Raw genomic sequence first — 54,732 nt, forward strand, 5'->3', positions numbered from 1 at the left:
TCTGGCCCATCACCATGATCCGGTGCTGACCGATCCCTATGACGATCCCGAAAGCAATTATCTCGATCCGGCGGTCTGGGCGCGGATGCCTGCCGGACTGCGTGCGCTGATGCGGGTCAACAACACGCTGCTGGGACGGGTGGTGATCGGGCCGATGATCGGCAATGCGATCTGGTTGATGGGGGAGGCGCGGCTGCTTTGGGCCGATGCGCCGGGCGTCCGGCGCGACTGGGGGCGGCATCTGCTGGGTCTGGTGCCGGTTCTGGGCTGGCTCTGGCTGGCGGCGATGCCGTGGTGGGCCTATCTGCTGGCGGTCTGGCTGGGCCATGGGCTGCTGAAGATCCGCACCTTCCTTGAACATCGCGCGCATGACGCCGCCCGTGCCCGCACGGTCATCATCGAGGATCGCGGCCCGTTGGCGCTGCTGTTTCTGAACAACAATTTCCATGCGGTGCATCACATGCATCCGCAGGTGGCCTGGTATCATCTGCCGGCACTTTATGCCGCGAACCGCGCCCATTACCTCAGCCGGAACGAAGGCTATGCCTATCGCAGCTATGCGCAGGTATTCCGCAGCCATTTCCTGCGCGCCAAGGATCCTGTTCCGCATCCTCTGTATGTCCCGCCCTCTGATGCACCACCCGCAGGGCCGCAGGGCTGAAACCGGGTGACGGGCACCGCTTGCCGGGGCCTGCGCGCCATGCCATGCAGACGCCATGGAACTTTGGGTCATCGCCACCTTTCTGGCTGCCGCCGTGCAGACGCTGCGCTTTTCGCTGCAAAAGCGGCTGAAAGGGCTTGGCCTTTCGACCGGGGGGGCGACGTTTTCGCGCTTTCTGTTCGCAGTGCCGCTGGCGGCGGGGGGGGCCTTGCTGCTGGCGCAGACGGGCGGTCATGCGATTGCCCTGCCGGGGCCGGTTTTCTGGGCCTATGCCATGTCGGGCGGCGTGGCGCAGATCATCGCGACCTTCTGCACCGTGGCGCTGTTTTCCGAACGCAGCTTTGCCGTCGGCATCGCCTTCACCAAGACCGAGACGATACAGGTCGCGGTGTTTTCCGCGCTCTTGCTGGGCGAGGCGGTCAGCCCTGCCGGGGCGTTGGCCATCGTGATCGGCTTTGCCGGGGTGATCCTGCTGTCGCGCCCGCCGGGGGGCTGGCGGCAGGGGCGGGTCTTCAACCGTGCCACGGTTCTGGGGCTGCTGGCGGGCGGGTTCTTTGGCCTGTCGGCCATCGGTTATCGCGGTGCAACGCTGGAGATCGACAGCGTGGACGCGCTCTATCGTGCCGCCGCAGCACTGGCCTGCGTGACGGCCTTCCAGACCGTTGCCATGGCGCTGTGGCTGCTGTGGCGGGAACCGGGGGAGTTGGGCCGCGTGTTGCGGGCGTGGCGCGCAACCCTGCCTGTCGGGGTGACGGGTGTGGCCGGATCCTATGGCTGGTTCATCGCCTTTGCGCTGCAGAACGCGGCCTATGTTCGGGCGGTGGGGCAGGTGGAACTGATCTTCTCGATCCTCGCCTCGATGCTGTTTTTCCGCGAGGTGCCGACCCGGCGAGAGGTGGCGGGCATGGCGCTGCTGGGGATCTCGATCCTGCTGATCGTGCTGTCGCGTTAGGTTGCGCGGACATCACTCCAAGCGGCGGAACCGGGGCCGGTCGCCGGAATTGTCGAAAAACGGCACGCCCGCCGGGTCTGGCCCGCAGTCCAGCATTGCCTTGGCCTCGGACAGCACAACCTCGGTGATGAAAGGCAGATCCAGCCGCCGCGCCTCGGCCAGTGCCACCCAGTGCAGATGCGAGAGTTCATCCGAGGCGGCCCTGAAATCATTCAGATCGCCCGCAATCCCGGCGGCATCGGCCAGAAAGAACCGCGCATCAAAGCGGCGCGGGCGGCCCGGTGGCGTGATCGCGCGGAACAGGAACCGCAGCCCCGAGGCCGCAGGGCAAAGGCCGCGTTCGGCAAAGGCGCGCCAGTCTTCGCCCCGGTCGGCGGGGGGCTGTGTCCAGTTTCCGGGCTGGCCAAGGGCAAGGCCTGTCTCCTCCCACAATTCGCGGATCGCAGCGGCGGCCAGCGTCTCCGGTCGCCGGGGGCTTTCGATGCCTAGACGGCGGGCGCAAAGCCTCGGCAGGCTGCCGCCAAGGCGCACATGATCGTCGGCAGGATCGACCGCGCCGCCGGGAAAGACGAATTTCGACGGCATGAAGGCCGCGCCTGCGCCGCGCTGACCCATCAGGATCTCGACACCGCTCGCCGCCACCCTGCGCCACAGCACGATCGTCGCGGCATCGCGGATCGCGGGCGGCGCTGCCGGTTCAGCCACGCTGTGCGAATCCGTGCATCCGCCGCGACCATTGCATCGCCACGACCATACCTTTCAGCCGGGGCAGCAGGAACAGCGACAGCGCAACCGTGCCGATGGTGAAGATCGTCGCCAGCACCATCGGATCCGGGCGGAATTTCACGAAGACCCACAGGATCAGCGGGGCAAGGATATGCCCGACGATCAGGATGGTCAGATAGGCGGGCCCGTCATCGGCGCGGTGATGGTGCAGTTCCTCACCACAAACCGGGCAGGCATCGCGCACGGTCAGATAGCCGCGCAGCATCGGCCCGGATCCGCAGGCCGGGCAACGGCAGCGCCAGCCGCGCCGCAGCGCCGCACTCACCTGCCGTTCCTCAGGCTCGGGCGTGTCGAAGGTCATGCTTTGGTCGGTCATGATGGGCCATCCCGTCAGGGTGATGATTGAACCCTATCTACGCCTCCTTGTCCCGAAAGGGGAGGGGGTGCGGCCTGCCCGCGTCGCCATGTCGCAAAACCCGTATCGCAAGATCCGCAGCGCAAAAAATCGCAGGCCCCGCGACGGAAATACCCGCCGCCTGCGTGTGAAGGGCATGAGGATGACGAAACAACGTCAGCCCGAGCATGAAGAACAGGAGAACGCAATGAAACGCAACGCAGCCCTGACAAGCCTTTTCGCCGTGGCCGCGATGGTTGGCGCCACGCTGTCCACGACTGTCGAGGCGCAGTCGCGCGGCCCCGGAATGGGCGCGATGGCAGGCGGCTTCGATTTTGCAGCTGCCGATGCCGATAGCGACGGCAAGGTGACGGCCGAGGAATTGCAAAGCTGGCGGGCGGCCCGTGCGGCGGCACTGGACGCCGATGGCGACGGGCGCATCAGCGCGGACGAACTGGTTGCCGCGCAGATGCGCGCCGCCGAAGCCCGCGCCACGGCCCGCGCCGAGCGCATGATCGCGCGGTTTGACACCGATGGTGACGGGCTGATCACGGCGGCGGAACTGCTGGCAGGCGGCGACCGGCTGGCCGCGATGTTCGATCGGATCGACCGGGATGAGGACGGGGCGCTGACCGAAGAGGATCTGCAGAAGATGCAGCATCGCATGATGCAGCGTCATGACCGGGCACGGGGCGAACACCGCGCCCGCGCGCATCGTGAGGGCGGGCATCGCGAAAAGGGTGCGCATCATCGCGGCTGGGACAAGCGGGGTGACCGGGCCGAGCGCGCAGGCGCAGCCGATGAGGCCGCCCCCGCCACGGCCCCCGAGGCCGAAAATGGCGCCACCGAAGACTGAACTGCGGACTGAACGGTGAAAACCGGTCAGGCAGAACCGGTCGGGCAAGACTGGTCGGGCAGGACTGAACGGGGGATATCCCCCCTGCCGTCCGGAGGGACAGGCCCCTTCGGACGGCGGCCTTGACAGAGTCTTCTGGGGCCTCGCGAAAGGGGAAACCATGACGCGGGGTCGCGGAAAGTCAGGGTTGCAAGGCGGGCGCGGTGCTATGGCGCGCTCTGGAATGACGGGCACAAAGCCTGTATCGCCGACAGGATGACGATGGCGCTGGACGATACATCCGATCTGCCCGACGAGGCGCTGCTGGTGCTTTACGCCAATGGCGATCCTGCCGCTGCGCGGGCGCTGACCCTTCGGCTGGTGCCGCGTCTGATGGCATATGCCACGCGGATGCTGGGCGGCGACCGGGCCGAGGCCGAGGATATCGCGCAGGAAGCCATGCTGCGGCTTTGGCGTATCGCGCCTGACTGGCGCAGCGGTGAGGCGCAGGTGTCCACCTGGGCTTACCGGGTGGCGGGCAATCTGTGCACCGACCGGCTGCGCGCCCGCCGCCTGCGCCGCCCGGTCACGCTGGAGGATGCGCCCGAATTGTTGTCGGACGCGGCGGATGTGGAAACGGAAATGATGCAGACCGACCGGCATCGGGCGCTGACTGCGGCGCTGGCGGAACTGCCCGAACGGCAGCGGCAGGCCGTGGTGCTGCGGCATATCGAGGGGCTGGCCAATCCCGAGATCGCCGTGGTGATGGAAATCGGCGTCGAGGCGGTCGAAAGCCTGACCGCAAGGGGCAAGCGCGGATTGGCAGCACTTCTGGCCGGGCGCAGGCCCGAACTTGGCTATGGCGAAGGAGACTGAGATGGACGAGCGCGACCTTGACGATCTGTTGCACGAGGCCCGGACCGCGCCGCGCCCTGCGGCCCCCGCCGCGCTGACCGACCGGGTTCTGGCCGCAGCTTTGGCCGAGCAGGAGGCGCGGCACCCGGCCCGCCGGTCAGTGGCTGCGCGCCCTGACATGGCGCAGCGCGGATCCCTTGCCGGGATCTGGCAGGCCATGCTGGGGGCCATCGGCGGCGGGCGGGCGCTGGCGGGGCTGTCGACGGCGGCGCTGGCCGGGCTCTGGCTGGGTCTTGCCGCCCCGGCCCCGGTGGCCGCCCTGACCGAAAGCGTGTGGCCCGCACAGTCGCAGCTGGACCTTGTGGAATTGCTGCCCGATGATATCGACTTTCTGGAGGAGGGCTGAGCCATGGCTGAAAACCGGCAACCGGGAACAGACAACCAGCCCTTGCCATCCGATCCGCCCGGCCGCCCGGGGAAGTGGCTGAAAACCGTTCTGGTCCTGTCGCTTGCGCTTAATCTGGGGGTGGCGGGGCTGGTGCTGGGCAACCATCTGAAAGGGCGGGGCGAGGGGCCGCGCCCGCATTCGGTGCGCGATCTGGGCTTTGGGTTCTTCGGTCCTGCCCTGACCGAGGAAGATCACCATGCCCTGCGCGCGGCCTTTGTCGAACGCGCGCCCGATCTGCGGGAAGCCAGAGCCGCGATGCGCGAGGATCTGACGGCGGTTCTGGCCGCGATCCGGGCCGAGCCATTCGATGTCGACGGGTTTGAGGCCGCGCTGTCGCGCAGTTCCGCCCGCTCGATGGAGCGGCGTGCGCTGGGGGAGGCGCTGATCCGGGATCATCTGGCGGGGCTGGACGCCGCCGCGCGGGCGCAATTCGCCGAACGTTTGGAAGACGGCCTGCGCCGCCGCGCCGAGGCGCGGGAAAAGCGGCGCGAGGGCAGGCCCGATGATGAACCGGCAGGGCAGGAGGACGGTCCGCCCTCCCGGCCCTGAAGGAGCAGCGCCCGCACCCGTTGCGATGAGTCTATCTCAGCGCCTGCCGGACCCGTTCCAGCGCGATTTCCGGCGGGCTTTGATAGGAGATGTTCGTGACGAACCGGCCTCGCGCATCGAAGGCCAGCACTGATGACGAATGGTCCATCGTGTAATCGTCGCCCTCCAACGGCACCTTGCGCGCAAAGACGCGGAAGGCGCCCTGCGCTTTCAGGCTTTCCGCCTCGGACCCGGTGACCCCCACCGCCCCGGGCAGCCAGCCGATATATTCAGCCAGCACTTCGGGCGTATCGCGTTCGGGGTCGACGCTGATCATGAAGATACGCAGATCGCGCGCCTCATCCCCCAATGTCTCCTGCCAGAGACCGATATCGCCCAGGGTGGTCGGGCAGACATCGGGGCAATGGGTGAAGCCGAAGAACACCAGCGAAGGCGCGCCCTGCAGGCTGTCCTGCGTGAAGGGCTGGCCGTCGGTCGTGACCAGCCGGTAATCGCCGCGCCCGAAATCATCGGGCGTCAGCGTCTGCTGCGCCCGGTCCCCCATCAGAACCCAGCCCGCCCCGGCAATTCCGGCCGAAACCACGGCCAGCGCGCCGATCAATGCGACCCCGCGCAGCAGGGTCATCCCTGACCCTCCAGAAAGCGGCGCAGCTTGGCCGTGACCTGTTCGGGATCTTCCTGATAGGTGAAGATCTGGTTGTATCGGCCCTGATCGTCGAACAGCATCACATAGGCGCTGTGATCCATCGTATAGCTGCCGCCCTCCAGCGGCACGCGGCGCGCGAAGATGCGGAAGGATTGCAGCGCCTTTTCCAGTTCCGCAGCCTCCCCCGTCACCCCGGTCGCGCCCGGCAGCCATGAGACGTAATCGCGCAGCACCTCGGGCGTGTCGCGCTCGGGATCCACGGTGACCAGCCAGACCTTCAGATCCCCGGCCAGCGGACCGAGTGTGTCCTTCCACCCCAGAATCTCTCCCAAAGTGGTGGGGCAGACATCGGGGCAATGCGTGAAGCCGAAAAACACCAGTGAGGGTTGCCCTGTCAGGCTGCTTTCCGTGAAGGGCTGGCCTTCGGTCGTGACCAGCCGGTATTCGCCCTGTCCCAGCGTATCGGTCAGTTGCGCCTCGGGTTGTGGAGGGGTGCGGCCCGGCATGAACAGCCATGTCGCGCCAAGGCCCGCGATCAGCACCAGCCCCCAGAGAACGAAGCGGAGCCTGCGGAGGGAGGGTTTTTGTGCCATATTAATGTCCTGCCTTCCCGCCTTTGGCCGCGCCGGTGTCAGTGCCGCCTGTCGCGTCGTCGTGGCCGTGATTATGGCCGTGAGAATGCTCATGACCTGACGCGGCCCCCTCTGCCGTCTCCGGCGCGCTGCGGGCGTTCAGCGCCACGATGTCGAAAACGACCGTCGCCTCGCCGGCCTGCTCGAACTGCAATAGCATTTCGACGCGCTGCCCCTCGACCAGCGGTTCGGCCAGACCCATCAGCATCAGGTGAAAGCCGCCCGGTTCCAGCATCACGCTTTGCCCCGCCGGGATCATCAGACCGTCGCGCAACTGGCGCATGGTCATCACGCCGTCCTTGTGCTCCATCATATGGATCTGCACCTCGGGGGCCACGGCGGCGGTGACGCCGGTCAGCCGGTCATCCCCGGCCCCGTCATTGCGGATGGTCAGATAGGCCCCGCCGACCGGCGCACGGGGCAGGGTGGCGCGGGCAAAGGCGCCGGAAATATGCAATTCGCCTGCCTGCACCTCCTGGCTTCCGTTCGGCGCCGGGGCGTGGCTGGCATGGCCGCCCTGCTGGGCATGGGCCACAAGCGGGATCGCCAGCGGCAGTGCCGCAAGGGCCGATCCCAGAACAAGGCTGCGAAGGATGGGTGTCATGGTCTGCTCCTGTCTGTTCATTTGATTTCAATCTCTCCCGCCAGCCGAAGAAGGCTGAAGCGGCTTTGCCGGACCTCAAGATCCAGCGTCCAGATCCCCGCAAGCGGCAGCACCAGATCGGGGATGATCCACAGGTTTTCATGGCCATCGGCCAACCGGGCCTCACGGGTCAACTGCTCAATCCCGCGATCAGGCAAGGAAAGCCCAAGCGTGACCGCCATCGCCCCGAGCGGCGCAAAAGTGCTGTCGGTCAGCTCGATCTCGATCAGGGCCGGCCCAGCCTTGCCCGGCGTGATGATCAGATTGGCCATCACTTCCGTGCTGTGCAGATGTCCATAGGCGGCAGGGGCAGGTTGGGCCGTGATCTGTGCCAATGCGCGTGGCGGCGGGGTGAAGCGCCAGCCAGCGGCCAGCGCAAGGATCAGCAGCGCCAGAACCAGTTCGGCCGCGATCATCCGGCGCAGGCGGGCAAGGGCGTGGGGCGCGCCACCCAGCGCCGGACCGGTCAGCCGCCAGCGATTAAAGGCGGCCAGCATGAACAGCGCCGCCAGCAGCGCCAGTTTTGCCGCCAGAATCGCGCCATAGGGTGACCACCATGCTGCCGGATCGGGGCCAAGCTGCACGATGGCCAGCGCCAGGCCCGACCCCAGCAGCAGGATCACCGCGACCGGCAACACCGCTGAATAGCGGCGCAGGGCCGGGGGCGCGATGCCTTGTCGCGATGGGGTCAGCGACAAGGCCAGCGGCAGCAGCGCGCCGATCCAGAAACAAAGGGCGGCAAGATGCAGAAACACCATGGGCCGCGTCAGCCAGCGCGGTTCGGCCGCCCCGGCATGGCCGCTTGTCGCATAGGCCGCCGCCAGCGCCGCAAGCGCAACCCAGCCCAGCAGCGGCCAGCGCAGTGCGGCAAGGGCGGTCAGGGCGGCAAGCATCGCAAGTCCGGTGCTGGGACCGAAAGCCGTGCCCGCCGCTGCGCGCCAAGGGGCGGCATCGGCCAACGCAGCAAAGCCCAGCCCCAGCGCATCCAGCCCGTGCAGACCCAGATAGGCAGGCGCGGCAACCAGACCCAGCAGCACCGCCCCGGCAACCGGGCGTCGCGCCGCCGGAGGCAGGGGCGATATCGCGCCATAAAGCGCCCCGCCGACGCCCAGCACCAGCCCCGCCGCCATCAGAAATCGTGCGGCCCAGATCACCATGGACAGGGCCGGATCGCGCGTCTCTGCCGTGATCGCAGCCCCTGTAACCTCGGCCAGCGAAAAGATCAGCGACCCCGCGACCGGATGCCCGTCATCCGATGCAACCCGCCAGGACAGGACATGCGTGCCCCGCTCCAGTTCGGGCAGCGGGATCTGCAAGGCCGCCGCCGCCGCCACCTGATCCGTCAGGTCGGTCTCGGACCCGTCCGGCGCGATCAGCCGGATCGCCAGCGGGCGGACCGGTTCATTGAAGACCAGCGCAGCGGTTCCGGGGGCGGTTTGCAACAGGCTGCCATCGGCGGGTGTGGTCGATTGCAGCACGGCATGGGCATGGGCCGCACCGGCAAAAAGCGTCAGTACCAGCAAGAGTGGGGCAAGAAGGCGGCAGGTCAGCGGGTGGACTGAAGGACGGGACATGAAGGCTCTCCGGGCCGGGGCGGCGGGGTCGGGCGGGGGCCGCGCGCAGCCCCCGCCCCTGTTTCGTCGTCAGTGCTGGTGATCGGCAGGCAGCAGCTTCACCCCCGGCGCGGGCTTCGGTGCGTCATGGTCATCGGTCTGCTCGATCCAGGCCTCTTCGCCATCCGCGCATTCCTGCACGCTGGGGAAATAGAAGCTTTGACCCGGTTCCAGACTGCCGACAAAGGTGCCGCGAAAGACGAATTCATCGTAATGCTCGTTTGGCAGATTGCCGCCCGACCAGACGATTTCCTTGACGCCCTCGCTCAGCGCGCTGCCGTAATAGTCATAGCTGCTTTCATACTCCCCCCTGACCGTTTCCAGCGTCCAGCCCGGCTTGGGCATGGGTTTCACATTGATGAAGCCTTCGGGGATCTGGACGCGCAGCGTATGCGTCGCCTGATCGCCGCAGCCATGCGGCACGCGCAGCACGGCCTTGTAGGTTGCGCCGACACGTGCCTCTTGCTGTTCAAGCGAAACATGCGCCAGCGCCGGGGTGGTCAGGGCGCCAAGGGTGAAGGCAAGGGCGATTGTGGTGTTGCGTTTCATGATGGGTCTCATTTCGTGAAATCTGTTCTTGTGCGGCCCGGCATCTGCTGCGGGTCCGCGATTGAGGCGTTCATTCAGATCAGGACCGGGGGCGCGCGGGGTTGCGGCAGGGCATGGCGCGCGCGCCGGGGACGCGGAGGGGCAGGGCGGGCGCGGCGCAGCAGGCTGCAGCGGCGGCGGGACAGGATCAGCCCCTGCGCCAAGGGGGGCAGGGCCGCCGTGGCGGTCACACCTTGAAAAGGACAGGTCAGAACCGGGCGATCCTCAGCCCGCGGCCCCCCTGCGGGCTGGCACAGCAGCGAAGCCCCGGGCGGCAGCGCTCCCGCGATCTGGAAAGTGACAAGCGCCTGCGCGCTTTGATGCAGCGGCGACAAAAGCAGCAGCATCCAGAGCGCCAATGCGGCCAGCGCAAAGCCCGCCTCACGCAGGATCGACGCAAGGCGAAGCCCTGGACGCGTTGTGGGGCGTTCCGTCAACATGGTGACCAGGCTGCGAATGCGGCAGGCCGGTAGGGCAGGGGATCATGCGCCATGGCATGGGCTCCGGGATCTGGCAAGTTCAGGTCAGGACAAGGCCCCGCCGCAATAGCGCAGCGCGCAGGGCATCAGACCGCGCAAAGGCGGTTCATTGTTCAGACCTGTGCCGGAGGGGCCCTTGGCTGGCCCGGAGGGGAATTCTGCGCGCGATGCAGGCGCGGGGTGGCCGGGGAAAACGCGGCGGCTTGGGGCAGCTGCAGGAGAACGGCCAGCATCACCGGGGGCGGTGGCGCGGTCAGACCGGACTTGCCGATCCCTTGCGCCGGGCAGACCGGGATCGCATGGTCTTTGTCGCCGCCATCGGCATCCAGCGTGATGCAGATCGACCAGCCCGCCGGAACCTGATGCCCGGCGTCGGCCATGACCCGCAAGAGGCCCGAAGACTGATGCAGCGGCGCCAGCAGCGACAGCATCCAGATCGCCAGAATGGCAAGCGCCAGTCCGGTTTCACGAATGGAATTGCCAAGGGTCGGGCTGCTTTTCATCTGTCCTCCGCCGCGCAGAGTAGGACCTGGGAGGGAAAAGGGCAATCGCGCCCCGACCGGCGGGACAGGATGCCGCAACCCCTTGGTGTTCAGCGCCTTGGTTCCGCCGCCTGCCGCTTTGCCCTGTGCGATCCGGGGCCTGCCCCCTCGGACGGATCCCGCCGGGTCAGACGATAGACCGTTGCCGGAGGCAGGTTCAGCAGGGTGCCGCCGATCCGTTCCGCGCGAAGGCCCAGCCGGTCCATCATCGCCGCCGGAACCGGGCAGCGCGGCCCATAGGTGAACTGGTAAAACGCGCCACCCGGACGCAGGCAGGCAAAGGCCCCGCTGAGAATGCCCATCACCTTGCGACGCGGAAGCGACAGCAGCGGCAGGCCGCTGACCACGGCCCCGGGGCGCTTGCCGGGGAAAAGACGGGGGGCCGAAAGCCGCGCCGCATCGGCCTGCAGGATGCGGGCCTCTGGAAAGCGCAGTCGCAGCGGTGCGATGAATTCCTCGCCGAACTCGATCAGCGTCAGATCCTTTTCGGCCAGCCCCCGGTCCAGCAGCGCCTGCGTGAAGACGCCGGTGCCGGGACCAAGCTCCAGCACCGGAGCCGAGGCCGGATCAATCTCCCGGGTGATCAGACGGGCCAGCCCCTGACCCGAAGGCGCGATCGAGGCGACACGTTTCGGATCGGCCAGCCATGAGCGGAAAAACCGCAGCCTGTCGGCGCGTTCGGGGCCGTTGCGGTCGCTTTCCGGTTCGATGCGCATGGTCATGCCGCAGTCCTCTGCATCAGGCGCCTTTCCTGCGGCGCGGCGCGGGACGCGGCGAAACCGGGGGTGATGCGGGCAGGGACGTAGAACTGGGGCAAGTCATCCAATAAACCTTTGGCAGGGACAGGGCAGAACTGCGGACCGCAAGGCAGGTCGGGGCGGAGGGTCTGGTTCAGATCACGCATCTTCTGTTTCTGGAACCTGCAGCGGCGCTTGTCCAGCATTTCGGCAAAGCAGGACAGACCGACAGGGCCGGGCAAAGGCCCCGTTGCGGCCATGACAGGGGTGCAAGGCCATGCGCATCGCGAATGTGGAACTGTCCAGTGGCGCCGGACTGGCCGCGCGCGGAACCGCCGCCATCCCCCGGGGTGAAGGGGGGCACCTGCCATCACGGCCGCGCTGGGCGGGCCTGCGCATGCCCCCCGTTACCCCCCCCGGTTGCCCCCCGGTTCAGCCCGGGGACCGTCAGGCCGCGTCGCGGCTGATCGTGACCTTGTCGCGCCCGTCGGTCTTGGCCTGCAACAGCGCCCGGTCGGCCCGATCGATGACACAGCCGATATCGCCGGCGCCCAGAATGCCCTCGGGCAGCACCGCAGATCCATCCGAAGTGGCAAGCCCGATGGAACAGGTCACGCCGATGCGGGCCCCACCGGGCAGTTCAAAATCCCGCTCCTTGATCGACTGGCACAATCGCTGCGCCACCGGTCCGGCCTGCATCAGATCGGCGCCGGGCAGCACGACCAGAAATTCCTCCCCCCCGATCCGGGCCACCAGATCCGAGGCCCGGACCCCCGCGCCCAGCCTGCGCGCGGTTTCAACCAGCACCGCATCACCGGCGGCGTGGCCGAAATGGTCATTCACCGATTTGAACCGGTCCAGATCAACGACCATCACGGCGAAGCTGCCGCCGGTCAACCGCGCGGTCTCGGCGACCCCTTCAAGCCTGCTGAGCGCATAGCGCCGGTTGTGCAGCCCGGTCAGCGGGTCGATCAGCGCCAGCCGAAGCCCGTCGCGCACCGAGGCGCGGACCCGGTCCGCCGCGCGCTTGCGCGCCATGATCCGTGTCAGGCGCAGTGCGATTTCCCGCGGGTCGGTTCCGGCGCCGATACAGTCATTCGCGCCCATGTCGAAACACATGGCAGGCAGGCCGTCCCGGTCCCGCATCAGAATGCAGATGGCCGAATGGCGGGTCACATGGCGGCTGCGCAATTCGGACAAATGCCGCAGATGGCCCAGCGGGTCCTGGCTGTCGGCTTCCAGCAGAAAGATATCGGGGATCGGCCCGTCGTCATGGCCCACCTCGGCCAGCGCCTGCTCACGCGACAGGACTGTCATGCGGTCGGCCAGATGCGGGGCCAGAAGGTGCCGCAGATGCATCCCGCTTTCGCGCCGGGGCGTGACGATTGCGACAGACCCTGAGGGGGCGAATTCCATCTGCGATTCGGCAAACCCCAGAGCGTGCATCGTTGCCATTCCGGTTTCCTGCCCGCGGATCGTTTCATATTCGCGCAGAAGATTGCGCAGCCGCGCCAGAAATTCCTCATCACCTACATCCTTGGGCAGAAAATCATCCGCCCCCGCCGCAAAGGCCGCCATCCGCCGCCCGGGATCGGTCTCGCTGGACAGTATGACCGTGGGGATTGCTGCGGTGGCAGGATCGGCGCGCAGGCTGCGCAGGATCTGCGGCGCCCCGATATCGGGAAGGTTCATGTCCAGAAGGATCAGATCGGGCTGTCTTTCCCGTGCCAGTGTCAGGCAGTCGCTGCCATTTGCCGCCAGGATCGGAACGTAGCAGGCCGCGCCCAGCTTGACCTTGAAGACGATCCGGTTGGTCGCCACGTCATCGACAACGAGAATTTTGCCCGGCATGGTGGCGGCCCGTCCCTGTTCGATCCTCAGTTCGCTTGAACTCCATTCACCTTTGCTGCCTTTTGGTTAAGAATTTCTTTCGAATTGCACGGCAAGAGGTCCCGGAACTTCCTCTGGGGCGCGCCCGAAGGCGAAGACCCGCCCATCAGAACCGGAGATAAGCCATGAACCGGCAGGAAGCCGCTGAAACACTGGCGCTTGAGGCCCTTGGCTGGCTGGCGGCGCAGGATGATCTGTTTACCACGTTCCTTGCTGCCAGCGGGGCGGGCGTGGCCGATCTGGCGCAGCGCGCGCGTGATCCCGACTTTCTGGGCTCGGTGCTGGATTTCCTGCTGGCCGAGGATGACTGGATCCTTGCCTTCAGCCGCGATACCGGCCATCCGCCGACCGCCCCGGCGCGGGCAAGGGCCGATCTGCCCGGCGGCGCGCAGCAGCACTGGACCTGAGCGCTGCACGGGTGATTGCCTCGCGTCCCGGGGCGGTGCAGTCTGCGCGCGACCGGATCGGCAGGAAAGGCGCGGGCATATGGACGGGGTGATCTTCGACAAGGACGGAACGCTGTTCGACTTCCGGCGCAGCTGGGGCGGCTGGGCCAGTGGCATGATCGATTCGCTGACCGATGGCGATACCGAACTTGCCGCGCGGCTGGCCCGTGCCATCGGCTATGACCGCGACCGGCAGGATTTCCACCCCGACAGCCCCGTGATCGCCGCCACCGCCGAGGAAATCGCCACGGCCCTGCTGCCCGAACTGCCGGGCATCGGCCGTGAGGATCTGCGCGCGCGCATCAACGCCATGGCCGCGACCGCGACCATGGCCGAGGCGGTGCCATTGCGCGCCACCCTGTCGGCGCTGCGGGCAAAGGGGTTGGCGCTGGGTTTGGCCACCAATGACAGCGAAGGCCCGGCCCGCGCCCATCTTGCCGCGCATGACATTGCCGATCTGTTCGATTTCATCGCAGGCTATGATTCGGGCCATGGTGCCAAGCCCGGTCCGGGCATGTGCCTTGCCTTTCTGCGCGCGACCGGAACCGACCCTTCGCGCGTGGTCATGGTGGGCGACAGCCGCCATGACCTGATGGCGGGGCGGGCGGCGGGAATGCTGACCGTCGCTGTGCTGACCGGCATTGCCGACGCGGCGGAACTGGCGCCCCATGCCGATGCCGTGCTGCCCGATATCGGCGGTCTTGGCCAGTGGATCGACGCGCAGCGCGCGCTCTGATCGCGGTCCTCGCCCAAAAACGACGCATTCACGTCGCGGGCAGAGTGTCCATCGCGACGGCCCTTGCGCCATCCTGCCCGCAAGGACGCCCAAGCGACGGAGCAGGACATGACCGAGGACCCCACCCCCCGGCAAAAGGAACGCGGACGCCGTTCGGGCGGGCGCGCGGGCAATCAAAGCCGCGCGGGCCACGCCGCGATTGACCAGATGCCCTGGCGTATTCCGGTCAATCCCGACCGCCCGACCGAACCGCTGGATGCCGAGGGCGTGCAGGCCCTGCATCGCGGCGCCATGCATATCCTGTCCGAGATCGGCATCGAATTCCTGAACCCCGAAGCGCTGGCGATCCTGAAACAGGCTGGCTGCCGAGTTGATGGAGAGCGGGTTCGCATGGATGAGGATTTCGTGATGGAAATGCTGTCCCATGCGCCGGACAGCTTCACCATCACGCCGCGCAATCCCGACCGCGAAATCGTCATCGGCGGGCGGCATATGGTCTTTGTCAATGTCTCCTCGCCGCCCAATGCCTGGGATCTGGAACGCGGCAAGCGCACCGGCGATTTCGAGACCTTCAAGGAATTCATGAAGCTGACGCAGTATTTCAACTGCATCCATATCGCGGGCGGCTATCCGGTCGAACCCGTCGATATCCACCCGTCGGTGCGCCATCTCGATTGTCTTTATGAAAAGCTGACCCTGACCGACAAGGTGGTGCATGCCTACAGCCTTGGTGCCGAACGGGTCGAGGATGTGATGGAGATGACGCGGCTTGCTGCGGGTCTTTCGCATTCCGAGTTTGAGGCGCGGCCGCGCATGTATACCAATATCAACTCGGTCTCGCCGCTGAAACATGACTATCCGATGCTGGATGGTGCGATGCGGCTGGCGCGGCGCGGGCAACCGGTGGTGGTGACGCCCTTCACGCTGGCAGGCGCCATGGCGCCGGTGACGATGGCCGGGGCGGTCGCGCTCAGCCTTGCCGAAGGGCTCGCCGCAATTGCGCTGTTGCAATATATCAAGCCCGGCTGCCCGGTGGCGATCGGCACCTTCACGTCGAATGTCGACATGAAATCCGGCGCGCCCGCCTTCGGCACGCCGGAATATATGCGTGCGACGCAGATGACCGGGCAGATGGCCCGGTTTTACAAGCTGCCGCTGCGGTCATCTGGGGTCTGTGCGGCGAATATTCCCGATGGTCAGGCGATGTGGGAAACCTCGAACTCGCTTTGGGCCGCGGTGCAGTCGGGCACCAATATGGTCTATCACGCGGCGGGCTGGCTGGAGGGCGGGCTGATCGCCTCCCCTGAGAAATTCGTGATGGATTGCGAGATATTGCAGATGATCCAGCGCTATTTCGAAGAGGCGACCTTTGCCACCACGCCTGAGGATATCGCGCTGGATGCGATCCGCGAGGTCGGTCCGGGCGGGCATTATTTCGGCTGCCAGCACACGCAGGACCGCTATCAGACCGCCTTCTATTCACCCTTCGTCTCGGACTGGCGCAATTATGAGGCCTGGGCCGCCGATGGCGGCGTCTGGACGCCGGAACGCGCGCATCGAATCTACAAGCAGATCCTGGCCGAATTCACGCCCCCGCTGATCAATGAGGATCACCGCGAGGATCTGTACCGCTTCACGGCCAAGCGAAAACAGGAAGGCGGCGCGCCCACCGATTTCTGACCCTCGGCGCGTCGGTGGCGGATGACGGAGCGGGGGTTGCCTGCCCCCGCACACCCCCGGGGATATTTTCCGACAGTAAAAGGACAGAAGTGCCCGCCCCTCTGCCCCCCGTCTTGCGGGAGATCTGCGATTTGCCCGAACCGGAACGTCAGCATCCCGGTAGACCGTGACATCATGGGGCCAGCGCGGCCTCTTCCTCGGCGGGGGTCAGCGGTGCCCCTGCGCCGATCCGGTCCAGATAGGCGTCGATCATCTCGGCGGCCGTGTCCGAGGCGGTAACGAAGTCACCGCTGCCGCCTGCCTGAACGCTCAGCGCCACGGACCAGTCGGCGCCCGCCCCGCAGATCACCGCGCGGTCTTCCTGCCTGCCCGCGCTGATCGCGATCATCCGGCACAGGCCCTGATCGGTCTGGAAACTGGCCAGAACCCGGGCGGTCGCTCCCCCCTCCAGTGCGGCCTCGCCGCCGGTGGGCAGGGTGGCCAGCGCCCGGGCTGCCGCCTCGGGCGTGGCGGTCGCCATTGCGGTCGGGGTTGTGGGGCCAAGGCTGCGCCCGGTCAGAAAGCCGACCGCCAGCGCCAGCACCACGGAGGCGGCCAGCGCCATCGGCACCGCGCCGGTCAGAGGGCTGCGACGACGGGGCAGGGGGGTGACATTGCTGCCGCCCTCCTCTGCTGATTGGGCCATAGGACTGTCCATCACGCTGCGCAGAAGCCGTTCGGGCACCGGGCCGGCGGCGAAGGCTGCGCGCAGATCGGCCGCCCCTGTCTCGAACAGCGCAAGCCGCGCGGTCAGTTCGGGGTCGGCCGCGATGCGGCGGCGCAACGCGGTTGCGGTTTCCCCGGAAAGTTCGTCATCGGCCAGCGCCATCAGCATGTCATCCGTCACTTCCTCCGGGCCAGTCCCGCCCGGTCCGCTTGTCCCTGTCATCGCCTGCCCCGTTGTCGCCTGCCCCGTTGTCGCCTGCCCAGTCATCGGCTGCCCAGTCATCGGCTGTCCTGTCATCGGGTCTCCCCTTTCCTGATCGCGCGTCCTTTACCTGCCGCCAGGGCTTCGGCCAGCGCAAGGCGGCCCCGTGACAGGCGGCTCATCACCGTGCCCTCGGGAATGTCCAGCGCTTCGGCCACCTCGCGGTAGCGCATCCCCTCGACACAGACGAGCATCAACACGATACGCTGGTCCTCGGGCAGGCTGTCCATCGCCCGGCGCACCTCGGCCAGATGCAGGCGGTCTTCGGTCACCCGCCGCCCATCCGTGCCGATCAATGCCGGGCTGTCCTCAAGATCCGCGATATCGGCGGTTTCACGGCGCGCGCGATGCTGGTCGATCCAGGCATTGCGCAGAATGCGGAACATCCACGCGTCAAGCCGGGTGCCGGGCGTATAGCCCCCGATATTGCGCAGCGCCTTCTCGCAGGTGATCTGCACCAGATCATCCGCCCGGTCCTGCGCCCGGGTCAGGCTGCGGGCAAAGGCGCGCAGCCGGGGCAGAAGGGCGATCATTTCGGATCTGACAGGATCGGACACGGAAAAACCTTTGTCTTCGGGACCATCTTGCAGGCAGAACGCCGCAGGATTGCGTCTTATTCCCGCCCCATGCCAGAATATTTTGCGGATCCCATGATCCGGGCGGCGACGGCTGCGCTATCCGTCTGCGAATGCGGAATGAAACGGTCTTTCCTTTCGTTCCATGGTGAGGGCCGCATGACGGATGGTCAAAGCGGGCGACAGGATCGGGAACTGGCAAGGAAGGACACGCCATGGCGAAAAGGCGGGGCGGAAACGAAGCGGATCCCATGGCGAATACGGGGAAAGCCATTAAGGGGCCAGACGCGGTGGACAGCCGCCGCCGCGCATTGTTGCGGCGGATCGGGCTGGCCGCGCCGATGGCCTATCTCGCCCCGGCGCTGACCGGGATCGGAACGGCCCATGCCTCTGGCGGGTCCGGGGGGTCGGGGGGCGGATCGGGACCTTCGGGCCGGAGCGGCGGTGAAGGGCGTGGCCGAGGCCGCACCCGGCAGCCGGTGCGGCAGCCCGCGCGGCAGGCGCCGCGTGCCGCCCCGCCACCGCCCGAGATCGTGGCAATCCTGCCCGGTGACATCGCGCCCGAGGCGCTGGCGGCAGCGGGCTATCCGGTGCTGGCCCGGACAGGCCTGCCCCGGGCGGGCGGGCTGCTGCTGCGGCTGGGGCTTCCTCCGGGCCGCAGCATCGCGGTGGCGCAGGCCGAACTGGCGGCACTCTTTCCCACGATGATCGCTGATGGCAATGCGCTTTACGCGCCCGAGGAATTTCTGTGCGGTCCCGAAGGCTGCGCCGCGCAGGAGATGATCGGCTGGGCCGGATGGCCCAGTGCGTTGTCCCCGAAAATCGGCATGGTCGATACCGGCATCAATACCGGTCATGACGCGCTGGCGGGTCAGCGGCTGGTGGTGCGGCAGGTCGAACTGGCCGAGCGCGCGGCGGCGGGACGCCAGCATGGCACCGCGGTTGCGGCAATGCTGGTGGGGCGGCTGGACAGCCGGGTGCCGGGCCTGCTGCCGCTGGCGGAACTTCATGCGGTCGAGGCCTTCCACACCACGCCGCAAGGCGACCGCGCCGATGCCTTCGCGCTGGCGCAGGCGGTGGATCTGCTGGTCGGGGACGGCGTTGCGGTCATCAACCTGTCGCTGTCCGGGCCCGACAATGCGGTGCTGCGCCGGGTGGTGCAACTGGCCGCAGGGGCGGGGGTGGCGCTGGTCGCGGCGGCGGGCAATGGCGGGCCGGGGGCGGAACCCGCCTTTCCCGCCGCATGGCCCGAGGTGATTGCCGTCACGGCGGTCGATGCCCGTGAAAGGGTCTGGCGGCAGGCCAATCAGGGTGCCTATATCCACTTCGCGGCACCCGGGGTGGGGCTTTGGACGGCGGCCTCGATCTCGGGGGGGCGGCTGCGTTCGGGCACGTCCTATGCAGCCCCTTTCGTCACCGCCTCGCTGGCGGTTTCACGGCTGCGCCAGCCCGAAACCGCCCTGACAGATGTGGTCGACGGGCTGATCGGCTGCGCGCGGGATCTGGGCGAGGCCGGGTTCGATCCGGTCTATGGGCACGGTTTGATCCAGGCCCCGGGGCAATGCAGCGCGGATGAATTCCTGACCAGTGGTGAGTGAGCCTGCGGTGCCCTGTTCGGGGCCTGAGTGTCGGCGGGAAAAGGGGCGCTGCCCCTCGGCCCTTGCGGGGGGACATACCCCGAGGTCTTTCGATCAGGATGAAAGGCCCGGCCCCCGGGGCTGTGGAGCCCGGGGCTGTTGAGGCGGTCAGTTCGCTGCTGCGGCCGCTGTTGCGGGGGGCGGCGGGGCGGCTGCAGGGGTGCGGCGCGTGGTCTTGGTCACGCCCAGCCCGGCCGAGAAATCGACCCCGCGCTGTTCCAGATCAAGCCCCATATCGAGACCGATATAGGCATTGCGCATCAGATAGGCCACGCCAAGGGTCGGGCGGATGCGCTGCGAGCGGAAGACATAGTCCAGCCCGACCGAGGCCGCCGCGCGATCCCGGCGGTCATCGGAAAAGATCCGCATGCCAAGTGCGGATTCCCCGCCGAACAGGATGCTGACCCCCACGCCGACCGTCGGATCGGCCTTGGCGGGCGTAGCCAGTGGCAGGCAGAGGCCCAGAAGAAGGGCGAGCGCGGGGCGAAGAGGCATCGGAAACACTCCATGTGAACTGGCCGGATTGTTTCGAATCTGCGCCTCTGGCAGCGGGCTGTCAATCATGCATCCCCCGAACATCCCCCGACGCTTCCCTGTGGCCTGCGCGCGACAGACTGTCACCCGAACGGCACAGACCCGGCGTGCGATCACGCTGGCGTGATGGTTTGGCTTTGTGAAAGGCGCGGGATCGGCCAGAACTGGCGCTCTGGGTGGGGCCCAACGGGACGTGACAGGATGCGCAAGGCTTTGCTTGCGGTCTGTGCTGTGCTTGCGGTTCTGGCCTCTCCGGTTTCCGGGCAGACGTCAGAGCGTGCGACGCTTGGCATCGGCCGGTTCTTCAACAATGATGCGATCGGCGATGGCCGGGACCGCTGGCGCAGCGGATCCTATGCGGTCAGCCTGCTGCGCGGGCCGGGCTGGTCTTATGCGCTGCCGCCGCGATTTGGCGAGATCCTGGAATTCCGCCTGCGCAGCGAAATCATCGCACCGGCAAGCCTGACCAATCCCGCCGCCGGGGATCGCCGCTATGTCGGCGTGCTGTCGCTGGGGATGCATACGCATTTTTCACTGGGTCAGGCCGAGGCGCGGCTGGGGCTGGATCTGGTCGCGACCGGCCGGCAGACCGGGGTCGGGCGGCTTCAGCGCGCCGCGCACCGGGTGTTCGGGCTGCAATCCCCCGATCCGGTTCTGGCCGGGCAGATCGGCAATGCGGTCCATCCGACGCTTTCGGCCGAAATCGGCCGCAGCTTCGATCTGGGCGACCGCGCGCGCCTGCGGCCCTTCGTTGAGGCGCAGGCCGGGGTCGAGACCTATCTGCGGGCCGGGGCCGATCTGACCTTCGGCCAGTTCGGGCAGGGCGCGCTGATGCTGCGCGATCAGGTCACCGGGCAGCGCTATTCCGGCATCCGGGGCGATGAGACGCGCGGCATGAGTGTCTTGCTGGGGGGCGATATCGCCCATATCCATGACAGCGCCTATTTGCCCGATGGCGGGGCGGCGGTGCTGGAACCGACGCGCAGCCGCCTGCGGGCGGGCCTGCATTGGCGGGGTGAGAAATCCGAGATCTTCTATGGGATTACCCGGCTTGGGCGTGAGTTCAAGGGCCAGCCCACGGCGCAGACCGTCGGATCACTGCGCCTGCGGTTACGGTTCTGACGGGCGATGCGCCGGGGCGTAGCTTTCCGGCGACTGTGACATTCCGGTCATATCGTCCTGTGACATATGGTGGTAAGATCATCTGATAAAGCGCTGATAAAAGCGCAAGAAACAGAAACGATAGAGAGCAGGCAAACAGGCAATGACAACGGGCTGTGGGGGCACGTTCGTCATCTCCTGGTCGCAAACCGAGACAGATGGCCTTCGCGCCGCCTCCCCGGAACATCTTGCCGTCGGTGCCGCATGGCGCTGGACAGGTGAGGCTGTTCGCGTGGACGGTGTACCGGGACTTCTGCATCTGGATGCGCCCCGGGGGGCGACGGAGCTGAGAGAGCGGGCGGCGCGCGGTTTGCGCAGGCTGATCGGGGTGGCGATCCTTGGAAAGGGGCGGCCGAGTTTTCCGGATGAGGCACCGCCAGACCGGGAAAGCAACGCGGAGCACGAGAACGAAGAACCGGGTTTCGTGCTGACCGACGGGCGCGCGGCCTATACCGCGACAATCATCGAGGTTCCCGATACCGGGGCGCGGCTTGTGATGTTTCTGGGCGGGATGCCGCCCGAAGGGCGCGATCTGTGGATCGTGCGGCATATGCAGGGCCGGGCGATGGCGCCGGTTCAGGCGGCAGAGTCCGGGGCGGGGGTGATCTGCTTTGCGCCCGGCACAAGGATCCGGACCGCCGGTGGCGCCTGCCTGATCGAGGATCTGCGCCCGGGCGACAGGATCGTGACGCGGGACAGCGGAGCCGAGGCGGTTCTGTGGACCGGGCAGCGGCGTATGTCGGGGGCCCGGCTGCATGCGATGCCGCATCTGCGGCCGATCCGGCTGCGCGGCGATGCGCTTGGGTCCGGGCGGCCCGATCAGGACCTGCTGGTTTCACCGCAACACCGGATGCTGCTGCGGGGGGCTGCGGCGCAGGCGCTGTTCAACACGCCCGAAGTGCTGGTCGCGGCCGAAGATCTGGTGAATGGCCGGACGATCACCGTCGATCACAGCCTGCGGGAAGTCACTTATGTCCATATCCTGCTGGAACGGCATCAGGTGATCTGGGCCAATGGTCTGGAAACCGAAAGCTTCCATCCGTCAAACGCGGCACTGGACAGTATCGCGCCCGATCAGCGCAGCGGTCTGCTGGCGATCCTGCCGGAACTGGCGGGGGATCCGCTGGCCTATGGCGATTTCGCGCGCCGCAACCTGACCGCAGCCGAGGCCGCGATCCTGCGGCACGATCTGGCGGCCTGAGACTGTGTCATTGGCCGGTTGACACCGGCAATGTCGCCTGTATAAGCGCGCCATCGGTCCCGGAGGCATTCTCCGGGGCTTTTCATTGGTGTTGGTGGACCCCGCAAGGGGAAGCCTGTCGCCCGAAGGCAAGGTGGCCCGAGGGAAAGGACAACGCCCTCGCATAATTGCAAGGAGATCAGCGGTGACCAAACGCACCTCTGCCAAATACAAGATCGACCGCCGCATGGGCGAAAACATCTGGGGCCGTCCGAAATCCCCGGTGAACAAGCGTGAATACGGACCCGGCCAGCACGGCCAGCGCCGCAAGAACAAGCTGTCGGATTTCGGCACGCAGCTGCGCGCCAAGCAGAAGCTGAAGGGCTATTACGGCGATCTGACCGAAAAGCAGTTCCGCAAGATCTATGGTGAGGCCGAGCGCGTCAAGGGTGACACCGGTGAGAACCTTGTCGGTCTGCTGGAGCGTCGTCTGGATGCCATCATCTATCGCGCGAAATTCGTGCCGACCGTCTTTGCCGCGCGCCAGTTCGTGAACCATGGCCATATCACGGTGAACGGCAAGCGCGTGAACATCGCGTCCTACCGCTGCAAGGAAGGCGATGTCGTCGCCGTCAAGGACAGCTCGCGTCAGCTGGCCATCGTACTGGAAGCCGTCGCGCTGGCCGAACGTGACGTGCCCGACTATCTGGAAGTCGATCACAACAAGATGACTGCGACCTTCGTGCGCACCCCGTCGCTGGGCGATGTGCCCTATCCGGTGGTGATGGAGCCGAACCTCGTCGTCGAATATTACGCCAAGAACTGATCCGGTTCAGGGTGGAGCTTTGGAAAAGGCCGCAGGAAACTGCGGCCTTTTTGCTTTGTGGCTGCGCCCGGCGGTCAGGCAGCGCCACGCCGACACGCCGACGCGCCGACCTGAAAACCGGCGCCCGAACCCGCGCATCCGGGCCGGACGCGCCACGCCAAGGGTGGCCCTGCGGCACCAGTCCCGCGATTGCACAGCTTGCCACTGGCAAGAGCACCGATCTCCCGCTAACAAGGCCGCAGCCTTGGGGGAGTGCCAAAATGACTTCGGAAATCCGGCCCCAGCCCGGTATACTTGATATTGCCCTCTACGAGGGTGGCGCGGCGCATGTGCCGGGCGTGGCCAATGCGGTCAAGCTGTCCTCGAATGAAAACCCCTTTGGCCCTTCCGACAAGGCGAAAGAGGCGTTTTCCCGCGCGGTGCATCAGTTGCACCGCTATCCGTCGACCGATCACGCGGCCCTGCGGCAGGCGATTGGCGAGGTGCATGGGCTGGAGCCTTCGCAGATCATCTGCGGTGTCGGCTCGGATGAGATCATCCATTTCCTGTGTCAGGCCTATGCCGGGCCGGGGGATGAGGTGCTGTTCACCGAACACGGGTTCCTGATGTATCGCATCTCGGCGCTGGCGGCGGGGGCGACCCCGGTCGAGGTGCGTGAACGTGACCGCACCACGGATGTCGAGGCGCTGCTGGCGGCGGCGAACGCGCGCACGAAACTGGTTTTCATCGCTAATCCCAACAATCCGACCGGCACGATGATTTCCATGGCCGAGGTCGAACATCTGGCCGCGAACCTGCCACAGCAGGCGATCCTTGTGCTGGACGGAGCCTATGCCGAATATGTCGATGGCTATGATGGCGGGGCCGAGATCATCGGGCGGCGCGGCAATGTCGTGATGACGCGGACATTTTCCAAGATTTACGGGTTGGGCGGGCTGCGCATCGGCTGGGGTTACGGCCCGCGCGCGATCATCGACGTTCTGAACCGTCTGCGGGGGCCGTTCAACCTGTCGGCGGCGCAGCTTGAGGCCGCCGAGGCCGCCGTTCGCGATCAGGATCATGTGAACCGCTGCCGCAGCGAAAATGCGCGGCTGCGCGTCTGGCTGGCCGAGGCATTGGCGGAACATGGCGTATCCTCGGACACCTCGCTTGCCAATTTCGTGCTGGCGCGGTTCCATGATGCGGCAGAGGCCGAGGCCTGCGACGAATGGCTGCGTGAACAGGGGCTGATCGTGCGGCGGGTCGCGGGCTACAAATTGCCGCAATGCCTGCGCATCACGGTCGGCGATGAAAGCGCCTGCCGCCGGGTCGCGCATGCGGTGGGACAGTTCAAGGGCAATCGCTGATGGCGGTGATCTATGACAGGGTTGCACTGATCGGGCTGGGGCTGATCGCCTCCTCCATGGCGCATGCGATGCGGGCTGCTGGGCTGGCCGGTGAAATCGTTGGCTATGCGCGTTCGGCCGAGACCCGCGCCATCGCGCGGGAGTTGTTCTGCGACCGTGTCTGCGACACGGCGGCCGGGGCGGTGGCCGGGGCCGATCTGGTGGTGCTGGCCGTGCCGGTGGGTGCTATGGCCGAGATTGCCGCCGAGATCGCGCCGCATCTGGCCCCGGGGGCGACCGTGACCGATGTCGGTTCGGTCAAGCAGGCGGTGATCGACGCCGTGGCCCCGCTGATGCCCGAAGGCGTGCATTTCATCGCGGGCCACCCCATTGCCGGGACCGAACATTCCGGCCCGCGTTCGGGCTTTGCCACGCTGTTTCGCAACCGCTGGTGGCTGCTGACCCCCGGTGAGGGGGCGGATGCCGATGCGGTTGCGCGATTGCGCGGCCTGTGTGAGGCGATGGGCGCCAAGGTCGATGAGATGGAGCCCGCGCATCATGATCTTGTGCTGGCCGTGACCAGCCATACGCCACATCTGATTGCCTATACGATGGTGGGGGTCGCCGATGACCTGCGCCGCGTGACCGATAGCGAGGTCATCAAGTATTCGGCGGCGGGTTTCCGGGATTTCACCCGGATTGCGGCCTCGGATCCGGTGATGTGGCGCGATGTCTTCCTGACCAACAAGGAGGCGACGCTGGATATTCTGGGCCGTTTCACCGAGGAGCTTTTTGCCCTGCAACGCGCGATCCGGCTGGGTGACGGCGCGCATCTGCAGGAGTATTTCACCCGCACCCGGGCCATCCGGCGCAGCATCATCGAGGCTGGGCAGGATACATCCGCCCCCGATTTCGGCCGAGCCGTGTCGGAGGGTGTTCCGGGCGAATGAAGGGCAAGGCGCTGATCGGACTGGGGTTTCTGCTGGCATTCGCCGTGCCTGTCCTGTCGGATATACCGCGCCCCGAACCCCGCCCGGCCGAACTGGCCGCCCCTGAGGCAGCAACTGCGCCAGAGCGTTCTGTGCCGACGGCCTCGACAGGTGCAGCGGTCGCGTCAGAGGGTTCACCGCAACGATCCATCCGGCCCCCGCGCCGCAAGGCGGATGCCGCCGAAGCCAGCTCCGCCGCCCCCTCCGACCGGGCGCCGCCGTCAGAGACACAGGCAATGCGGGCCACGATGAACGCCGCCGCCCTGCCGCTGCGCAGCATCCGCCCGCCGCCGCGCCCTGCTGCTGCCATCGCCGCCGCCGCCGCGCAGCGCCAGACGCAGCAACGCGCTGCCGCCGCACAACCCGCCGCCCCCGCGCCACCCGAATCCCGTTCCGCGCCGCGCGGCAATATCTTCAGCGCGATCTTCGGCGGCGGGCGCAAATCCGAGCCGCAGCGCAGCAGGCGCGGCTCGGTCTGCGGCGATCCGGCGATCCGGGGCGAAAGCGTGCCGCGCATCACCGGCCGGGTCGGGGGCTGCGGTATCGAAGAACCTGTGCGCGTGACCGAGGTGGATGGCGTGCGCCTGTCGACCGCCGCGACACTGGATTGCGACACCGCCAAGGCGCTGCGGTTCTGGGTGACGAACGGGTTGAAACCCGCCTTCGGGCGCAATGAGGTCTCAACCCTGCGCATCGCCGCGCACTATGCCTGCCGCACCCGCAACAACCGCCCCGGCGCGCGGATCAGCGAACATGGGCGTGGCAAGGCGATCGACATTGCGTCGATCATTCTGGCGGATGGGCGGGAAATCAGCATCCTGCGCGATTATCGCAGCCGGGCAGGGGCGCCGGTCCGGCAGGCGCATAAGGCCGCCTGCGGACCGTTCGGCACCACGCTGGGCCCCGGGTCAGACCGCTATCACAACGATCATCTGCATTTCGACACGGCCAGTCACCGCAGTGGACCCTATTGCCGCTGAGCGCACGCCCCGGGGGGGTGTGCCCGGTCAGTTGAACCGCAGCGGCGGCCCGACCGGGATGCCAGCGACAGAAATGCCCTGCGCGGCAAGCCGGAGCGGCAGTTCCACCGCGTTCCGGCTGCCCGAGGTCAGCGACAAGACCTGACCGACACGGCGCAGCCCCGTCAGGCTGTCTGTCGGGACCAGCCCCATTTCGGCCAGCCGGTCGAGGGCTGCCGACCAGTTTTCCAGCCGCAGCGTCACATCGCCCACGGCATAGCCCGCCGCATCTGTCTCGACACGGCCCCGCGCGAAGGCCGAAACCTCCCCCCAGTTCAGGATCGCCTCGCGCAGGTCCAGCGCGGTGACCGCAGGGCGCTTGGTCAGCGCATCGCGGTCCAGCGGCCCTGACAGCGTCACCCGCCCGTCCAGTCGCGCCATATCAATCCGCGCGGCAGCCGAGCCGCCCTCAAGCGCGATGCCCTCGGCCTCAAGTCCGATGCGGTGACTGAGCGGATCGGCGGGGTCAATCTCGCTGGCAAGGCGCAGGCTTTGCAGCGTCAGGGGCGGCGTGCCTTGCGGCGACAGCCGCACCCCGTCCCCGGCGGCGGTGCTGCGTTGCAGGGTCAGGGCCAGCCCCGGTTCCACAACGACCGAGGCCTGCAGTTTTTCGGCCTCAACCGTGACGGGCTGGCCCCGCAGGGTCAGGGTCTGGCGCGGCGGGAAGGCCGCGATCACATGCCATGGCCTGTAGCTGAGGCTGAAGATCTGCAGGAATTCGGCCTCCCATCCCCAGCCCGCGCGCGGATCGGCAAGGCGTGGCTCGGTCAGCGTCAGATCAAATCGGTTGGGAAAGCCTGCAACCTCAAGCCCCTGTTCGCCGGCCTCCAGACCGGCGGCCGATTGCGCCGCGATCCAGTCGCGGGCAAAGCGTTCGGCGGCATGCGCCCCGATGAACCAGTACCCGCACCAGCCCAGCCCCGCGATCAGCACCAGTCGCAACATCCAGCGGATCATCCCGGCCCCCCTTTTCAATCCTTCTGCGCTGTTATCTACAGGGCCGCAAAGAGGAGGGCCAGAAGATGCGCAGACCGCTTTGGGTTTTCGGCTATGGGTCGCTGATCTGGAACCCGGAATTTCCCGTCGCCGAACAGCGCATCGCGCGGCTTCCGGGCTGGCATCGCAGTTTCTGCATGCGCTCCATCCACCACCGCGGCAGCGAGGCCGAGCCCGGCCTTGTGCTGGCGCTGGACCGGGCGGCGGGTGCGCATTGCGCGGGCGTGGCCTTCCGGGTTGTCGAAGGGGCCGAGGCGGATACGCTGACACTGTTGCGGGAACGCGAACTGATTTCCTCGGCCTATCTTGAGGACTGGCTGCCGGTGCATTTTGCCGATGGCGACGGGGTCGTCGCGCTGACCTATGTGATCGACCGCGCCCATGGGCAATATTGCGGCGGGATAGCGCTGGAGGAACAGGCGCAGATCATCGCAGCGGCCGTGGGCGGGCGGGGGCCGAACCGCGATTATCTTTACAACACTGCCGGACATCTGGGCGAACTGGGCATCGGTGATGCCGATCTGGAATGGCTGGCCGCGCGCGTGCGGGAAATCGGAACCAGCCAGAAGACTTGAACGAAAACCGCACGTTTGGCGGTTGGCAGCGCGGCTGCGCGCGCCTATCGTGGGCGCGTCAGACAGAAGGGTCTACCCGAGGAATGGACAGGACCACCACCGCCGAGGCCGAGCCGTCCTTTACCCAGCCCATTCGCCAGATCGTGCTCATGCTGATCGTGGGCGGGCTGGTGATTGCGGGCGCATGGGTTGTCTGGGCGCGCGTCGCGGATGTGTTTCTGGCCAATATCTGGCTGAACGGCTTTATCGGCTGCGTTTTCGTGCTGGGGGTTCTGGCCTGTTTCTGGCAGGTCTGGCAATTGATGCAATCGGTCCTGTGGATCGAACAGGTCGCCCGTCGCACCGATCAAAGCCTTGTCGCGCCGCGCCTTCTGGCGCCGCTGGCTGCCTTGTTGCGTTCCCGCGGGGCGCGGATGCAGATTTCGGCCACCTCGGCCCGGTCGATCCTTGATTCCGTGGGCACGCGGATCGACGAGGCGCGCGACATCACGCGCTATATCGTCAACCTGCTGATCTTTCTGGGCCTGTTGGGCACGTTTTACGGGCTGGCGACCACGGTTCCCGCCGTGGTCGACACGATCCGCAATCTGGCCCCGCAAGAGGGGGAAACCGGGCTTCAGGTCTTTGACAAGCTGATGGGCGGGCTTGAGGCGCAGCTGGGCGGGATGGGCACGGCCTTTTCGTCCTCCCTGCTGGGGCTGGCGGGATCACTGGTCGTGGGCTTGCTGGAACTTTTCGCGGGCCATGGCCAGAACCGGTTTTACCGTGAGCTTGAGGAATGGCTGTCCTCGATCACGCGGTTCGGTTTCATCGCCGGGGATGCCGAAGGGGCGGCCGAGGGCGCGGGGGCGGGCGACAGCGGCGCGATGGTGGCGGTTCTGGACCGGATGGCGCGGCAGATGGAGGGCTTGCAGGCACTGCAATCTGGGGCCGAGGCGGGCCGCGCGCGGCTTGAGGAACGTCTGGACGTGCTGGCGCAGGCGCTGCTGCAATTCTCGGACAGCAACGCGGTCGGAACCGGCCATATGGAGCAACTGGTGGCGCTGGCCGCCGAACGCGGGGCGGCACAGGACCGTCTGGCCGGCGCGCAGGAGGATCTGGCGGCACGGCTGGCGAAACTGGCCGAAGAGGGTGGCACCGATGCCGAAAGCCGGATGCGGCTGCGGTCCATCGACGTGCAGCTTCTGCGCATCCTTGAGGAACTTTCTGCCGGGCGGCAGGAAAGCGTGACCGATCTGCGCGGCGATATTGCGGCGCTGACGACGGCGGTGCGGCAGTTGACACGCTCTGCCGCGCCAAGGGCGTAGCGCCATGGCGCTGTCGCGTCGCGGAGGGCGGTCTGAATCGGCAATCTGGCCGGGTTTCGTCGATGCGATGACGGCGCTCTTGCTGGTGCTGATGTTCGTGCTGTCGATCTTCATGATCGTGCAGTCGGTCCTGCGCGATACCATCGACAGTCAGGGCAATGAACTGGATGCGCTGACCGGACAGGTGGCAGAACTGGCCGCAGCGCTGGGGCTGGAACGCCGCCGCGCCGAGGGGCTGGAGGCCGAGGTCGGGCGGCTGGGGTCAGATCTGGCGGCGGCGGCGGCGGAAGGGCAGGCGCAATCCGCGCTGATCGCCACGCTGACCGGGCAGCTTGCGGCGCGCGAGGCCGATCTGGATGCAGCAGGCGCGCAGATCGCGGATTTTGAATCGCAGGTGGCATCCCTGCTGGCTGAACGCGACGCCGCGCGCGGCGAGGTCGGGGCACTGTCCGCCTCACTGGCCGAGCTTGAGGCCGCCGAGGCGCGGCTGATCTCGGGGCAGGAAGCACTGAACCTTGCCCTTGCGCAGGCGCGCGAGGAGATTGACGCGGGCGCCGAGGCCGCGCGGCTGGCCGCAGCACGGCGTGAGGCGCTGGAGGCACTGACCGCCGATCTGCGCGCCGAGGTCGCCAGTGGCCAGGCGGATCTGGCGGCGATGCTGGCGCGGCTGGAAAGCGCCGAGACCAGCGCCGAAAGCCGTGCCGCCGAATTGTCACGGCTGGCGCTGTTGCTGGACGGGGCCGAGGAAGGCGCCGCCATGCAGGCCGGGCGCATCGCCGAACTGGAGGCAGAACTTGCCGCAAGCCGTCTGGCACAGGATCAGGCCAGCGCATTGCAGGGGCAGGTCACCGAACTGGAGGGCGCGCTGGATGCGGCCGAGGCCGCGCGACTGGCCGAGCTTGCCGCCGCCGCCGCCCTGCGGGAGCGGCTGGCGGGTCTGGAAAGCGAGATTTCCCGGACCGAGGCCGCCCGTCTGGCCGAACGCGCCGCCGCCGAGGCCCTGCGCCAGCGGCTGGAGCGTGCCGAGGCGCAACTGACCGAGGAAGAGGCGACCCGGCTTGCCGATGCCGCTGCCGCCGAGGCGCTGCGCGCCCGTCTGGCCGAGGCCGACAGCGAACTGACCGCCATGACGCTGGCGCTGGAAGAACAGCGCCGCCGCGCCGAAGAAACGCTGACCCTGCTGGCGGCGGCCCGGACCGAGGCCGCGCGCGCAACCACCGGCGCCGAAGAACGCGAGGCGAGGCTGGCGGCCGCGCGTGAGGCACTGACGACGGAACAGGCGAAATCTGACGAGGCCGCGCGGCGCATGGCGCTATTGAACGAACAGATCGCAGCGCTGCGGGGGCAGTTGGGTCAGTTGCAGGCGCTGCTGGATGATGCCGAAGCCCGCGATGTTGCCGCCAATGTGCGGCTGGAAATGCTGGGCGGGCAGTTGAATGCCGCCCTTGCACAGGCCGCTGCCGACCAGCGCCGCCGCGCCGAACTGGAAGAGGCCGAGCGCCGCAGGCTGGAGGCCGAGGCCGAACGGCTGGAAACCTTCCGGTCCGAATTCTTCGGCCAGTTGCGCGCGGTGCTGGCCGGGCGTGATGGCGTGCGCATCGTTGGCGACCGTTTTGTGTTTTCGTCAGAAGTGCTGTTCAATCCCGGTTCGGCCGATCTGGCCCCCGAGGGACGCGCGCAGATCGCGGGAGTGGTGGCAACGCTTTCCGAAATCGCGGATCAGATCCCGCCCGGCATCGACTGGATCATCCGGGTGGATGGCCATACCGACAATGTGCCGCTGTCGGGTTTTGGGGAATTTCAGGATAACTGGCAGCTCAGTCAGGCGCGGGCGCTGTCGGTCGTGCGCTACATGCAGCAGGATCTGGGATTCCCGCCGGGTCGCATGGCCGCGACGGGGTTTGGCGAATGGCAGCCCGTTGCCCCGGGCGACAGTGCCGACGCGCGGGCACAAAACCGCCGGATCGAGCTGAAACTGACCGAACGCTGAGCGGGACGCGCCCCGGCAGACCATGTCATCGGGTGAAACGGGGGCCCGCGTCAGCGCGGGGTGACGCGGTTCACATGGCCCATCTTGCGGCCGGGCCTGGCCTCGGGCTTGCCGTAAAGATGCAGGGCGGCATGGCGTTCGCCCGCGATGGCGGGGATCTTGGCGATATCGTCGCCGATCAGGTTTTCCATGACCACATCGGAATGGCGCGACCCGTCGCCCAGCGGCCAGCCGGTGATGGCGCGGATATGCTGTTCAAACTGATCCACCGCGCAGCCATTCTGCGTCCAATGGCCCGAATTATGGACCCGGGGCGCGATTTCATTGACCAGAAGCCCCGCAGGGGTCACGAACAGCTCAACCCCCAGCACGCCGACATAATCCAGCGCGTTGAGGATCCGCGCCGCGATCAGCACCGCATCCGACCGCTGCGCGGGCGACAGCCGGGCCGGAACCGTGGTGCGGCGCAGGATGCCTGCCTCATGCACATTCTCGCCGGGGTCGAAACAGGCCACCGATCCGTCCAGCCCGCGCGCGGCGATGACCGAAACCTCATGGCTGAAGCTGACAAAGCCTTCCAGCACCGCCGCAGCCCCCTGCATGGCGGCAAGGGCGGCCTCGGCCTGATCGGGCGCCATGATCCGGGCCTGCCCCTTGCCGTCATAGCCCAGTCGCGTGGTTTTCAGGATCGCGGGTGTGCCGATGGTTTTCAGCGCGACATCCAGATCGGCGCGGCTTTCGACGCGGGCATAGGGCGCTGTCGCCAGTCCCAGACCGTTCAGAAAGTCCTTTTCCGCGATCCGGTCCTGACTGATCGCAAGCGCCGGGCGGCAGGGCCGGATCGAGCGCAGGGCCTCAAGCAGGTCCAGCGCCTCGGTCGGGATATTCTCGAATTCATAGGTCACGACATCGACCGCCCCGGCAAATTCGGTCAAGGCCGTCGCATCGTCATAGCTGGCGGTCGTGACGCGACAGGCCACATCGCCCGCAGGCGGATTGGCGGCGGGTTCATAGATATGGCAGCGATAGCCCAGCCGTGCCGCCGCGACCGACAGCATGCGACCCAGTTGGCCGCCGCCCAGAATTCCGATCACCGAACCGGGGGGGAGGGGGCCGGGGGGAAGGGGGTCAGTCATCCTGCGGCTCCTCGGGGATCGACGCGGAAAGGGCCGCGCGCCACGCGTCCAGCCGCGCGGCAAGGGCGGGATCGTTCAGCGCAAGGATCCCCGCCGCCATCAGCCCGGCATTGGCCGCCCCCGCCGCCCCGATGGCCATGGTTGCGACCGGAAAGCCCTTGGGCATCTGGACAATGGAATAAAGACTGTCGACACCCGACAGGGCACGCGTCTGCACCGGCACGCCGATCACCGGGATCCGGGTTTTCGAGGCCATCATGCCGGGCAGATGGGCCGCCCCGCCTGCGCCTGCGATGATCACCTTCAGCCCCCGGCCTGCGGCCTCACGCCCATAGGACCAGAGCCGGTCGGGCGTGCGGTGGGCCGAGACGATGCGGGCCTCATGGGGGATGCCCAACTCGTCAAGGATCAGCGCGGCCTCTTTCATCGTGGGCCAGTCCGACTGACTTCCCATGATGATTCCCACTTCGACTGCCATGCGCGATCCAGCCTCCGGTTGTCTGTCTGCGGCCCTGCGACGGCCCGTCCCGGACCTGTTGCAGGCCCGTCGCATAATTGAGCGCGCACTATAGCTTGGTGCGGGGCAGGGGCAAGGGCAGGCGGCGGCGGCGCGTCACTTCCGTGCCCCGCTTTGCCCGTCCTGCCGCCGAATGCGGCGCTGTTTGCCGTTTCCCGGTTGACTCCGCCCTGCGCGCGGGTAAAAGGCGGGTTTCAAGGATTCCACCGGGGGCGCATTTCTCCGGGCTGAAGGAGATACGGGAAATGGCGAAGCCGGCGACAATCAAGATCCGTCTGAACTCGACGGCGGGAACGGGGCACTTCTATGTCACCAAGAAGAATGCCAAGTCGATGACCGAAAAGATGACGGTGCGCAAATATGATCCCGTCAAACGGGAGCATGTCGAATACAAGGAAGGCAAGATCAAGTAAGATCTGCCCCTCCGCAAGGATCGGAAGGCCGCATCGAAAGATGCGGCCTTTTGCGTTGGGTTCCGGGCAGACAGAGAGGAAGAGGATAGGCCGATGCGGCGGATCATGATCGTGGGGCAGCCCGGTTCGGGCAAATCCACATTGGCACGGCTGCTGGGGGCCCGCACCGGTCTGCCGGTCGTGCATATGGATCATATCCATTGGCAAAGCGGCTGGGTTGAGCGTCCGTTGCCCGAGAAAATCGTGGCAGCGCGGGCAATCGAGGCGCAGGAGCGCTGGATCTTCGAGGGGGGCCTGTCGCAGACCTATGACAGCCGGGCCGCGCGCGCCGATCTGCTGATCTGGCTGGATCTGCCGGTCTGGCTGCGGCTTTGGCGGGTGACGCGGCGGACGTTGACGGGGCTGGGCCGCACCCGGCCGGATCTGCCGCCGGGCTGCCCGGAACGCTTGCGCAACCTGCCGGGATTCTGGCGCTTCATCTGGGCCACGCAGCATGGGTCGCGCGCTCGCCTGCAAAGGTTTACCCGTGCCGCCCCGCCGGAACTTTCCGTCGCCCATCTGCGCAGCAGCGGGGATCTGGCCGCGTTTCTGGCTGATTTCTGAAAATGAAAAGGGCCGGGGTTTCCCCCGGCCCGGTACTATCCTTCGTTCCGTCCGCCGTTATTCGCGGTTGCCGAGGAAGCTCAGCAAGAACATGAACATGTTGATGAAGTCGAGATAGAGACGCAGCGCGCCCATGATGGCGGCCTTGCCCAGCCATTCCTGATCGCCATGCGCGGCATGGGCGACATATTCGTTCTTGATCGACTGCGTGTCATAGGCGGTGAGGCCCGCGAAGATCAGCACGCCGATGGTCGAGATCGCAAACGCCATTGCCGAGGAGGCAAGGAAGATATTCACGACCATTGCGACGATCAGGCCGATCAGCCCCATCATCAGGAAGGTGCCCATGCCCGACAGGTCACGCTTGGTCGTGTAGCCGTAAAGCGAGAGCCCCGCAAAGGCGATGGCGGTGATCAGGAAGGTCTGCGCGATCGAGGTGCCGGTATAGACCAGAAAGATCGACGAGATCGACAGGCCCATGGCTGCCGCATAGACGTAGAAGAACAGTTGCGCCGCTGCCGCCGACATGCGGTTGATCATCGCCGAGAAGGCAAAGACCATGATCAGCGGGGCAAACATGATGACCCATTTCAGCGGCGAGGCATAAAGCGCCACACCCAGCGAGGTCAGGTATTTGCCCGAGGCAAGCTCGGCCGCCGCCAGCGACGGATCGGTGGTGGTGGCAAGACCCGAGATCGCCCAGGCCGCGCCACCGGTCAGCAGCATGCCGACCGACATCAGGCCGTAGACCTTGTTCATATGGGCGCGCAGGCCCTCGTCGATCCGGGCTGTGCGTGCGCCCGCACCCGCCGGATTGATTGTTTGATACTCAGCCATTCTTGCCTCCGCTAGGATTGTCGGGCGGGTCCGATTGGTCGCCGGACCCGTTCAGCATTGAATATCGGTAAGATCGGGTGGAATTTCAAGGAAAACCGGCTGGATTGGCCTGACCTTTTCGCGATTGCGGGCAGGGGTTTCGTCAAATTGCTTGCAACCGGGCGGCAGGGGCGGCGATGTGGCGTCGGAACGGGGAGGAATCGGACTTCCGACCCCGGGAATGCAACAGGGCACGGTGCGGAAAACGGGGCAGATATGGCGCGCAATCTGGATCTGGCAGCCTTGCGGTCAATTGTCGCGGTGGCCGAGATCGGCACCGTGACGCGGGCGGCGGCGGTGCTGAACCTGACGCAATCGGCGGTCTCGATGCAGATCCGCCGGATGGAGGACCGGCTGGGCAGGGTGCTGTTCACCCGGGGCGGCGGGCGGCTTGTCCCCACGCCCGAGGGCGAGGGGCTGATTTCCTATGCCCGCCGGATGCTGGCGCTGAATGATGAGGCGCTGGCGCGGCTGGCCCCGGACGGGGCAGCGGGGCGGGTGCTGCGGCTGGGCGTGCCCTATGACATCGTGTCCCCGCAGATGCCGGGCGTGCTCCGGCGCATGGCCGCCGACTGGCCCGGCCATCGCATCGATCTGGTTACCTCCTACAGCCGCCAGCTCCAGGATCGTTTCGCACAGGGCGAATTCGATCTGATCCTGACTACCGAGACGCGGCCCGGGCCAGCGGCCGCGATCCTCTCGCGCCGGGCGCTGCTATGGGTCGCGGCGCAAGGCATGGGCGGTGATCCCCAGGGCGGGGCCGCGCTGCGGCGTCCCTTGCCGGTTGCCTTCAAGCCCGATTGCGCCTTCCGTGCCCCGGCCCTTGCCGCGCTGGAGGCGGCAGGCATCGCATGGGCCGCCGTGCCGGAAGGCGGCAGCGAGACGGTGATCGAAACGACCGTGGCCGCCGGGTTGGGCCTGACGGTGCGGATGGAGGGCAATGTTCCGGCGGGCTGTGCGGCACTGGGTCCGGCCCATGGGCTGCCGCCTGCGGGCGTCACGCATGTCTGTCTTTACCAGCGGCAGGCGGGGACAGGCTTTGCCGCGGCACTGGCGCAGGCGCTGGCCGAGGCCTACGCCGATCCGGGCTGAAGGCCCGCGTCAGATGACCGCCTGCATCTGGTAGCCGGGCGCGTAGGACAGGCGCACCGAGGTAATCAGCGCCTCACCCGCCCGGGTCATGCGGTCGATGACGAAAAGCGATGCACCCGGCGGGCAATCCAGTGCGGCGGCGGTTTCGGCATCGGCATTCGTTGCGCCAAAGGCGATATCGCCCCCGGTGAAGGAGGTGTTCTGCACCAGCCATTCATTCGCGCTGATCCCGTCAAGATCGGCCACCAGAATGCCCGGCGCGGTCAAGGGGTTGACCCAGCGTTCCTCAAGGCAAAAGGGCGCATCCCCGGCCAGATGCAGCGCGCGCAGCCGCAAAAGCTGTGCCCCGGGGGGCAGGCTGCCCGCCGGAAGCGATGCCAGCAGCGCCGCCGGGGCAGGTTCAACCGCCCGCGTCAGCAGCCGGTAGCCGGGCACCAGCCCCCGCCCCTCGATATCCTGCCGGATGATCGGCACCTCGAATGTGGCCTTGCGCACCGGGTTCAGCGGCACGCGCGTTCCGGCCTTGCGGCGGCGTTCCAGCAGCCCCGCCTCGGCCAGTTCGCGCAGCGCGCGGTTCACCGTGGCCCGCGCGCAGCCCAGTTCAGCGGCCAGAACCGCCTCATCCGGGATGCGGGATCCGGGCGGCCATTCCCGGGTGCGGATGCGGCGCAGCGCCTCGGCCTGCACGGTCTGCCATGTGATGCTGCTCATCCCTGCCGCAGCCGGGTCACGGTCGCGACATAGGCCGCCGTGATCGCCTCATGCCGGGCATGACGCCCTTCGTGCACCAGATGCCGACCGGCCGACCACAGATCCGAGATGATGCGGTCATCGCCCGCAAAGATGTAGCTGTCCAGCGCGGTATCGCCGCGCCGCCCGGCCATATCCGGGCCGGTGCAGTCCAGCGCCACCAGATCGGCCAGCCGCCCGGTCTCGATCCGGCCCGCATCGCGCCCCGCCGCCTGTGCGCCGCCCTGTGCTGCCGCCTCGAACAGCACGCGGCCGGTGGATTTTCCGGGCAGGGCCAATGCGGCGCGGGACCGGTCGCGCAGGCGCTGGCTGTAATCCAGCGTGCGCAACTCCTCGGCCAGCGCGATGCGGATATTGCTGTCGGATCCGATGCCCCAGACGCCGCCCTGCGCGGCATAGGACACGCCGTCGAAAATGCCGTCACCCAGGCTTGATTCGGTGATCGGGCAAAGCCCCGCCACCGCACCCGAACGGGCCAGCGCCGTGGTTTCATTCGGCTCCATCTGGGTGCAGTGGATCAGGCACCAGCGCGCATCCACCGCCGCATTGTCCATCAGCCATTCAACGGGGCGCGCGCCGCGATGGGCCAGCAGCTCCTCAACCTCGGCCACCTGTTCGGCCAGATGCATGTGCAAGGGCGCATCGGGGCGCAGGGCAATCGCGGCGGCCAGCCCTTCGGGTGACACGGCGCGCAGCGAATGCGGCGCAATGCCAAGACGGGTATCGGCGGGCAGGGCACGCAGCGCGGCCCCGGCCCCCTCGACCAGCCGGGCAAAGCGGTCTGGGTCATTGCCAAAACGGATCTGCCCCGGCCCCAAGGCCCGCCGGTCGCAGCCGCCGAATTCGTAAAGCACCGGCAGCAGCGTCAGCCCGATCCCGGTGTGGACCGTTGCCGCCGCGACCCGTTCCGACATTTCTGCGATATTGTCATAACCGGCCCCGCCCGGACGATGATGCAGATAGTGAAACTCGACATTCGCGGCATAACCCGCTTCCAGCATCTGCATCTGCACGAAGGCGGTGATGGCCTCGACATCATCGGGGGTCAGCTGATCGAGAAAGCGATACATCAACTGCCGCCATGTCCAGAAACTGTCACGCGGATCGGGGCCGCGCGTCTCGGTCAGCCCGGCCATGGCGCGCTGGAAGGCGTGGGAATGCAGATTGGAGGGCGCGGGCAGCAAAAGGCCCACGCGCTGCGCCCCGGCGGGGGTCGCGCTGCCCGGCGTGATACCGGCGATGCGGTCTCCCTCGATGCTGACGGTCACATCTTCCGCCCAGCCTGTGGCCAGCAAGGCCTGTTCTGCCCAGATCGCCGTCATGGTCTCTCTCCCTTGTCGCCTGCTGCCGATGCAGTCGGTTGACAGAAATAATATGTATAGACATAATATCGCCAAGCGACGGGGGAATCAAGGTGACAATCGACATTCAAGCCAGCGAAAACCGGGTGATCGCAGGAGTCGGTCTTACCGGAACCGGAACCGGGGGCGCGTTCATTGCGCAAGGGGCCGTGGCCCTTGGCGGTGGCCGCATCCTTTGGGCGGGGCCCGAGGCCGATCTGCCAGAGGACTATGCAGGATATGCCCGGATCGCGGGTGAGGGGCGGCTGCTGACCCCGGCCTTTATCGACTGCCACACGCATATCGTGCATGGCGGCCATCGTGCGCTGGAATTCGGCATGCGGCTGGAAGGTGCCAGCTATGAAGAGGTTGCCCGTGCGGGCGGCGGGATCGTATCAACCGTCAAGGCCACGCGCGGCGCGGATGTGGACAGCCTTGTGGCCCAAGCGCTGCCGCGTCTGGATGCGCTGCTGGCCGAAGGCGTTTCCTGCGTCGAGGTCAAATCCGGCTATGGGCTGGATCTGGAAACCGAATTGCGGATGCTTCGCGCCGCAAGGGCGCTGGCAGCCGCGCGCCCGGTGCGGATCCGAACCACTTTCCTCGGTGCCCATGCGGTGCCGGTCGAGTATCAGGGCCGCGCCGATGCCTATATCGACACGGTCTGCATTCCCGCCCTGCGCGCCGCCCATGCCGAAGGGCTGGTCGACGCGGTGGATGGGTTCTGTGAAGGAATTGCCTTCGATACCAGTCAGATCGCCCGCGTCTTTGATGCCGCGCGTGAGCTCGGCCTGCCCGTAAAGCTGCATGCCGAACAGTTGTCGCATATCGGAGGCACGGCGCTGGCGGCGCGTTATGGCGCGCTGTCGGTTGACCATGTGGAATATGCGACCGATGCGGATGCGGCGCTGCTGGCGGCTTCGGGCACGGTTGCGGTGCTGCTGCCAGGGGCCTTCTATGCGATCCGCGAAACGCAAATGCCCCCCGTCGCCGCCTTCCGCGCCCATGGCGTGCCGATGGCGCTGGCCACCGACTGCAACCCCGGATCCTCGCCCCTCACCTCACTTCTGCTCGCGATGAACATGGGCTGCACCCTGTTCCGCCTGACCCCGGATGAGGCGCTGCGCGGCGTGACCACCCATGCCGCCCGTGCGCTTGGCCTCACCGATACCGGCCTGATCGCGTCGGGAATGCGCGCGGACCTCGCGCTCTGGTCGGTCGAGACGCCTGCCGAGCTTGCCTATCGTTTCGGTTTCAACCCGCTGCATGCGCGGATTTTCGGAGGCCCCGACCAATGACGGACATGATCCTGACGCCGGGGTCCACGACCCTTGCCCATCTGGAAACCCTTTGGCGTGGCGCGGGCGTAGCTCGGCTTGACCCCGCCGCGCGGGCGGGGGTCGAGGCGGCGGCGGCACAGGTTGCGGCAGCGGCACAGGGTGAGGCGGCGGTTTACGGCGTCAATACCGGTTTTGGCAAACTGGCCTCGGTCAAGATCGCGCCCAAGGACACCGCGACGCTGCAGCGCAACCTGATTCTGTCGCATTGCTGCGGCGTGGGGGAGGCGCTGGACGAACCCACCACTCGCCTGATGATGGCGCTGAAACTGCTGTCTCTGGGGCGCGGTGCCTCGGGCGTACGCTGGGCGGTGATTGCCCAGATCGAGGCGATGCTGGCGGCAGGCGTGATCCCGGTCGTGCCTGCGCAGGGGTCTGTCGGGGCCTCGGGCGACCTTGCCCCGCTGGCCCATATGACCGCCGCGATGATCGGTGAGGGTGAGGCGGTGTTTCAGGGACGGCGCATGGCGGGAGCTGCTGCTTTGGCGGCGGCGGGGCTGTCGCCCCTTATCCTTGGCCCCAAGGAAGGCCTTGGCCTGATAAACGGCACGCAGTTTTCCACGGCTCTGGCGCTGACCGGTCTGTTCCGGGGCTGGCGCGCGGCGGCGACATCGCTGGTCACGGCGAGCCTCTCGACCGATGCGATCATGGGATCGACCGCCCCCTTGCAGGCGGAAATCCACACCCTGCGCGGCCATCGCGGCCAGATCGAGGTGGCGGACCGGATGCGGGGGGTCATGGAAGGCTCGGTCATCCGCGAGAGCCACCGCGAAGGCGATACCCGCGTGCAGGACCCTTACTGCATCCGCTGCCAGCCGCAGGTGGTGGGCGCAGCGGTGGACCTTCTGCGCTTTGCCGCGACCACGCTGGAGACCGAGGCCAATGCGGTGACCGACAATCCGCTGGTGATTTCCACCGGCATCTTTTCCGGTGGCAATTTCCACGCGGAACCCGTCGCCTTTGCCGCCGATATCATCGCGCTGGCGCTGGCCGAAATCGGCGCCATCGCGCAGCGCCGCGTGGCCCTCATGGTCGATCCGACGCTGAGCCACGACCTGCCGCCTTTCCTGACGCCTGATCCCGGCCTGAATTCCGGCCTGATGATTGCCGAGGTGACGACGGCGGCGCTGATGAGCGAGAACAAGCATCTGGCGAATCCCTGTTCGACCGACAGCACGCCGACCTCGGCCAATCAGGAGGATCACGTTTCCATGGCCGCCCATGGCGCGCGGCGTCTGGGGCGGATGAATGACAATCTGGCGGTAATCCTGGGGGTTGAGGCGCTTTGTGCCGCGCAGGGCGTGGACTTCCGCGCGCCGCTGGTCACCTCGCCTGCGCTGCAATCGGTGATGGCGGTGGTGCGTTCGGTCAGCCCGGTGCTGAAGGAAGACCGCTATCTTGCGCCCGAGATTGCTGCCGCCGCCGGACTTGTCGCGGATGGCGCATTGATCCGCGCCGCCCGCATTGAAGATTTCGCGCTGTGATGCGCCCCAACCGAAAGCCTTTGCAATGACCAATCCCCGTCACAACACCCGCGACATCTTTCCGCCGACCGGCACCGAGATCAGCGCCAAAAGCTGGCTGACCGAGGCGCCCTTGCGGATGCTGATGAACAACCTGCATCCCGATGTGGCCGAAAATCCGCATGAACTGGTGGTCTATGGCGGCATCGGCCGCGCCGCCCGCACATGGGAGGATTTCGACCGCATCTGCGCCGAGCTGCGCAAGCTGGAAGAAGATCAGACGCTTGTGGTGCAATCGGGCAAGCCCGTGGGCGTCTTCCGCACCCATAAGGACGCGCCCCGCGTGCTGATCGCGAATTCCAACCTCGTGCCGCATTGGGCGACATGGGACCATTTCAACGAATTGGACAAGAAAGGTCTGGCCATGTATGGCCAGATGACCGCCGGAAGCTGGATCTATATCGGCACGCAAGGCATCGTGCAGGGCACGTTCGAGACCTTTGCCGAGGCGGGGCGCCAGCATTACGGCGGCAGCCTCAAGGGCCGCTGGATCCTGACCGGCGGACTTGGCGGCATGGGCGGCGCGCAGCCGCTGGCCGCCGTGATGGCCGGTGCCTGCTGCCTGACCGTGGAATGTGACGAAACCCGCGCCGATTTCCGCATCCGCACCCGCTATTGCGACGAGAAAGCCCATACGCTGGATGAGGCGCTGGCGATGATCGACCGCTGGACCAAGGCGGGGGAGGCGAAATCGGTCGCCCTGATCGGCAATGCGGCAGATGTGTTCCCCGAGATCTATCGCCGCATGAAAGCAGGCGGAATGCGCCCCGATATCGTGACCGACCAGACCTCGGCCCATGATCCGGTGCATGGCTACCTGCCGCAGGGCTGGACCGTCGCCGAATGGCGCGCGAAGCAGGAAACCGACCCCAAGGCGGTAGAAAAGGCAGCGCGTGCCAGCATGCGCACCCATGTCGCCGCCATGGTCGATTTCTGGAATGCGGGCGTGCCGACGCTGGATTACGGCAACAATATCCGGCAGGTGGCGCAAGAGGAGGGGCTGGAAAACGCCTTTGCCTTCCCCGGTTTCGTGCCCGCCTATATCCGGCCCCTGTTCTGCAAGGGGATCGGTCCCTTCCGCTGGTGCGCCCTGTCGGGCGACCCCGAGGATATCTACAAGACCGATGCGAAGATGAAGGAACTGTTCCCCGACAACACCCATCTGCACAACTGGCTGGACATGGCGCGGGAGCGCATTGCCTTTCAGGGCCTGCCTGCCCGGATCATGTGGATCGGGCTGGGCGACCGTCACCGCGCGGGGCTTGCGATCAATGAAATGGTGCGCAACGGCGAATTGAAGGCGCCGGTCGTGATCGGCCGCGACCATCTCGATTCGGGATCGGTTGCCAGCCCCAACCGCGAGACCGAGGCGATGCGCGACGGGTCGGATGCGGTCAGTGACTGGCCCTTGCTCAATGCGCTTCTGAATTGTGCATCGGGTGCCACTTGGGTCAGCCTTCATCATGGCGGCGGCGTGGGCATGGGTTTCAGCCAGCATTCCGGCATGGTCATCTGCTGCGACGGCACCGAGGATGCCGACCGCCGCATTGCCAATGTGCTGTGGAACGATCCGGCCACCGGCGTCATGCGCCATGCCGATGCGGGCTATGACATCGCCCTCGACTGCGCCCGCGAACATGGGCTTAACCTGCCTGCGATTCTCAAGGACTGACCGGAATGACCGCCGCCCCCCTTCAGCTGTTTTGAAATATCCTCGGGGGGTCCGGGGGGCGGAAAGCCCCCCGGCCTCGGGTCCATCGCGACCGGCAGAGTGACAAGACCTGAAAACACCATCCAGCAAGGAGATCACAAAATGAAAAGACGTTCCTTCCTCACCAAGGCCGGGCTCGGCGCCGCAGGCCTGACCGCCGCCACCCTGGCCGCCCCGGCAATCGCGCAGGATGTGCGCAAATGGCGCCTCGTATCGGCTTGGCCGCGCAATCTGCCGGGGCCGGGGGTTGCGGCGCAGATGCTGGCCGACCGGATCACTGCGCTGTCGGGCGGGCGCATCGAGGTCGAACTCTTCGCGGCGGGTGAAATCGTCCCCGGACCGGGCGTCTTCGATGCCGTGGCCGAAGGCACGGCAGAGATTTATCACGCGGTCCCGGCCTATTGGGGGTCGAAATCCAAGGGGATCCTGCTGTTCGGGTCGCAGCCGCTGGGTCTGACGGCCATCGAACAGCATGGCTGGATGCTGCAGGGCGGCGGGCAGGCGCTTTATGACGAGATGTATGGCCGCTTTGGCCTCAAGCCTTTCCTGTGCGGCAATTCCGGTCCGCAATGGGCAGGCTGGTTCCGCAATGAGATCACCAGCCTTGATGACCTGAAAGGGCTGAAATACCGCACGACCGGTCTGAATTCCGAGGTCATGTCGAAACTGGGCGTCGCGGTCGAGGCGATGTCGGGCCCGGCGATGTTCCAGGCGCTGCAATCGGGCGCGCTTGATGCAGGCGAATTCATCGGGCCATGGTCGGATTCGGCACTGGGCCTTTATCAGGTCGCCACGAACTATTATGGCCCCGGCCCGGGTGAGCCGTCCTCGGCCGAGGAATGTGCGATCAATCTGGATGTCTGGAATGACTTGCCTGACGATCTGAAACAGGCGGTCGCGGCTGCGGCGGAAAGCCTCTACAACCCGGTTCTGGCCGAATACAACACCAAGCATGCGCTGGCGCTGCGTGAACTGGTGTCGCAGCACGGTGTCACGCTGCGCGAATGGCCCGAGGAGATTACCATCGCCATGGGCAATGCCATGGGTGAGGTCATCGGTGAACTGCGCGCCTCCGAGGATGAACTGGTGCGCCGCATCACCGAAAGCTTCCTTGAATACCGCAAGCTGATGGTCGAATACGCGCCCTGGGCCGATAATGGCCAGATGAACATGCGCGGTCTCGACTACAATTACGGCGACGCCTGAGCCGCCTTTGCGCGTCGCCGGATCCCGTCCGGCGGCGCGTGCCCCCGATCTGCCCGGCCGTCACGGAACGGCCCCCGGCGAAGGCCGGTCGTCGTGTGACGACCTCCAGCGAAGGAACAACGGATGGAACGTCTTGCCGACGGGCTCGACCGGATCAACCGCGCCGTGGGTGCGGTGACGATGTGGGCGGCGCTGGCCATGGTGCTGGTGCAATTCGCCATCGTCCTGATGCGCTATGTCTTTGGCTACACGTCCATTTTCGTCAATGAATCAGTGCTGTACCTGCATGCGTCGCTGTTCATGCTGGGGGCGGGCTATACGATGCTCGTGGGCGGTCATGTGCGGGTCGATATTTTCTATGCCACGGCAACCGCACGCAGCAAGGCGCTGATCGACATCTTCGGCCATCTGGTGCTGCTGGCCCCGGCCACGCTTATCCTGCTTTACTGGTCATGGCCCACGGTCAGCCGCGCCTGGGCAATCCGCGAGGGGGCGATGTCGGTGGGGGGCATTCCGGCCTCCTATCTGCTCAAGACGCTGATCCCGGCCTTTTGCGTGCTGTTGCTGATACAGGGAATTTCGGCGCTGATCCGCGATGTGATCCGCCTTTCGCAGGGGGACCGTCATGGCGCTTGATCTGCTGATGTTCGCCGCGCTGATCGCGGTGATCCTGATGGGCTATCCGGTGGCCTTTTCCATCGCGGGCGTGGCCACGGCTTTCGCGCTGATCGGCTGGTGGGCGGGGGATTTCAACATCTCGCTGATGGGCGCATTGGGCCAACGCTTCTTTGCGGTGATGACCAATCCGGTGCTGACCGCGATTCCCTTGTTCGTGCTGATGGGGGTGGTGCTGGAAAAATCCCGCATTGCCGAGGATCTGCTGGAGACGATGGGGCGGCTGTTCGGGTCCCTGCGTGGCGGATTGGGTGTTTCGGTCATGCTGGTCGGTGCGTTGCTTGCCGCCTCGACCGGGATTGTCGGGGCGACGGTCGTCGCCATGGGCATGATCGCGCTGCCCGCGATGCTGCGCAACGGATACAATCCGCGCCTTGCCTCGGGCATGGTCTGCACCGCCGGGACGCTGGGACAGATCATTCCGCCCTCGACCCTGCTGATCATTCTGGCCGAGGTGATGTCTTCGGCCTTCCAGCAGGCGCAGTTCAAGCAGGGCAAATTCTCGATCGAGACCATTTCGGTCGGCCAGACCTTTGCCGCCGCCCTGATGCCGGGGTTTCTGCTGGTCGCGATCTATATCGTCTATATCCTGATCCGCGCGGCCCTTGTGCCGGGCGATGCCCCGGCAATGCGGGAAACCGCCGCCCGTCCGAAACGGGCCGAGATTTTCGGCGCGATCCTGCCGCCCGTTCTGCTGATCGTGGCGGTTCTGGGCGCGATTCTCGGTGGTGTCGCCTCACCGAATGAGGCGGCAAGCGTCGGGGCTGTGGGCGCGATTCTGCTGGCAGGGTATCGGATGGGCGCGCCACGCTGGCTGATGATTGCGGGGGCGGCGGCGCTGATGCTGCTGGCGGTCGCGGCCGGTTCCGCGCCGGTGCGGCTGCAGCGGTCCGATGCGGGTGGTTTTGAGTACATGCTGGCCGCGATCTATTCCGGGCTGGCGCTGGCGGGGTTGCTGGCCGTGGGCGCGGCAATCGTGACCGCCTTCCGCCGGGGGGTGATGATCCCGGCCATGGCGCAGACGCTGTCGGTCACCTCGATGATCTTCGCGACGATCCTGATGGCGTCCTTCTTCAGCCTTGTCTTTGTGGGGCTTGGTGGGGAACACCGGGTTGCGGCGATCCTTGAATCGCTGCCGGGCGGGCCGACCGGGGCGCTGATCTTCGCGATGGCCTTCATCTTCGTCCTCGGCTTCTTCCTTGATTTCGTGGAAATCTCGGTAATCCTGCTGCCGCTGCTGATCCCGCCGCTGATCCTGATGGGCCATGATCCGATCTGGCTGGCCGTCCTGGTGGCGGTGAACCTGCAGACCTCGTTCCTGACGCCGCCCTTCGGGTTCTCACTGTTCTATCTGCGGGGGGCCGCGCCGCCCGAGGTGACGACCGGCATGATCTATCGCGGGGTGGTGCCCTTCATCGGATTGCAGATCTTTGCCATGGCGATCCTGTGGTTTCTGCCCGCCATCGCCACATGGCTGCCGGGCATGGTGTTCTGAAGCCTCAGAGGGCAAGGCCCGGCAGGGTCCGGCCCTGCAAGCGGTCCCGCAGATGCGTGGCGAAGGCCGCAACGATGCGCGGGCTTACCGCGCGTTTGCGGGCAAGGCCCAGAACCATGGGCCGCACCGGTTCTGACGGGGCGGGTCCGGTGATGGGGACCAGCCGCAACGCTGCGCCATCGGGGGATTGCGGGGCGGCGGGCCGCAGGTTCACCAGCCCATAGCCGAAACCATGCGCCACGAGTGAGAACATCACCCCCAGCCCGCCGCAGCGTTCGGCGATGCGGGGCCGCAGGCCCGCCGTCTGGAACAGCGACAGAAAATAGTCGCGGCTATGCGGCAGATCCAGCAGGACCATCGGTTCCGCCGCCAGCGCCGCCAGCGTCACGCTGTCGTGGCAGGCCAGCGGATGCCCGGGCGGCAGCACCGCATGCGGCGGCAGATCCAGCAGCGCATCGAAGCGCAGGGTTTTCGGCAGGTCCAGATTATAGGTCAGGGCGATGTCGATCTCACCCCGGTCCAGCAGGGTCAGCAGCCCCGCCTGATGCGCCTCCTGCATTGAAAGCCGCGCCTCGGGGAAGGCGTCCGAGAAACTGCGCCGCAGCGGCCCCATCAGCAGCGGCGCGAAGGTGACCAGACAGCCGGCCGAAACCGGCCCGCCCAGCCGCTCGGCCATATCATTCGCCAGATCGCCAAGGGCGCCCGCCTCCTCCAGCAGATGCGCCGCGCGGTCCATCAAACGCTGGCCTGCATCGGTCAGGACCAGTCCCTGCGCATGTTGCCGTGTGAACAGCGGCAGGCCGAATTCGGCCTCAAGCTGCGCCAACGCCGCCGAAAGCGAGGGGGCCGAGACATTGATCCGCCGCGCCGCCGCGCTCAGGCTGCCGGCGCGGCCGATGGCCACGAAATATTCAAGCTGCCGGAAGGTGAATCGCAGGGCCATGGCGCGATGATGCGGGGGGAAGCGGCGCTTGCCAAGCGGGGATCGGAAGCGGCGTCACCGGCACCCGCTTGCGCGCGCCGCATCTGGCGGATAGGTCTGGCCGATGCTGTCCTATCAACATCTCTATCACGCCGGAAATCCGGCCGATGTCCATAAACACGCGGTTCTGGCGTGGATTCTGGATTACCTGACGCGCAAGGACAAGCCGCTCAGCTATATCGAGACCCATGCCGGTCGCGGGCTTTACGACCTGTCATCGCCCGAGTCGCTGAAAACCGGCGAGGCGGCGCAGGGTGTGGGGCGGATGGAGCGGCATTTTGCCCCCGATCACCCCTGGCGGCGGCTGCTGGACCGGGCGCGCGACCTGAAAGGGGCAGATGCCTATCCCGGTTCGCCCTTTCTGGCGGCACTGGCGCTTCGTGAAAGCGACCGCATCCATCTGGCCGAACTGCATCCGCAGGAACATCGGGCGCTGTCCTATCATCTGGCGCCCTATGATGTCTCGATCCGGGCCGAGGATGGGATCGCCATGGCCCTGTCCCTGACCCCGCCGACGCCGCGCCGGGGCATGGTGCTGATCGACCCGTCCTGGGAGGTCAAGACCGAGTATGACAGCATCCCCAAGGCGGTGGAGGATCTGGTTCGCAAGTGGAATGTCGGGATCGTGGCGCTGTGGTATCCGCTGCTGCTGTCCGGGGCGCATCTTCCGATGATGGCGCGGCTGTCGGCGGCCTTTCCCGAGGCGCTGCGCCATGAGGTGCGCTTTCCCCCCGTGCGAGAGGGGCACCGGATGGTCGGATCGGGCCTGTTCGTCGTGAATCCGCCCTGGGGGCTGGCTGAAGAGACCACGCGGATCACGGCGATTTTCCGTCAGAAGGGCTGAGGCCGGGGTTTTTGCCCAAGCCGGGGGAGGCGGGGGCCAGCCCCCGCCTCCCCCCCCCGCACACCCGAGGTATTTTCGCCAAGATGAAAGGGCAAAGATACGCGCCGGTCTGGGGGGCGATCAGGCGGCCAGCGGGGCGCGGCGCCAGAACCGGGCCATCAGCAGAACCGCGGCCACGGTCAGGCCCACGGTCAGGCCCAGCCAGAGGCCCGCGCCGCCAAGACCCAGCGGGAAGGCAAGGACATAGCTGACCGGTATGCCCACCATCCAGTAGCTGATCGAGGCCAGCCACATCGGCACCCGTGTATCATGAATGCCGCGCAGGAACCCCAGCGCCATCACCTGCGCCGCATCGACCATCTGGAACAGCGCCGACAGCGCCAGAAGCAGCGTACCGAAGGCGATGATCGCCGGGGCCTGGGGGTCGTTCAGATCCAGAAACAGCGCGACGATGGCTGCGGGCAGGGTCAGGAACAGCGCGACCATTGAAAGGCCGAACAGGAACGAAAGCCCCATCGCCACCTTGGCGGCATCGCGCAGATGGCGCGCGTCATTGCGCCCTGCCGCGCGGCCGATGCGGATCGTCGCCGCATTCGACAGGCCCATATGCACCATGAAGGCCAGCGCCGTCACCTCAAGCGCGATGCCATGGGCGGCAAGCTCCATCGTGCCGATCCAGCCCATCATCAGGGCCGAGGCCTGAAACAGGCTGCCCTCGGCCAGACCGGTCAGCCCGATCGGCCAGCCGAGGCGGAACACCTGTCCGAAGGCCTGCCAGTCGGGCCGCCAGAACCGCTGGAACAGCAGGAAGCGGCGCAGCGCGGGTAGCAGATGGGCATAAAGCGCAAGGCCCAGAAAGCTGGCCAGCTGCACAAGGACCGAGGCGATGGCCGCCCCGCGCACGCCCAGTTCCGGCGCGCCCCAGTTGCCGAAGATCAGCATCCAGTTGATCAGCACATTCAGCCCCACCGCCGCCAGCGTGATCCAGAGGACAACCTGCGTGCGCTCCAGCGCGGAAAGATAGCTTTTCAGCGTCATCACCAGCAGCGCCGGGATCATGCCCAGCCCCGCGATGCGCATGTAATCCTGCGCCAGAAGCGAGACATCGGGCTTTTGCCCCAAGGCCAGCAACAGCGCCTCGGACCACCAGAAGACCGGATAGCAGAGCACCCCGAACAGGATCGAAAGCCACAGCCCCATCCGCGTGTCGCGGCGCACCTGCACCTCTTCGCCCCGCCCCAGCGCCTGCGCGACCATCGGCATCACCGCCTGCGCAAAGCCCGAGCCGAGGATGAAGACGATGAAGAACATCGAGGCGCCCAGCACCACCGAGGCCAGTTCGGTGACCCCATACCAGCCCAGCATCACCGTATCGGTGACATGCAGCATCATCTGCGCCAGATGGCTGCCGATCAGCGGCAGGCCGAGCGCAAGCGTCGCCTTGGCATGGGCGGCGTAGCTATGGGGTTGAGCTGTGGTCATGGCGCTTGCCATAGCCGGGGCCGATGCGCCCGGCAAGGGGTCAGTCAACCCCCTTTATCCGTTGCGGGTCCGGGGATGCAGCGACGCCACGCTGGGCTATCGGGGCGGGTGACGGGGCGGGGCGATCCGAGCTAGAAAGGCCATGCGGATCACAGTCGAGGGAAGGGGCGCAGCATGGCCGGTCACCGGATATTCAGCATGCGCTTTGCAAGTGTTTACCCCCATTACGTCGCGAAGGCCGAACGCAAGGGTCGCAGCAAGGATGAGGTTGACCGCATCATCTGCTGGCTGACCGGACTGGATGCCGAAGGGCTGCAGGCGCGGCTGGAGAGTGGCGCGGATTTTGAGACCTTCTTTGCCACCGCGCCCGCGCTGAACCCCGCGCGTGAACTGATAAGGGGCGTGGTCTGCGGGGTGCGGGTCGAAGAGCTGGAAGATCCGCTGATGCAGGAAATCCGCTATCTGGACAAGCTGGTGGATGAACTGGCGCGCGGCAAGGCGATGGAGAAGATCCTTCGCCGGCCCTGAGCCGCACCGAAAACGGCGATGCTGCGCCACCGCGTCAGGGCAGGCGGCACAGGGGCCGGGTGCCCTTGACGGCGCGGGCCCCAGACCCCACTCTCCGCCCGCTTTCAGGAAGGATCCGACATGACCCGCAGCACCCCGCCATTCGCGCCCTTCGAATGGATGATCGCCTGGCGCTATCTGCGGGCAAGACGCGCCGAGGGCGGCGTCAGCGTCATGACATGGATCAGCCTTGTCGGCATAACCCTTGCCGTTTTCGCGCTGATCGCCACGCTGTCGGTGCGGGCGGGCTTCCGCGCCGAATTCGTCGATACGATCCTGGGCGCCAATGCCCATGTCACGGTCTATGCCGGGCCGCATCAGGCCGCCGATGGCCGCACTATCCGCAGTTTCGAGGATTATGACGCAATTGCCGATCGCGTGGTGCGGGTGCCCTTCGTCACCCGCGCGGCCCCGGTGGTGAAAGGTCAGGTTCTGGCCAGCAATGAGGGCCGCTCGGTCGGCGTCGAGGTGACGGGGATCCGTGAGGCGGATCTGCGCACGATCCCGCGCATCGGCGACGGGGCCGAGAATGCCAGCGGCGATATCGCCCGGTTCGATGAGGGCATCGCCATCGGCTCGGGCGTTGCGCGCGAACTGGGCCTGCAACTGGGTGACCGGCTGCGGCTGACGTCTCCCGACGGGGTGCGCACGGCCTTTGGCACCAGCCCCCGGGTTTCGGCCTATGAGGTGGTCTATATCTTCACCGCCGGGCGCTATGACATCGACCGCACCCGCGTCTACATGCCGCTGACCGAGGCGCAGAGCTATTTCAACCGCGAAGGGATGGCGGATGAGATCGAGGTCATGCTGTCGCGCCCCGAAGCGGTCGATGAGGCGGTGCTGCCCCTGATCCGGGCGGGGGGTGAACATGCGATGGTCTGGACATGGCGCGATGCCTCGGGCGCCTTCCTGCGGGCGCTGGATATCGAGGATAATGTCATGTTCATCATTCTGTCGATCCTTGTGCTGATCGCGGCGATGAACATCGTTTCAGGCCTCATCATGCTGGTCAAGAACAAGGGGCGCGATATCGGCATCCTGCGCACCATGGGCCTGACCGAGGGATCGGTGCTGCGGGTCTTTTTCATCTGCGGTGCCTTCACCGGCATCATCGGCACGGTCTGCGGCGTGGTTCTGGGCTGCCTGTTCGCGGTCTATATCGACCCGATTTTCTCTTTCGTGAACTATGTCGCGGGGGGCGGGGTCTGGGATCCGTCGATCCGGGGGATCTATGCGCTGCCTGCGAAACTGCAGGCCGTCGATGTCGGGGCGGCGGTGGCGCTGTCGCTGGGCCTGTCCTTTGTTGTCACGATCTTTCCCGCACGGCGCGCGGCACGGATGAACCCGGTGGAGGCGCTGCGCTATGAGTGATGCGATGCTGGTGCTGGAGGGGATCGCGAAATCCTACAATCGCGGCAAGCCCTCCGAGGTCACGGTGCTGCGCGACGTGTCGCTGACGCTGGGCCGGGGGGAGGTTGTGGCGCTGGTCGCCCCGTCGGGGGCGGGGAAATCGACGCTGCTGCATATCGCGGGGCTGCTGGATACGGCCGATGCGGGCCGCGTGGTGCTGAACGGGCGCGATATGGATGGGCTGGGCGACCGGGCGCGCACGGCGGCGCGGCGGCAGGAGGTGGGGTTCATCTATCAGTTCCATCATCTTTTGCCGGAATTCTCGGCGCTGGAAAACGTGATCCTGCCGCAACGGGCCAATGCCGTGCCGCAGGCCGAGGCAGAAACCCGCGCGCGCGATCTGCTGGACCGGGTCGGCGTCGGGCCGCGTGCGGGGCACCGTCCTGCCGCGCTGTCGGGCGGCGAACAGCAGCGCGTGGCCTTTTGCCGGGCGATGGCCAATGCGCCGGGGCTGTTGCTGGCGGATGAACCGACGGGAAATCTGGACCCCGCCACCTCGGAACAGGTGTTCGGTGCCTTGATGGCCATGGTGCGCGAGACCGGGCTTTCGGCGCTGATCGCGACCCATAACATGGAGCTTGCGGCCCGGATGGACCGTGCGCTGCGGCTGGATCAGGGGCGGTTGACCCCTGGGATCGGCTGAGGGACCGCCGCGCCTGCGGGGGGTGGGGCGGCCTGCCTGCCGGTCCGCGTAGCACCTTGCGGCCGCGCGCCGAACGCATCTGCACAGACTTGGACTGCGCGGCAATCCGGACTATATTGGCATGGATTGAATGGGACCTGCATCCGCGCGAGGAGACCGCCATGCCAAAGACCCTCACACAGCCCGTGACCACGCTGGATCCGGTCTGGACCCGGCTTGAGGATGAGGCCCGCGCGGCGATTCTTGCTGAGCCGGTTCTGGGCGGGCTGATCCATTCCAGCATCCTGCATCACCCGTCACTGGAACGCGCGCTGGCCTATCGCTTCTCGCTCAAACTCGCCTCGGGAGAGATGAGTGAGCAGATCCTGCGCGAGATCGCCGATGAGGCCCATGCGGCCGAACCCGCCATCGGGCAGGCCGCGCGCGCCGATCTGATGGCGGTCTTTGAACGCGATCCGGCCTGCAACCGCTATCTGCAGCCGATCCTGTTCTTCAAGGGCTATCAGGCGGTGCAGGCCTACCGGATTGGGCATTGGCTCTGGACCAGCGGGCGGCGCGACATGGCCTATTTCGTGCAGGCCCGGGTGTCCGAGGTGTTCGGAGTCGACATTCACCCGGCGGCGCGGATCGGGCGCGGCATCATGATCGACCATGCCCATTCCATTGTCGTCGGCGAAACGGCGGTGGTGGGGGATAATGTGTCGATGCTGCATTCCGTTACGCTGGGCGGCACCGGCAAGGAAGATGGCGACCGCCACCCCAAGATCGGCAATGGTGTGCTGATCGGGGCCGGGGCCAAGGTGCTGGGCAATATCCATGTCGGCTATTGTTCCCGCATCGCGGCAGGGTCGGTGGTCTTGCACGATATTCCGCCCTGCAAGACCGTGGCAGGCGTTCCCGCGCGCGTGGTCGGAGAGGCAGGGTGCGACCAGCCTTCGGTCACGATGGATCAGGTGCTGCCGGAGTCGGTTTGAGGGGGGGCAATCCGCTTTTGCGGGTCTGTCGCATCGGCATGGGCAGGTTTTGGTCGGCGGACAGGATCGGGAGATTTGCCTGACGACGACAAGTTCAGGCAAAATTCGCCGCGAAAGGATCGGTGATCCAGTTGGTCAGCGGGTATCGGTCGCTACGGCGATAAGCGCCCGAAGTTGTTTCTGTATGGAGCGTTTCCACAGAAAGCGGTTCAACCATCCCATTCCGTCAGAAGACTGCGTCGCCGAAACCGTGATATGTGTTCTGTTTTCCTCCTCGGACAGGTCAAAATCAAAGCGCAGGGGCTGCGGATTTTTGCCGAACATCCGGTGGAAAGCCTTGTCCGGGTCGCCCGGGTATTCGCTTCCGACCGGGGGCAGGCGTTCGCGTGGATTGTAACGGGTCATACGGAGGGGGCGCAGCTCAACCGTCAATCCGTTGGGGCGGTCGTAACGCAATAGCGTTTCCACATGTTCATAATCGAAAACACCATATGCGACGCGCACGACCGTTGTCAGGTCTGCCGTCTCTTTCGAACCTGAAACATGTCGGGAACTCAGAACTCTGACCCCGTTGACGGTAGCATTTCCTGCCGTCGAGGTTAGGCGTTCGAAAACTTCATCGCAGCGAAGATGGGATAAGGCATTCATACTGAACGAAATTTTCTGTGACATACGCTAACGTCCCAATATTTACGCGTCCCTACTGCTGCGCAAGGCATCATGGCGCAGCCTTTACTGTATCCTAGCTTATGATGACTTTACGATGGACAGTGAGGGTATGGCAAAACGCCGGCCTCTGAAAAGACCGGCTACTGGTCCAAATGCGTCCCGAAGTCCGTTCATCTGCCTTGCCGGAAATCGCACCTTTGAACCCCTGATAAACAACCGCACCCGCCATTTTGAAAAGCCGCCCCGACCGGGGCGGCTTTTCAGTTCAATGCCGGAGCATTCCCGCCTCAGCCGGCCAGTTCTTTCGACAGATATTCGTCGACCTTTTCCAGATAACCCATCGTGGTCAGCCATTTCTGGTCGGGGCCGACCAGCAGGGCCAGATCCTTGGTCATGAACCCGTCCTCGACCGCCTGCACCGTCACGCGTTCCAGCGTTTCGGCAAAGCGCAGAAGGGCCGCGTTGTCGTCCAGTTTCGCGCGATGCTTCAGACCACCGGTCCAGGCGAAGATCGAGGCGATGGAATTGGTCGAGGTTTCCTTGCCCGCCTGATGCTGGCGGTAATGGCGCGTGACCGTGCCATGCGCGGCCTCGGCCTCGACCGTCTGCCCGTCGGGCGTCATCAGTACGCTGGTCATCAGGCCAAGGCTGCCGAAGCCCTGCGCCACGGTGTCGGACTGCACATCGCCGTCATAGTTCTTGCAGGCCCAGACATAGCCGCCCGACCATTTCATCGCGCTTGCCACCATGTCGTCGATCAGACGGTGTTCATAGGTGATCCCGGCCTTCTTGAAGGCATCGGCGAATTCCTCGTCAAACACCTGCTGGAACAGGTCCTTGAAGCGGCCGTCATAGGCTTTCAGGATCGTGTTCTTGGTCGAGAGGTAAACCGGCCAGCCCTTGACCAGACCGTAATTCATCGAGGCGCGTGCGAAGTCGATGATCGACTGATCAAGGTTGTACATCGCCATGGTCACACCGGCACCGGGGGCGTCGAAGACTTCCTTCTCGATCACGGTGCCATCGTCGCCCACGAATTTGATCGTCAGTTTGCCTTTGCCGGGAAAGCGGAAATCGGTGGCGCGATACTGGTCGCCAAAGGCGTGGCGGCCCACCACGATGGGCTGGGTCCAGCCCGGTACCAGACGCGGCACGTTCTTGCAGATGATCGGTTCGCGGAAGATCACGCCGCCAAGGATGTTGCGGATCGTGCCGTTCGGGCTGCGCCACATCTGTTTCAGGCCGAATTCCTCAACCCGCTGTTCATCCGGGGTGATGGTGGCGCATTTCACGCCGACGCCATATTGCTTGATCGCATTGGCGGCATCCACGGTGATCTGGTCATCGGTGCGGTCGC

Annotated in this window: 57 protein-coding genes (2 of these 57 cut by a window edge); 33 read left to right on the forward strand and 24 right to left on the reverse strand. The window is 66.4% G+C overall.

Going from position 1 to position 54,732, the window contains the following annotated elements; translation table 11 throughout:
• Together JL811_RS03945 and JL811_RS03950 are read left to right on the forward strand one after the other, a co-directional pair.
• Window positions 1–661, forward strand: the 3' portion of a protein-coding gene (locus JL811_RS03945) for a fatty acid desaturase (RefSeq protein ID WP_202687025.1). The gene continues 278 nt to the left of window position 1, outside the view; 661 of the gene's 939 nt are visible here — the last part of the coding sequence; its start codon lies beyond the left edge, outside the window; its stop codon occupies window positions 659–661.
• Window positions 662–716: 55 nt separating this feature from the next.
• Entirely contained in the window at window positions 717–1,613 is an 897-nt protein-coding gene (locus JL811_RS03950; RefSeq protein WP_202687026.1) for a DMT family transporter, read from the forward strand.
• 12 nt (window positions 1,614–1,625) lie between these two features.
• Here the strand turns inward: JL811_RS03950 and JL811_RS03955 are convergent, their stop codons facing one another.
• Complete coding sequence (locus JL811_RS03955) at window positions 1,626–2,318, reverse strand: NUDIX domain-containing protein (protein ID WP_202687027.1); 693 nt, start codon at window positions 2,316–2,318, stop codon at window positions 1,626–1,628.
• Window positions 2,311–2,715: a DUF983 domain-containing protein gene (locus JL811_RS03960; RefSeq protein WP_202687028.1), complete on the reverse strand. Its 405-nt coding sequence runs from the start codon at window positions 2,713–2,715 to the stop codon at window positions 2,311–2,313. The genes JL811_RS03955 and JL811_RS03960 overlap by 8 nt, the downstream gene beginning before the upstream one ends.
• A gap of 181 nt (window positions 2,716–2,896) precedes the next feature.
• Here JL811_RS03960 and JL811_RS03965 point away from each other — a divergent pair, with 181 nt between their 5' ends.
• The 4 genes from JL811_RS03965 to JL811_RS03980 all read left to right on the forward strand — a co-directional run bounded on the left by JL811_RS03965 (window position 2,897) and on the right by JL811_RS03980 (window position 5,420).
• On the forward strand, window positions 2,897–3,589 hold the full coding sequence (locus JL811_RS03965) for an EF-hand domain-containing protein (protein ID WP_202687029.1): 693 nt from the start codon (window positions 2,897–2,899) through the stop codon (window positions 3,587–3,589).
• 255 nt (window positions 3,590–3,844) lie between these two features.
• Window positions 3,845–4,444, forward strand: coding sequence for an RNA polymerase sigma factor (locus JL811_RS03970; protein ID WP_202687030.1), 600 nt, complete (start codon window positions 3,845–3,847; stop codon window positions 4,442–4,444).
• A 1-nt stretch (window position 4,445) separates the two neighbouring features.
• Window positions 4,446–4,829 carry a dihydroorotate dehydrogenase gene (locus JL811_RS03975; RefSeq protein ID WP_202687031.1) on the forward strand — a complete coding sequence of 128 codons (384 nt, stop codon included), beginning with the start codon at window positions 4,446–4,448 and terminating at the stop codon, window positions 4,827–4,829.
• 3 nt (window positions 4,830–4,832) lie between these two features.
• Entirely contained in the window at window positions 4,833–5,420 is a 588-nt protein-coding gene (locus tag JL811_RS03980; protein ID WP_202687032.1) for a periplasmic heavy metal sensor, read from the forward strand.
• Window positions 5,421–5,451: 31 nt separating this feature from the next.
• Here JL811_RS03980 and JL811_RS03985 read toward each other — a convergent pair whose 3' ends face one another.
• The 9 genes from JL811_RS03985 to JL811_RS04025 all read right to left on the reverse strand — a co-directional run bounded on the left by JL811_RS03985 (window position 5,452) and on the right by JL811_RS04025 (window position 13,151).
• Complete coding sequence (locus JL811_RS03985) at window positions 5,452–6,045, reverse strand: SCO family protein (protein WP_202687033.1); 594 nt, start codon at window positions 6,043–6,045, stop codon at window positions 5,452–5,454.
• Window positions 6,042–6,659: an SCO family protein gene (locus JL811_RS03990; protein ID WP_202687034.1), complete on the reverse strand. Its 618-nt coding sequence runs from the start codon at window positions 6,657–6,659 to the stop codon at window positions 6,042–6,044. The genes JL811_RS03985 and JL811_RS03990 overlap by 4 nt, the downstream gene beginning before the upstream one ends.
• 1 nt (window position 6,660) lies before the next feature.
• The gene (locus JL811_RS03995; RefSeq protein ID WP_202687035.1) at window positions 6,661–7,302 is read right to left on the reverse strand and encodes a copper chaperone PCu(A)C; all 642 of its coding nucleotides are present in this window, start codon (window positions 7,300–7,302) and stop codon (window positions 6,661–6,663) included.
• Between the two features lie 17 nt (window positions 7,303–7,319).
• Window positions 7,320–8,915 (reverse strand): copper resistance CopC/CopD family protein, encoded by a 1,596-nt coding sequence (locus JL811_RS04000; RefSeq protein ID WP_202687036.1) that lies wholly within the window; start codon window positions 8,913–8,915, stop codon window positions 7,320–7,322.
• A gap of 69 nt (window positions 8,916–8,984) precedes the next feature.
• Entirely contained in the window at window positions 8,985–9,503 is a 519-nt protein-coding gene (locus JL811_RS04005; protein ID WP_202687037.1) for a YcnI family copper-binding membrane protein, read from the reverse strand.
• A 74-nt stretch (window positions 9,504–9,577) separates the two neighbouring features.
• Window positions 9,578–9,982, reverse strand: coding sequence for a hypothetical protein (locus JL811_RS04010; protein ID WP_202687038.1), 405 nt, complete (start codon window positions 9,980–9,982; stop codon window positions 9,578–9,580).
• A gap of 152 nt (window positions 9,983–10,134) precedes the next feature.
• Entirely contained in the window at window positions 10,135–10,524 is a 390-nt protein-coding gene (locus JL811_RS04015; protein WP_202687039.1) for a hypothetical protein, read from the reverse strand.
• 89 nt (window positions 10,525–10,613) lie between these two features.
• Window positions 10,614–11,285 (reverse strand): class I SAM-dependent methyltransferase, encoded by a 672-nt coding sequence (locus JL811_RS04020; RefSeq protein ID WP_202687040.1) that lies wholly within the window; start codon window positions 11,283–11,285, stop codon window positions 10,614–10,616.
• A gap of 462 nt (window positions 11,286–11,747) precedes the next feature.
• Complete coding sequence (locus JL811_RS04025) at window positions 11,748–13,151, reverse strand: diguanylate cyclase (RefSeq protein ID WP_202687041.1); 1,404 nt, start codon at window positions 13,149–13,151, stop codon at window positions 11,748–11,750.
• A 164-nt stretch (window positions 13,152–13,315) separates the two neighbouring features.
• Here JL811_RS04025 and JL811_RS04030 point away from each other — a divergent pair, with 164 nt between their 5' ends.
• The 3 genes from JL811_RS04030 to JL811_RS04040 all read left to right on the forward strand — a co-directional run bounded on the left by JL811_RS04030 (window position 13,316) and on the right by JL811_RS04040 (window position 16,052).
• On the forward strand, window positions 13,316–13,597 hold the full coding sequence (locus tag JL811_RS04030; RefSeq protein WP_202687042.1) for a DUF3572 domain-containing protein: 282 nt from the start codon (window positions 13,316–13,318) through the stop codon (window positions 13,595–13,597).
• 79 nt (window positions 13,598–13,676) lie between these two features.
• Window positions 13,677–14,372 (forward strand): HAD family hydrolase, encoded by a 696-nt coding sequence (locus JL811_RS04035; RefSeq protein ID WP_202687043.1) that lies wholly within the window; start codon window positions 13,677–13,679, stop codon window positions 14,370–14,372.
• Window positions 14,373–14,480: 108 nt separating this feature from the next.
• Complete coding sequence (locus JL811_RS04040) at window positions 14,481–16,052, forward strand: trimethylamine methyltransferase family protein (protein WP_202687044.1); 1,572 nt, start codon at window positions 14,481–14,483, stop codon at window positions 16,050–16,052.
• Between the two features lie 172 nt (window positions 16,053–16,224).
• On the opposite strand, the gene JL811_RS04045 is transcribed toward JL811_RS04040, so the two are convergent.
• Together JL811_RS04045 and JL811_RS04050 are read right to left on the reverse strand one after the other, a co-directional pair.
• On the reverse strand, window positions 16,225–17,040 hold the full coding sequence (locus JL811_RS04045; RefSeq protein WP_202687045.1) for an anti-sigma factor: 816 nt from the start codon (window positions 17,038–17,040) through the stop codon (window positions 16,225–16,227).
• A gap of 11 nt (window positions 17,041–17,051) precedes the next feature.
• On the reverse strand, window positions 17,052–17,576 hold the full coding sequence (locus JL811_RS04050; protein ID WP_337924709.1) for an RNA polymerase sigma factor: 525 nt from the start codon (window positions 17,574–17,576) through the stop codon (window positions 17,052–17,054).
• Between the two features lie 269 nt (window positions 17,577–17,845).
• On the opposite strand from JL811_RS04050, the gene JL811_RS04055 reads away from it, so the two are divergent.
• Window positions 17,846–19,192, forward strand: coding sequence for a S8 family serine peptidase (locus JL811_RS04055; protein WP_202687046.1), 1,347 nt, complete (start codon window positions 17,846–17,848; stop codon window positions 19,190–19,192).
• A 147-nt stretch (window positions 19,193–19,339) separates the two neighbouring features.
• Here the strand turns inward: JL811_RS04055 and JL811_RS04060 are convergent, their stop codons facing one another.
• Window positions 19,340–19,726 (reverse strand): hypothetical protein, encoded by a 387-nt coding sequence (locus JL811_RS04060; RefSeq protein ID WP_202687047.1) that lies wholly within the window; start codon window positions 19,724–19,726, stop codon window positions 19,340–19,342.
• A 240-nt stretch (window positions 19,727–19,966) separates the two neighbouring features.
• Here JL811_RS04060 and JL811_RS04065 point away from each other — a divergent pair, with 240 nt between their 5' ends.
• From JL811_RS04065 to JL811_RS04090, 6 genes are all read left to right on the forward strand, one after another.
• A complete protein-coding gene (locus tag JL811_RS04065) occupies window positions 19,967–20,887 on the forward strand; it encodes a lipid A-modifier LpxR family protein (RefSeq protein ID WP_202687048.1) in 921 nt (306 codons plus the stop codon).
• Window positions 20,888–21,029: 142 nt separating this feature from the next.
• Window positions 21,030–22,127 (forward strand): Hint domain-containing protein, encoded by a 1,098-nt coding sequence (locus JL811_RS04070; protein ID WP_202687049.1) that lies wholly within the window; start codon window positions 21,030–21,032, stop codon window positions 22,125–22,127.
• Window positions 22,128–22,311: 184 nt separating this feature from the next.
• Complete coding sequence (gene rpsD, locus JL811_RS04075; RefSeq protein WP_202687050.1) at window positions 22,312–22,932, forward strand: 30S ribosomal protein S4; 621 nt, start codon at window positions 22,312–22,314, stop codon at window positions 22,930–22,932.
• 260 nt (window positions 22,933–23,192) lie between these two features.
• Window positions 23,193–24,278, forward strand: coding sequence for a histidinol-phosphate transaminase (hisC, locus tag JL811_RS04080; protein WP_202687051.1), 1,086 nt, complete (start codon window positions 23,193–23,195; stop codon window positions 24,276–24,278).
• The gene (locus JL811_RS04085) at window positions 24,278–25,207 is read left to right on the forward strand and encodes a prephenate/arogenate dehydrogenase family protein (protein WP_202687052.1); all 930 of its coding nucleotides are present in this window, start codon (window positions 24,278–24,280) and stop codon (window positions 25,205–25,207) included. The genes hisC and JL811_RS04085 overlap by 1 nt, the downstream gene beginning before the upstream one ends.
• On the forward strand, window positions 25,204–26,226 hold the full coding sequence (locus JL811_RS04090) for an extensin-like domain-containing protein (protein WP_202687053.1): 1,023 nt from the start codon (window positions 25,204–25,206) through the stop codon (window positions 26,224–26,226). Before JL811_RS04085 ends, JL811_RS04090 begins: the two co-directional genes overlap by 4 nt.
• A gap of 27 nt (window positions 26,227–26,253) precedes the next feature.
• Here the strand turns inward: JL811_RS04090 and JL811_RS04095 are convergent, their stop codons facing one another.
• Window positions 26,254–27,222, reverse strand: a complete 969-nt coding sequence (locus JL811_RS04095; RefSeq protein ID WP_202687054.1) for a DUF2125 domain-containing protein — start codon at window positions 27,220–27,222, stop codon at window positions 26,254–26,256.
• 65 nt (window positions 27,223–27,287) lie between these two features.
• Here JL811_RS04095 and JL811_RS04100 point away from each other — a divergent pair, with 65 nt between their 5' ends.
• From JL811_RS04100 to JL811_RS04110, 3 genes are all read left to right on the forward strand, one after another.
• Window positions 27,288–27,836 carry a gamma-glutamylcyclotransferase gene (locus JL811_RS04100; protein ID WP_202687055.1) on the forward strand — a complete coding sequence of 183 codons (549 nt, stop codon included), beginning with the start codon at window positions 27,288–27,290 and terminating at the stop codon, window positions 27,834–27,836.
• Window positions 27,837–27,919: 83 nt separating this feature from the next.
• Window positions 27,920–29,143: a biopolymer transporter ExbB gene (locus JL811_RS04105; protein ID WP_202687056.1), complete on the forward strand. Its 1,224-nt coding sequence runs from the start codon at window positions 27,920–27,922 to the stop codon at window positions 29,141–29,143.
• 4 nt (window positions 29,144–29,147) lie between these two features.
• On the forward strand, window positions 29,148–31,133 hold the full coding sequence (locus JL811_RS04110; RefSeq protein WP_202687057.1) for a peptidoglycan -binding protein: 1,986 nt from the start codon (window positions 29,148–29,150) through the stop codon (window positions 31,131–31,133).
• A 50-nt stretch (window positions 31,134–31,183) separates the two neighbouring features.
• On the opposite strand, the gene JL811_RS04115 is transcribed toward JL811_RS04110, so the two are convergent.
• Entirely contained in the window at window positions 31,184–32,269 is a 1,086-nt protein-coding gene (locus JL811_RS04115) for a 5-(carboxyamino)imidazole ribonucleotide synthase (protein WP_202687058.1), read from the reverse strand.
• Window positions 32,262–32,747, reverse strand: coding sequence for a 5-(carboxyamino)imidazole ribonucleotide mutase (gene purE, locus JL811_RS04120; protein WP_202687059.1), 486 nt, complete (start codon window positions 32,745–32,747; stop codon window positions 32,262–32,264). Before purE ends, JL811_RS04115 begins: the two co-directional genes overlap by 8 nt.
• A 284-nt stretch (window positions 32,748–33,031) precedes the next feature.
• Here purE and rpmG point away from each other — a divergent pair, with 284 nt between their 5' ends.
• Together rpmG and JL811_RS04130 are read left to right on the forward strand one after the other, a co-directional pair.
• Window positions 33,032–33,199, forward strand: a complete 168-nt coding sequence (gene rpmG / locus JL811_RS04125) for a 50S ribosomal protein L33 (protein WP_202687060.1) — start codon at window positions 33,032–33,034, stop codon at window positions 33,197–33,199.
• A gap of 93 nt (window positions 33,200–33,292) precedes the next feature.
• On the forward strand, window positions 33,293–33,802 hold the full coding sequence (locus JL811_RS04130) for a P-loop NTPase family protein (protein ID WP_202687061.1): 510 nt from the start codon (window positions 33,293–33,295) through the stop codon (window positions 33,800–33,802).
• A gap of 57 nt (window positions 33,803–33,859) precedes the next feature.
• On the opposite strand, the gene JL811_RS04135 is transcribed toward JL811_RS04130, so the two are convergent.
• Window positions 33,860–34,639 carry a Bax inhibitor-1/YccA family protein gene (locus tag JL811_RS04135; protein WP_202687062.1) on the reverse strand — a complete coding sequence of 260 codons (780 nt, stop codon included), beginning with the start codon at window positions 34,637–34,639 and terminating at the stop codon, window positions 33,860–33,862.
• A 255-nt stretch (window positions 34,640–34,894) separates the two neighbouring features.
• Here JL811_RS04135 and JL811_RS04140 point away from each other — a divergent pair, with 255 nt between their 5' ends.
• Window positions 34,895–35,770, forward strand: a complete 876-nt coding sequence (locus tag JL811_RS04140) for a LysR family transcriptional regulator (protein WP_202687063.1) — start codon at window positions 34,895–34,897, stop codon at window positions 35,768–35,770.
• Window positions 35,771–35,779: 9 nt separating this feature from the next.
• Here the strand turns inward: JL811_RS04140 and JL811_RS04145 are convergent, their stop codons facing one another.
• Window positions 35,780–36,481 carry a UTRA domain-containing protein gene (locus JL811_RS04145; RefSeq protein ID WP_202687064.1) on the reverse strand — a complete coding sequence of 234 codons (702 nt, stop codon included), beginning with the start codon at window positions 36,479–36,481 and terminating at the stop codon, window positions 35,780–35,782.
• Window positions 36,478–37,842, reverse strand: coding sequence for a formimidoylglutamate deiminase (locus JL811_RS04150; RefSeq protein ID WP_202687065.1), 1,365 nt, complete (start codon window positions 37,840–37,842; stop codon window positions 36,478–36,480). Before JL811_RS04150 ends, JL811_RS04145 begins: the two co-directional genes overlap by 4 nt.
• Before the next feature lie 125 nt (window positions 37,843–37,967).
• On the opposite strand from JL811_RS04150, the gene hutI reads away from it, so the two are divergent.
• The 6 genes from hutI to JL811_RS04180 all read left to right on the forward strand — a co-directional run bounded on the left by hutI (window position 37,968) and on the right by JL811_RS04180 (window position 45,804).
• Window positions 37,968–39,155, forward strand: coding sequence for an imidazolonepropionase (hutI, locus tag JL811_RS04155; RefSeq protein ID WP_202687221.1), 1,188 nt, complete (start codon window positions 37,968–37,970; stop codon window positions 39,153–39,155).
• Window positions 39,152–40,678 (forward strand): histidine ammonia-lyase, encoded by a 1,527-nt coding sequence (gene hutH / locus JL811_RS04160; protein ID WP_202687066.1) that lies wholly within the window; start codon window positions 39,152–39,154, stop codon window positions 40,676–40,678. The genes hutI and hutH overlap by 4 nt, the downstream gene beginning before the upstream one ends.
• A gap of 25 nt (window positions 40,679–40,703) precedes the next feature.
• Window positions 40,704–42,389, forward strand: a complete 1,686-nt coding sequence (gene hutU, locus JL811_RS04165) for a urocanate hydratase (protein WP_202687067.1) — start codon at window positions 40,704–40,706, stop codon at window positions 42,387–42,389.
• 141 nt (window positions 42,390–42,530) lie between these two features.
• Window positions 42,531–43,634 carry a TRAP transporter substrate-binding protein gene (locus tag JL811_RS04170; protein ID WP_202687068.1) on the forward strand — a complete coding sequence of 368 codons (1,104 nt, stop codon included), beginning with the start codon at window positions 42,531–42,533 and terminating at the stop codon, window positions 43,632–43,634.
• Window positions 43,635–43,757: 123 nt separating this feature from the next.
• Window positions 43,758–44,270 (forward strand): TRAP transporter small permease subunit, encoded by a 513-nt coding sequence (locus JL811_RS04175; protein ID WP_202687069.1) that lies wholly within the window; start codon window positions 43,758–43,760, stop codon window positions 44,268–44,270.
• Window positions 44,260–45,804: a TRAP transporter large permease gene (locus JL811_RS04180; protein WP_237684755.1), complete on the forward strand. Its 1,545-nt coding sequence runs from the start codon at window positions 44,260–44,262 to the stop codon at window positions 45,802–45,804. Before JL811_RS04175 ends, JL811_RS04180 begins: the two co-directional genes overlap by 11 nt.
• Before the next feature lie 4 nt (window positions 45,805–45,808).
• On the opposite strand, the gene JL811_RS04185 is transcribed toward JL811_RS04180, so the two are convergent.
• Complete coding sequence (locus JL811_RS04185; RefSeq protein WP_202687070.1) at window positions 45,809–46,747, reverse strand: LysR family transcriptional regulator; 939 nt, start codon at window positions 46,745–46,747, stop codon at window positions 45,809–45,811.
• 103 nt (window positions 46,748–46,850) lie between these two features.
• Here JL811_RS04185 and JL811_RS04190 point away from each other — a divergent pair, with 103 nt between their 5' ends.
• Complete coding sequence (locus tag JL811_RS04190) at window positions 46,851–47,630, forward strand: 23S rRNA (adenine(2030)-N(6))-methyltransferase RlmJ (protein WP_202687071.1); 780 nt, start codon at window positions 46,851–46,853, stop codon at window positions 47,628–47,630.
• Between the two features lie 120 nt (window positions 47,631–47,750).
• On the opposite strand, the gene JL811_RS04195 is transcribed toward JL811_RS04190, so the two are convergent.
• On the reverse strand, window positions 47,751–49,112 hold the full coding sequence (locus JL811_RS04195) for an MATE family efflux transporter (RefSeq protein WP_202687072.1): 1,362 nt from the start codon (window positions 49,110–49,112) through the stop codon (window positions 47,751–47,753).
• Between the two features lie 198 nt (window positions 49,113–49,310).
• On the opposite strand from JL811_RS04195, the gene JL811_RS04200 reads away from it, so the two are divergent.
• From JL811_RS04200 to cysE, 4 genes are all read left to right on the forward strand, one after another.
• Complete coding sequence (locus tag JL811_RS04200) at window positions 49,311–49,640, forward strand: DUF2200 domain-containing protein (RefSeq protein WP_237684756.1); 330 nt, start codon at window positions 49,311–49,313, stop codon at window positions 49,638–49,640.
• A gap of 120 nt (window positions 49,641–49,760) precedes the next feature.
• Window positions 49,761–51,050 carry a lipoprotein-releasing ABC transporter permease subunit gene (locus JL811_RS04205; protein WP_202687074.1) on the forward strand — a complete coding sequence of 430 codons (1,290 nt, stop codon included), beginning with the start codon at window positions 49,761–49,763 and terminating at the stop codon, window positions 51,048–51,050.
• On the forward strand, window positions 51,043–51,732 hold the full coding sequence (locus JL811_RS04210; protein ID WP_202687075.1) for an ABC transporter ATP-binding protein: 690 nt from the start codon (window positions 51,043–51,045) through the stop codon (window positions 51,730–51,732). Before JL811_RS04205 ends, JL811_RS04210 begins: the two co-directional genes overlap by 8 nt.
• A gap of 161 nt (window positions 51,733–51,893) precedes the next feature.
• Entirely contained in the window at window positions 51,894–52,706 is an 813-nt protein-coding gene (gene cysE / locus JL811_RS04215; protein WP_202687076.1) for a serine O-acetyltransferase, read from the forward strand.
• A gap of 135 nt (window positions 52,707–52,841) precedes the next feature.
• Here the strand turns inward: cysE and JL811_RS04220 are convergent, their stop codons facing one another.
• Both JL811_RS04220 and JL811_RS04225 read right to left on the reverse strand, forming a co-directional pair.
• Entirely contained in the window at window positions 52,842–53,378 is a 537-nt protein-coding gene (locus tag JL811_RS04220; RefSeq protein ID WP_202687077.1) for a hypothetical protein, read from the reverse strand.
• Between the two features lie 284 nt (window positions 53,379–53,662).
• Window positions 53,663–54,732, reverse strand: partial view of an NADP-dependent isocitrate dehydrogenase gene (locus JL811_RS04225; RefSeq protein ID WP_202687078.1) — the 3' portion only. It continues 145 nt past the right edge of the window; only the last 1,070 of its 1,215 coding nucleotides appear in the window; its start codon lies beyond the right edge, outside the window; it ends in the stop codon at window positions 53,663–53,665.

Origin of the sequence: Szabonella alba (assembly GCF_016765775.1) — a bacterium.
GTDB classification, from domain to species: domain Bacteria; phylum Pseudomonadota; class Alphaproteobacteria; order Rhodobacterales; family Rhodobacteraceae; genus Szabonella; species Szabonella alba.

What these genes read in the sequence shown, in the direction of transcription:
- JL811_RS04210 (WP_202687075.1), top strand. Translation starts at nt 51,043, where the DNA reads ATGAGTGATGCGATGCTGGTGCTGGAGGGGATCGCGAAATCCTACAAT.
- JL811_RS04200 (WP_237684756.1), top strand. Translation starts at nt 49,311, where the DNA reads ATGCGCTTTGCAAGTGTTTACCCCCATTACGTCGCGAAGGCCGAACGC.
- JL811_RS03985 (WP_202687033.1), bottom strand. Translation starts at nt 6,045, where the DNA reads ATGACCCTGCTGCGCGGGGTCGCATTGATCGGCGCGCTGGCCGTGGTT.
- JL811_RS04170 (WP_202687068.1), top strand. Translation starts at nt 42,531, where the DNA reads ATGAAAAGACGTTCCTTCCTCACCAAGGCCGGGCTCGGCGCCGCAGGC.
- JL811_RS04110 (WP_202687057.1), top strand. Translation starts at nt 29,148, where the DNA reads ATGGCGCTGTCGCGTCGCGGAGGGCGGTCTGAATCGGCAATCTGGCCG.
- JL811_RS04010 (WP_202687038.1), bottom strand. Translation starts at nt 9,982, where the DNA reads ATGTTGACGGAACGCCCCACAACGCGTCCAGGGCTTCGCCTTGCGTCG.
- JL811_RS04145 (WP_202687064.1), bottom strand. Translation starts at nt 36,481, where the DNA reads ATGAGCAGCATCACATGGCAGACCGTGCAGGCCGAGGCGCTGCGCCGC.
- JL811_RS04115 (WP_202687058.1), bottom strand. Translation starts at nt 32,269, where the DNA reads ATGACTGACCCCCTTCCCCCCGGCCCCCTCCCCCCCGGTTCGGTGATC.
- JL811_RS04150 (WP_202687065.1), bottom strand. Translation starts at nt 37,842, where the DNA reads ATGACGGCGATCTGGGCAGAACAGGCCTTGCTGGCCACAGGCTGGGCG.
- JL811_RS04090 (WP_202687053.1), top strand. Translation starts at nt 25,204, where the DNA reads ATGAAGGGCAAGGCGCTGATCGGACTGGGGTTTCTGCTGGCATTCGCC.
- JL811_RS04030 (WP_202687042.1), top strand. Translation starts at nt 13,316, where the DNA reads ATGAACCGGCAGGAAGCCGCTGAAACACTGGCGCTTGAGGCCCTTGGC.
- JL811_RS04100 (WP_202687055.1), top strand. Translation starts at nt 27,288, where the DNA reads ATGCGCAGACCGCTTTGGGTTTTCGGCTATGGGTCGCTGATCTGGAAC.
- JL811_RS04205 (WP_202687074.1), top strand. Translation starts at nt 49,761, where the DNA reads ATGACCCGCAGCACCCCGCCATTCGCGCCCTTCGAATGGATGATCGCC.
- JL811_RS03975 (WP_202687031.1), top strand. Translation starts at nt 4,446, where the DNA reads ATGGACGAGCGCGACCTTGACGATCTGTTGCACGAGGCCCGGACCGCG.
- cysE (WP_202687076.1), top strand. Translation starts at nt 51,894, where the DNA reads ATGCCAAAGACCCTCACACAGCCCGTGACCACGCTGGATCCGGTCTGG.
- JL811_RS04045 (WP_202687045.1), bottom strand. Translation starts at nt 17,040, where the DNA reads ATGACTGGGCAGCCGATGACTGGGCAGGCGACAACGGGGCAGGCGACA.
- JL811_RS04135 (WP_202687062.1), bottom strand. Translation starts at nt 34,639, where the DNA reads ATGGCTGAGTATCAAACAATCAATCCGGCGGGTGCGGGCGCACGCACA.
- JL811_RS04175 (WP_202687069.1), top strand. Translation starts at nt 43,758, where the DNA reads ATGGAACGTCTTGCCGACGGGCTCGACCGGATCAACCGCGCCGTGGGT.
- JL811_RS04005 (WP_202687037.1), bottom strand. Translation starts at nt 9,503, where the DNA reads ATGAAACGCAACACCACAATCGCCCTTGCCTTCACCCTTGGCGCCCTG.
- JL811_RS03990 (WP_202687034.1), bottom strand. Translation starts at nt 6,659, where the DNA reads ATGGCACAAAAACCCTCCCTCCGCAGGCTCCGCTTCGTTCTCTGGGGG.
- JL811_RS04025 (WP_202687041.1), bottom strand. Translation starts at nt 13,151, where the DNA reads ATGCCGGGCAAAATTCTCGTTGTCGATGACGTGGCGACCAACCGGATC.
- JL811_RS04140 (WP_202687063.1), top strand. Translation starts at nt 34,895, where the DNA reads ATGGCGCGCAATCTGGATCTGGCAGCCTTGCGGTCAATTGTCGCGGTG.
- JL811_RS04040 (WP_202687044.1), top strand. Translation starts at nt 14,481, where the DNA reads ATGACCGAGGACCCCACCCCCCGGCAAAAGGAACGCGGACGCCGTTCG.
- JL811_RS04015 (WP_202687039.1), bottom strand. Translation starts at nt 10,524, where the DNA reads ATGAAAAGCAGCCCGACCCTTGGCAATTCCATTCGTGAAACCGGACTG.
- JL811_RS04060 (WP_202687047.1), bottom strand. Translation starts at nt 19,726, where the DNA reads ATGCCTCTTCGCCCCGCGCTCGCCCTTCTTCTGGGCCTCTGCCTGCCA.
- JL811_RS03995 (WP_202687035.1), bottom strand. Translation starts at nt 7,302, where the DNA reads ATGACACCCATCCTTCGCAGCCTTGTTCTGGGATCGGCCCTTGCGGCA.
- JL811_RS04095 (WP_202687054.1), bottom strand. Translation starts at nt 27,222, where the DNA reads ATGATCCGCTGGATGTTGCGACTGGTGCTGATCGCGGGGCTGGGCTGG.
- JL811_RS03970 (WP_202687030.1), top strand. Translation starts at nt 3,845, where the DNA reads ATGACGATGGCGCTGGACGATACATCCGATCTGCCCGACGAGGCGCTG.
- hisC (WP_202687051.1), top strand. Translation starts at nt 23,193, where the DNA reads ATGACTTCGGAAATCCGGCCCCAGCCCGGTATACTTGATATTGCCCTC.
- JL811_RS04190 (WP_202687071.1), top strand. Translation starts at nt 46,851, where the DNA reads ATGCTGTCCTATCAACATCTCTATCACGCCGGAAATCCGGCCGATGTC.
- JL811_RS04000 (WP_202687036.1), bottom strand. Translation starts at nt 8,915, where the DNA reads ATGTCCCGTCCTTCAGTCCACCCGCTGACCTGCCGCCTTCTTGCCCCA.
- JL811_RS03960 (WP_202687028.1), bottom strand. Translation starts at nt 2,715, where the DNA reads ATGACCGACCAAAGCATGACCTTCGACACGCCCGAGCCTGAGGAACGG.
- JL811_RS04020 (WP_202687040.1), bottom strand. Translation starts at nt 11,285, where the DNA reads ATGACCATGCGCATCGAACCGGAAAGCGACCGCAACGGCCCCGAACGC.
- JL811_RS03965 (WP_202687029.1), top strand. Translation starts at nt 2,897, where the DNA reads ATGACGAAACAACGTCAGCCCGAGCATGAAGAACAGGAGAACGCAATG.
- JL811_RS04070 (WP_202687049.1), top strand. Translation starts at nt 21,030, where the DNA reads ATGACAACGGGCTGTGGGGGCACGTTCGTCATCTCCTGGTCGCAAACC.
- JL811_RS04195 (WP_202687072.1), bottom strand. Translation starts at nt 49,112, where the DNA reads ATGACCACAGCTCAACCCCATAGCTACGCCGCCCATGCCAAGGCGACG.
- JL811_RS04105 (WP_202687056.1), top strand. Translation starts at nt 27,920, where the DNA reads ATGGACAGGACCACCACCGCCGAGGCCGAGCCGTCCTTTACCCAGCCC.
- JL811_RS03950 (WP_202687026.1), top strand. Translation starts at nt 717, where the DNA reads ATGGAACTTTGGGTCATCGCCACCTTTCTGGCTGCCGCCGTGCAGACG.
- JL811_RS04065 (WP_202687048.1), top strand. Translation starts at nt 19,967, where the DNA reads ATGCGCAAGGCTTTGCTTGCGGTCTGTGCTGTGCTTGCGGTTCTGGCC.
- JL811_RS03980 (WP_202687032.1), top strand. Translation starts at nt 4,833, where the DNA reads ATGGCTGAAAACCGGCAACCGGGAACAGACAACCAGCCCTTGCCATCC.
- JL811_RS04035 (WP_202687043.1), top strand. Translation starts at nt 13,677, where the DNA reads ATGGACGGGGTGATCTTCGACAAGGACGGAACGCTGTTCGACTTCCGG.
- hutH (WP_202687066.1), top strand. Translation starts at nt 39,152, where the DNA reads ATGACGGACATGATCCTGACGCCGGGGTCCACGACCCTTGCCCATCTG.
- JL811_RS04130 (WP_202687061.1), top strand. Translation starts at nt 33,293, where the DNA reads ATGCGGCGGATCATGATCGTGGGGCAGCCCGGTTCGGGCAAATCCACA.
- JL811_RS04055 (WP_202687046.1), top strand. Translation starts at nt 17,846, where the DNA reads ATGGCGAATACGGGGAAAGCCATTAAGGGGCCAGACGCGGTGGACAGC.
- purE (WP_202687059.1), bottom strand. Translation starts at nt 32,747, where the DNA reads ATGGCAGTCGAAGTGGGAATCATCATGGGAAGTCAGTCGGACTGGCCC.
- JL811_RS04185 (WP_202687070.1), bottom strand. Translation starts at nt 46,747, where the DNA reads ATGGCCCTGCGATTCACCTTCCGGCAGCTTGAATATTTCGTGGCCATC.
- JL811_RS04220 (WP_202687077.1), bottom strand. Translation starts at nt 53,378, where the DNA reads ATGTCACAGAAAATTTCGTTCAGTATGAATGCCTTATCCCATCTTCGC.
- rpmG (WP_202687060.1), top strand. Translation starts at nt 33,032, where the DNA reads ATGGCGAAGCCGGCGACAATCAAGATCCGTCTGAACTCGACGGCGGGA.
- JL811_RS04180 (WP_237684755.1), top strand. Translation starts at nt 44,260, where the DNA reads ATGGCGCTTGATCTGCTGATGTTCGCCGCGCTGATCGCGGTGATCCTG.
- JL811_RS04085 (WP_202687052.1), top strand. Translation starts at nt 24,278, where the DNA reads ATGGCGGTGATCTATGACAGGGTTGCACTGATCGGGCTGGGGCTGATC.
- hutU (WP_202687067.1), top strand. Translation starts at nt 40,704, where the DNA reads ATGACCAATCCCCGTCACAACACCCGCGACATCTTTCCGCCGACCGGC.